This is a genomic window from Saccharopolyspora cebuensis (genome assembly GCF_039542665.1).
In the GTDB taxonomy this organism is placed as follows: Bacteria; Actinomycetota; Actinomycetes; order Mycobacteriales; family Pseudonocardiaceae; genus Saccharopolyspora; species Saccharopolyspora cebuensis.
The window spans coordinates 116495-172974 of record NZ_BAABII010000004.1 but is presented as its reverse complement, the minus strand read 5'-3'; the positions used below and the strand labels follow the sequence as shown (position 1 = coordinate 172974).

General features: G+C 72.7%; 52 protein-coding genes and 1 tRNA gene (2 of these 53 running past the window's edge). 25 read left to right on the top strand and 28 right to left on the bottom strand.

From position 1 onward, the window contains the following. A protein-coding gene (locus tag ABD976_RS07365; protein ID WP_345359263.1) for a Clp protease N-terminal domain-containing protein crosses the window boundary here: on the top strand, positions 1–397 show its 3' end. The gene continues 743 nt to the left of window position 1, outside the view; 397 of the gene's 1140 nt are visible here — the last part of the coding sequence; its start codon lies beyond the left edge, outside the window; the stop codon is at positions 395–397. A gap of 21 nt (positions 398–418) precedes the next feature. Here ABD976_RS07365 and ABD976_RS07360 read toward each other — a convergent pair whose 3' ends face one another. The 3 genes from ABD976_RS07360 to ABD976_RS07350 form a co-directional block, all read right to left on the bottom strand. Then, positions 419–1870: a dynamin family protein gene (locus ABD976_RS07360; RefSeq protein ID WP_345359260.1), complete on the bottom strand. Its 1452-nt coding sequence runs from the start codon at positions 1868–1870 to the stop codon at positions 419–421. Next, entirely contained in the window at positions 1867–3687 is a 1821-nt protein-coding gene (locus ABD976_RS07355; RefSeq protein WP_345359257.1) for a dynamin family protein, read from the bottom strand. The genes ABD976_RS07360 and ABD976_RS07355 overlap by 4 nt, the downstream gene beginning before the upstream one ends. A gap of 151 nt (positions 3688–3838) precedes the next feature. Further along, on the bottom strand, positions 3839–5176 hold the full coding sequence (locus ABD976_RS07350; RefSeq protein WP_345359256.1) for an IniB N-terminal domain-containing protein: 1338 nt from the start codon (positions 5174–5176) through the stop codon (positions 3839–3841). A 279-nt stretch (positions 5177–5455) separates the two neighbouring features. Here ABD976_RS07350 and ABD976_RS07345 point away from each other — a divergent pair, with 279 nt between their 5' ends. Continuing rightward, on the top strand, positions 5456–6817 hold the full coding sequence (locus ABD976_RS07345; RefSeq protein ID WP_345359254.1) for an Hsp70 family protein: 1362 nt from the start codon (positions 5456–5458) through the stop codon (positions 6815–6817). A 20-nt stretch (positions 6818–6837) separates the two neighbouring features. Further along, the gene (locus tag ABD976_RS07340; RefSeq protein WP_345359251.1) at positions 6838–9300 is read left to right on the top strand and encodes a helix-turn-helix transcriptional regulator; all 2463 of its coding nucleotides are present in this window, start codon (positions 6838–6840) and stop codon (positions 9298–9300) included. Positions 9301–9392: 92 nt separating this feature from the next. Here the strand turns inward: ABD976_RS07340 and ABD976_RS07335 are convergent, their stop codons facing one another. Then, positions 9393–10454 carry an alpha/beta hydrolase gene (locus ABD976_RS07335; RefSeq protein WP_345359248.1) on the bottom strand — a complete coding sequence of 354 codons (1062 nt, stop codon included), beginning with the start codon at positions 10452–10454 and terminating at the stop codon, positions 9393–9395. 163 nt (positions 10455–10617) lie between these two features. Between ABD976_RS07335 and ABD976_RS07330 the strand changes: the two genes are divergently transcribed. Together ABD976_RS07330 and ABD976_RS07325 are read left to right on the top strand one after the other, a co-directional pair. Further along, positions 10618–11178: an NADPH-dependent FMN reductase gene (locus ABD976_RS07330; RefSeq protein WP_345359245.1), complete on the top strand. Its 561-nt coding sequence runs from the start codon at positions 10618–10620 to the stop codon at positions 11176–11178. Between the two features lie 90 nt (positions 11179–11268). Further along, on the top strand, positions 11269–11766 hold the full coding sequence (locus ABD976_RS07325) for a Dps family protein (RefSeq protein WP_345359242.1): 498 nt from the start codon (positions 11269–11271) through the stop codon (positions 11764–11766). Between the two features lie 44 nt (positions 11767–11810). Here the strand turns inward: ABD976_RS07325 and ABD976_RS07320 are convergent, their stop codons facing one another. Further along, positions 11811–12917 carry an NADH:flavin oxidoreductase/NADH oxidase gene (locus ABD976_RS07320; protein WP_345359239.1) on the bottom strand — a complete coding sequence of 369 codons (1107 nt, stop codon included), beginning with the start codon at positions 12915–12917 and terminating at the stop codon, positions 11811–11813. Between the two features lie 146 nt (positions 12918–13063). Here ABD976_RS07320 and ABD976_RS07315 point away from each other — a divergent pair, with 146 nt between their 5' ends. Next, on the top strand, positions 13064–13804 hold the full coding sequence (locus tag ABD976_RS07315; RefSeq protein ID WP_345359236.1) for a GntR family transcriptional regulator: 741 nt from the start codon (positions 13064–13066) through the stop codon (positions 13802–13804). A 7-nt stretch (positions 13805–13811) separates the two neighbouring features. On the opposite strand, the gene ABD976_RS07310 is transcribed toward ABD976_RS07315, so the two are convergent. From ABD976_RS07310 to ABD976_RS07300, 3 genes are all read right to left on the bottom strand, one after another. Beyond that, entirely contained in the window at positions 13812–14054 is a 243-nt protein-coding gene (locus ABD976_RS07310; protein ID WP_345359233.1) for a hypothetical protein, read from the bottom strand. A gap of 17 nt (positions 14055–14071) precedes the next feature. Continuing rightward, entirely contained in the window at positions 14072–15412 is a 1341-nt protein-coding gene (locus ABD976_RS07305; RefSeq protein ID WP_345359230.1) for a TRAP transporter large permease subunit, read from the bottom strand. A gap of 84 nt (positions 15413–15496) precedes the next feature. Next, positions 15497–18397: an FAD-binding and (Fe-S)-binding domain-containing protein gene (locus ABD976_RS07300; RefSeq protein ID WP_345359227.1), complete on the bottom strand. Its 2901-nt coding sequence runs from the start codon at positions 18395–18397 to the stop codon at positions 15497–15499. 251 nt (positions 18398–18648) lie between these two features. Here ABD976_RS07300 and ABD976_RS07295 point away from each other — a divergent pair, with 251 nt between their 5' ends. Then, a complete protein-coding gene (locus tag ABD976_RS07295) occupies positions 18649–18972 on the top strand; it encodes a DMT family transporter (protein ID WP_345359224.1) in 324 nt (107 codons plus the stop codon). Further along, positions 18969–19526: a TetR/AcrR family transcriptional regulator gene (locus ABD976_RS07290; protein WP_345359221.1), complete on the top strand. Its 558-nt coding sequence runs from the start codon at positions 18969–18971 to the stop codon at positions 19524–19526. Before ABD976_RS07295 ends, ABD976_RS07290 begins: the two co-directional genes overlap by 4 nt. Positions 19527–19533: 7 nt before the next feature. Here ABD976_RS07290 and ABD976_RS07285 read toward each other — a convergent pair whose 3' ends face one another. Both ABD976_RS07285 and ABD976_RS07280 read right to left on the bottom strand, forming a co-directional pair. Beyond that, a complete protein-coding gene (locus tag ABD976_RS07285; protein ID WP_425570074.1) occupies positions 19534–21372 on the bottom strand; it encodes a S9 family peptidase in 1839 nt (612 codons plus the stop codon). A gap of 81 nt (positions 21373–21453) precedes the next feature. Then, positions 21454–21660 (bottom strand): hypothetical protein, encoded by a 207-nt coding sequence (locus tag ABD976_RS07280; RefSeq protein ID WP_345359215.1) that lies wholly within the window; start codon positions 21658–21660, stop codon positions 21454–21456. Positions 21661–21905: 245 nt separating this feature from the next. On the opposite strand from ABD976_RS07280, the gene ABD976_RS07275 reads away from it, so the two are divergent. Further along, positions 21906–22766, top strand: a complete 861-nt coding sequence (locus ABD976_RS07275) for a mechanosensitive ion channel family protein (protein WP_345359212.1) — start codon at positions 21906–21908, stop codon at positions 22764–22766. Positions 22767–23059: 293 nt separating this feature from the next. After that, on the top strand, positions 23060–23653 hold the full coding sequence (locus ABD976_RS07270) for a dihydrofolate reductase family protein (RefSeq protein WP_345359209.1): 594 nt from the start codon (positions 23060–23062) through the stop codon (positions 23651–23653). A 381-nt stretch (positions 23654–24034) separates the two neighbouring features. Here the strand turns inward: ABD976_RS07270 and ABD976_RS07265 are convergent, their stop codons facing one another. Together ABD976_RS07265 and ABD976_RS07260 are read right to left on the bottom strand one after the other, a co-directional pair. Further along, positions 24035–27295: a P-loop domain-containing protein gene (locus tag ABD976_RS07265; protein ID WP_345359206.1), complete on the bottom strand. Its 3261-nt coding sequence runs from the start codon at positions 27293–27295 to the stop codon at positions 24035–24037. A gap of 1 nt (position 27296) precedes the next feature. Further along, the gene (locus ABD976_RS07260) at positions 27297–27641 is read right to left on the bottom strand and encodes a hypothetical protein (RefSeq protein ID WP_345359203.1); all 345 of its coding nucleotides are present in this window, start codon (positions 27639–27641) and stop codon (positions 27297–27299) included. Between the two features lie 186 nt (positions 27642–27827). On the opposite strand from ABD976_RS07260, the gene ABD976_RS07255 reads away from it, so the two are divergent. Continuing rightward, positions 27828–28046, top strand: a complete 219-nt coding sequence (locus ABD976_RS07255; RefSeq protein ID WP_345359200.1) for a hypothetical protein — start codon at positions 27828–27830, stop codon at positions 28044–28046. A gap of 110 nt (positions 28047–28156) precedes the next feature. Here ABD976_RS07255 and ABD976_RS07250 read toward each other — a convergent pair whose 3' ends face one another. From ABD976_RS07250 to ABD976_RS07240, 3 genes are all read right to left on the bottom strand, one after another. Next, positions 28157–28660, bottom strand: a complete 504-nt coding sequence (locus tag ABD976_RS07250; RefSeq protein WP_345359197.1) for a formylglycine-generating enzyme family protein — start codon at positions 28658–28660, stop codon at positions 28157–28159. Between the two features lie 218 nt (positions 28661–28878). Beyond that, positions 28879–28952 (bottom strand) — tRNA-Pro (locus ABD976_RS07245). Positions 28953–29002: 50 nt separating this feature from the next. Continuing rightward, entirely contained in the window at positions 29003–29965 is a 963-nt protein-coding gene (locus ABD976_RS07240; RefSeq protein WP_345359193.1) for a metallophosphoesterase, read from the bottom strand. 64 nt (positions 29966–30029) lie between these two features. Between ABD976_RS07240 and ABD976_RS07235 the strand changes: the two genes are divergently transcribed. After that, the gene (locus tag ABD976_RS07235) at positions 30030–30500 is read left to right on the top strand and encodes a GatB/YqeY domain-containing protein (protein WP_345359190.1); all 471 of its coding nucleotides are present in this window, start codon (positions 30030–30032) and stop codon (positions 30498–30500) included. Positions 30501–30648: 148 nt separating this feature from the next. Here the strand turns inward: ABD976_RS07235 and ABD976_RS07230 are convergent, their stop codons facing one another. Continuing rightward, positions 30649–31425 (bottom strand): siderophore-interacting protein, encoded by a 777-nt coding sequence (locus tag ABD976_RS07230; protein ID WP_345360583.1) that lies wholly within the window; start codon positions 31423–31425, stop codon positions 30649–30651. A gap of 222 nt (positions 31426–31647) precedes the next feature. Beyond that, positions 31648–33936, bottom strand: a complete 2289-nt coding sequence (locus tag ABD976_RS07225; protein WP_369775023.1) for a penicillin-binding protein — start codon at positions 33934–33936, stop codon at positions 31648–31650. A 318-nt stretch (positions 33937–34254) separates the two neighbouring features. Here ABD976_RS07225 and ABD976_RS07220 point away from each other — a divergent pair, with 318 nt between their 5' ends. After that, a complete protein-coding gene (locus ABD976_RS07220) occupies positions 34255–34554 on the top strand; it encodes a WhiB family transcriptional regulator (protein WP_345359184.1) in 300 nt (99 codons plus the stop codon). A gap of 72 nt (positions 34555–34626) precedes the next feature. Here the strand turns inward: ABD976_RS07220 and bagB are convergent, their stop codons facing one another. After that, positions 34627–35760 carry an ATPase BagB gene (gene bagB, locus ABD976_RS07215; protein WP_345359181.1) on the bottom strand — a complete coding sequence of 378 codons (1134 nt, stop codon included), beginning with the start codon at positions 35758–35760 and terminating at the stop codon, positions 34627–34629. Next, a complete protein-coding gene (bagA, locus tag ABD976_RS07210; protein ID WP_345359178.1) occupies positions 35757–36758 on the bottom strand; it encodes an ATPase BagA in 1002 nt (333 codons plus the stop codon). Before bagA ends, bagB begins: the two co-directional genes overlap by 4 nt. Before the next feature lie 295 nt (positions 36759–37053). Here bagA and sp36 point away from each other — a divergent pair, with 295 nt between their 5' ends. The 4 genes from sp36 (at position 37054) to ABD976_RS07190 (ending at position 40081) form a co-directional block, all read left to right on the top strand. Beyond that, the gene (gene sp36 / locus ABD976_RS07205; RefSeq protein ID WP_345359175.1) at positions 37054–37212 is read left to right on the top strand and encodes a Sp36 family protein; all 159 of its coding nucleotides are present in this window, start codon (positions 37054–37056) and stop codon (positions 37210–37212) included. A gap of 2 nt (positions 37213–37214) precedes the next feature. Next, positions 37215–37673, top strand: coding sequence for a RidA family protein (locus tag ABD976_RS07200; RefSeq protein WP_345359172.1), 459 nt, complete (start codon positions 37215–37217; stop codon positions 37671–37673). 558 nt (positions 37674–38231) lie between these two features. Continuing rightward, on the top strand, positions 38232–38834 hold the full coding sequence (locus tag ABD976_RS07195) for a hypothetical protein (protein WP_345359169.1): 603 nt from the start codon (positions 38232–38234) through the stop codon (positions 38832–38834). Between the two features lie 11 nt (positions 38835–38845). Next, positions 38846–40081: a hypothetical protein gene (locus tag ABD976_RS07190; protein WP_345359166.1), complete on the top strand. Its 1236-nt coding sequence runs from the start codon at positions 38846–38848 to the stop codon at positions 40079–40081. On the opposite strand, the gene ABD976_RS07185 is transcribed toward ABD976_RS07190, so the two are convergent. Continuing rightward, complete coding sequence (locus tag ABD976_RS07185; RefSeq protein ID WP_345359163.1) at positions 40066–41046, bottom strand: Gfo/Idh/MocA family protein; 981 nt, start codon at positions 41044–41046, stop codon at positions 40066–40068. The genes ABD976_RS07190 and ABD976_RS07185 overlap by 16 nt on opposite strands. A 159-nt stretch (positions 41047–41205) precedes the next feature. Here ABD976_RS07185 and ABD976_RS07180 point away from each other — a divergent pair, with 159 nt between their 5' ends. Then, positions 41206–42051 carry an NUDIX hydrolase gene (locus tag ABD976_RS07180; protein ID WP_369775026.1) on the top strand — a complete coding sequence of 282 codons (846 nt, stop codon included), beginning with the start codon at positions 41206–41208 and terminating at the stop codon, positions 42049–42051. After that, entirely contained in the window at positions 42051–42836 is a 786-nt protein-coding gene (locus tag ABD976_RS07175) for an MBL fold metallo-hydrolase (RefSeq protein ID WP_345359157.1), read from the top strand. The genes ABD976_RS07180 and ABD976_RS07175 overlap by 1 nt, the downstream gene beginning before the upstream one ends. Positions 42837–43101: 265 nt before the next feature. Here ABD976_RS07175 and dnaN read toward each other — a convergent pair whose 3' ends face one another. The 5 genes from dnaN to ABD976_RS07150 form a co-directional block, all read right to left on the bottom strand. After that, a complete protein-coding gene (gene dnaN / locus ABD976_RS07170) occupies positions 43102–44184 on the bottom strand; it encodes a DNA polymerase III subunit beta (RefSeq protein ID WP_345359154.1) in 1083 nt (360 codons plus the stop codon). A gap of 79 nt (positions 44185–44263) precedes the next feature. After that, positions 44264–45499 (bottom strand): MFS transporter, encoded by a 1236-nt coding sequence (locus tag ABD976_RS07165; RefSeq protein WP_345359151.1) that lies wholly within the window; start codon positions 45497–45499, stop codon positions 44264–44266. Positions 45500–45871: 372 nt separating this feature from the next. Further along, positions 45872–46060, bottom strand: a complete 189-nt coding sequence (locus ABD976_RS07160; protein WP_345359148.1) for a hypothetical protein — start codon at positions 46058–46060, stop codon at positions 45872–45874. 318 nt (positions 46061–46378) lie between these two features. Further along, a complete protein-coding gene (locus ABD976_RS07155; RefSeq protein WP_345359145.1) occupies positions 46379–47053 on the bottom strand; it encodes a Crp/Fnr family transcriptional regulator in 675 nt (224 codons plus the stop codon). Between the two features lie 94 nt (positions 47054–47147). Further along, entirely contained in the window at positions 47148–47402 is a 255-nt protein-coding gene (locus ABD976_RS07150) for a hypothetical protein (RefSeq protein WP_029535541.1), read from the bottom strand. A gap of 112 nt (positions 47403–47514) precedes the next feature. Between ABD976_RS07150 and nth the strand changes: the two genes are divergently transcribed. From nth to ABD976_RS07130, 4 genes are all read left to right on the top strand, one after another. Next, positions 47515–48342: an endonuclease III gene (nth, locus tag ABD976_RS07145; RefSeq protein ID WP_369775028.1), complete on the top strand. Its 828-nt coding sequence runs from the start codon at positions 47515–47517 to the stop codon at positions 48340–48342. Then, the gene (locus tag ABD976_RS07140; protein ID WP_345359141.1) at positions 48339–48989 is read left to right on the top strand and encodes a TlpA family protein disulfide reductase; all 651 of its coding nucleotides are present in this window, start codon (positions 48339–48341) and stop codon (positions 48987–48989) included. The genes nth and ABD976_RS07140 overlap by 4 nt, the downstream gene beginning before the upstream one ends. Beyond that, positions 48986–49669: an NUDIX hydrolase gene (locus ABD976_RS07135; RefSeq protein ID WP_345359138.1), complete on the top strand. Its 684-nt coding sequence runs from the start codon at positions 48986–48988 to the stop codon at positions 49667–49669. Before ABD976_RS07140 ends, ABD976_RS07135 begins: the two co-directional genes overlap by 4 nt. Before the next feature lie 107 nt (positions 49670–49776). Then, entirely contained in the window at positions 49777–50961 is a 1185-nt protein-coding gene (locus ABD976_RS07130; RefSeq protein ID WP_345359135.1) for a MarP family serine protease, read from the top strand. A gap of 266 nt (positions 50962–51227) precedes the next feature. Here ABD976_RS07130 and ABD976_RS07125 read toward each other — a convergent pair whose 3' ends face one another. The 3 genes from ABD976_RS07125 to acs all read right to left on the bottom strand — a co-directional run bounded on the left by ABD976_RS07125 (position 51228) and on the right by acs (position 55138). Further along, positions 51228–51728: a phage holin family protein gene (locus tag ABD976_RS07125; protein WP_345359131.1), complete on the bottom strand. Its 501-nt coding sequence runs from the start codon at positions 51726–51728 to the stop codon at positions 51228–51230. 79 nt (positions 51729–51807) lie between these two features. Beyond that, positions 51808–53007 (bottom strand): Na+/H+ antiporter NhaA, encoded by a 1200-nt coding sequence (gene nhaA, locus ABD976_RS07120; protein ID WP_345359128.1) that lies wholly within the window; start codon positions 53005–53007, stop codon positions 51808–51810. A gap of 148 nt (positions 53008–53155) precedes the next feature. Beyond that, complete coding sequence (gene acs / locus ABD976_RS07115) at positions 53156–55138, bottom strand: acetate--CoA ligase (protein WP_345359126.1); 1983 nt, start codon at positions 55136–55138, stop codon at positions 53156–53158. 225 nt (positions 55139–55363) lie between these two features. Here acs and ABD976_RS07110 point away from each other — a divergent pair, with 225 nt between their 5' ends. Both ABD976_RS07110 and ABD976_RS07105 read left to right on the top strand, forming a co-directional pair. Next, positions 55364–56113 (top strand): Fic family protein, encoded by a 750-nt coding sequence (locus ABD976_RS07110; protein ID WP_345359123.1) that lies wholly within the window; start codon positions 55364–55366, stop codon positions 56111–56113. Position 56114: 1 nt separating this feature from the next. Next, positions 56115–56480 carry the start of a nucleoside hydrolase gene (locus ABD976_RS07105; protein WP_345359121.1) on the top strand. Its footprint extends 564 nt past the window's final position, so only the first 366 of its 930 coding nucleotides appear in the window; the start codon lies at positions 56115–56117; its stop codon lies beyond the right edge, outside the window.

Below are 56480 nucleotides of genomic sequence, written 5' to 3'. Positions count from 1 at the left end.
TGCGCAGGTGACCACGGCGCACCTGGTCTTGGCGATGCTGGTCGTCGACGAGCAGATCGCGACGTTCGGACAACGGCTCCGCAAGCGGTTCGCGGTGGACAACGCGGGCGCGGAGCTGCTGCGCGACCGGGGCGTCGCGCCGGCCGCCGCGGCCGACGCGGTCGCCGACCTGGCCCCGACGGGCGAGCGGTCGCGGCCTACGGACCCGAGCTTGGCGAGCGGCGTCGAAGACGTGCTGCACCGCGCGCGCGGAATCGCCTCCGAGCGCGGTACCAAGGCCACCGGGACCAACCACCTGCTGATCGCGCTGCTGGCGGCCGACGACGACCCGGGGACTGCGCTGCTGTCGACGCTGGGCGTGGACGTCGGCGAACTCCGCGACGCCCTCGGAGGCTGACCGATGCGCGGGGCGACCGGGTCAGGGGTTGACGAGGAGCTGCTCGCAGGTGCGCAGCACGGTGCGGACGGCATCGCGGTGGGCGCGGTCGTGCAGCGGGTTGACGAGCTGTTCGCGCCAGCGGTGGACCGCGGCCAGGGCATCGTCGGCGACGTCCTGGTCGGAGGAGTGCGCGTCGCGGCCGAGCCGGCTGCGGCGGTCCGGCCCGGCGGTGCCCAGCAGCCGCTTGGCCTCGGCCTGCAACGGGCGGGGGAACCGGACCTGGCCGGAGTCCAATGCGGACAGCAGCCGGAGCTCGTCCCAGTCGTGGGCGTTGGCCATCAGCCGCTCGAACTCCCCGCGCAACTGCTTGGAACCGGGACGCGGGTTGGCCCGCAGCACCATGTCGACCCCGAGCAGCGCGCTGCGGGCGCGCAGCGCCTCCTGCCGCTCGACGAACTGGCGGTGCACCGCTTCCTGCAACGCGGTGAGGCCGCTCTGCTCCAGCAGCTCGGTCCGCAGCCGACCGGGTTCGCGCACCCCACCGCGCAGCGCCGCCAGCGCCCGCTCGACGCCGAAGCTGCCGAACCGGCCCAGCAGCGCGGCGCGGGTCCCGGCGGGCACCGATTCCGGTGCGGTGCTGCGGGTGAACCGGTCGGTGGACAGCAGCAGCGCCTCCTGGTCGGCCTCGCTCAGCGTGGCCAGCCGGGCGAGGGCGGTGAACTCCTCGTCGGTCATGGTCGCCGCGGCCTGGCCGAGCAGGCCCACGACCGGGATGACGTGCTGGGTGAAGGACCGCACGGTCGGGTCGGCGCGGTAGCGGTCGGCGATCCGCTCGGCGGTGCCCAGGGCCTCCGCGCCGCTGCCCGCCTCGTCCGCGCGGGAGAAGGCGATGATGGTGTTGATCGGCGCCCGGCGGGCGATCTGCAGTTCGTGGATGGACTGCAGGAACTGCACGTCGGTCTGGTGCGGGTGCCGCGTCAGGTAGAGCACCGCGTCGGCTTCGGAGAGCACTTGGGCCAGCGCCGAGCGACCGGTCTCGCGCACCGCCGCCGACGCGACGCCCGGGGTCTCGATCAGCGAGATGGCCTGGAGGCCGGGCGTCGGCGACTCCACCACCAACCGGGCGACCTCGTCCGGCCGCCAGTGCTGGAGATCGCGGACGGTCGCGGCGTCCACAGTGGATACCGGCACGTTCTGCACGGTGCCGTGCGGGGTGTGCACCAGCACCTTCGGCTCCGGCCCGTACCGGTAGAGGGTGGGCACCTGGGTGCGCTCGGCGGCGTCGGCGGGGGCCAGCTCGGTGCCGACCAGCGCGTTGATCAGCGTCGACTTGCCCGCCTTGACCTGGCCGCTGACCGCGATCCGCAGCGGTTGGTCCAGCCGCTCCACCCGCTCCCGCAGCCACGTCGCGGTGCGCGGCACGTCGCGGTAGAACGCGGTGGTGCGGGCCAGCAGCGCGCGGGCGCGCTCCAGCAGGGATTCGGCGCTCATGCCGCGGTGATCCGGTTCTGGGTGAGCATCTGGGCACGGCGGCGCAGCGCGGTGAGGTCCTCCAGCTTCTGCTTGATCTCCCGGGCGCGCTGGTCGCGGTCCACCGCGCTGCGCTCGGCGGTGCGCTTGATCTCCTGGATGGTCAGGCTGATCTCCTGCTGCGCGTGCTCGGTGAGCTGGTTGAAGTGCGCGTGCAGCGCCCGGTGCACCCCGCGGATGGTGTCCTTGGCGTCCTTGTTCACCTGGAACACCACCTGCTCGACGTACCGCTGCGCGGCGCTGCGGGTCTCGGTCTGCCTGCGCCGCAACCGCATGTCCTTCTCCTCCTTGAGGCTCTTGCTGCCCAGCAGCACACCGGCGGCGATGGACACCACGTTCATCACGGGCAGCCCGGCCAGCGTGGTGATCAGCCCGAACATCAGGACGCCGCCGTAGGAGCCGCGCAGCCCGGTGAGGACCTGGTCGAAGCGGGGGAACTCCGAATGCTTGGGCAGCTTCGGGTGCGGCACGTCGTCCAGCGGATCGGGCTGGCGGATGCGCTCCAGCTCGGGCAGCACGTGGGCGTGGTCGCGCTGGAGCTGGTCGGCGACCTGCTCGGCGAGCCGGGCGCTGCGGTCCTCCAGCCAGTCGTAGGTCTCGGTGATCGCGTCGGTGAGCCGGTCGGCCAGCCACGACGTGAACTCGTCCCAGACCTCGAGCGGATCGGCTTCCTCGAACGCCTCGTTGACCTGGTGCAGCACCGCCCAGGTGCGCTCCCGGAAGTCGAACTCGATGTCGGTGAACAGCTCCGAGATGCCGTCGTTGAGGGTCTTCTGCCAGCGGTTCGAGATCCGCTTGAGGTCCTCGGCGCGGCGCTGCGCGGTCTCCAGCTCCACGAGGGTCTGGGCCGCGGTGCGCGGGTTCTGGGCGGCCAGCTCGGCGCGCAGGTCGGTGGTGATCTGGTTCAGCGCCTCGGACACGTTGTGCGCGACGAGCCGCCGGGTGAGCTGCTCGTGCTTGCCCGCCATCTCGCTCTTGAGGTATTCGAGCAGCGGCGGGAAGCCCGATTCGGCGTTGAGGTCGGTACTGCGGGCCTGCATCGCGCGCATCCGCACCGCGGAGGACACCGGGAAGATCTTGGCCGAGACGCCCGCTCCGGTCAGGTGCTTGCGGTTGACCTCCATCACCTGCCGCCAGTGCGGGGTGCGGTCGATCTTGGGCTGCACCAGCGCGACGTTCGGGCACAGCGCGGTGACCTGCTTGAGGAACGCCAGCTCGTTGGTGGTGAGCTCCTGGGTCGCGTCGGAGACCATGAGCAGCGCGTCGGCTTCGGCGACCACGGCGAGCGTGGTGGCGGTCAGCGAGGTGGAGACCCCGCCGACGCCGGGGGTGTCCATCAGGGCCAGCCCGCCCTGGAGCACCGCCCGGGGGATGCCGACCTCACCGCGGGTGACCGGCCGCCCGGCGTCGACGGCCTGCCGGACCTGCTCCCGGACCTCCTCGACGGGCACCGGCACCCGCTCCAGCGCTGCCGGACCGTGCGCGGGTTCGTGCTCGACCAGCAGCGCGCTCGGTTCGTCGGCGTGCCGCACTAGGGTCGGCACCGCGCCGCTGCCGCCGTCGCCCTCGGGGCACACCGGGGCGTTGACGATCGCGTTGACCAGCGCGCTCTTGCCCTGCTGCGGTTCGCCGACGACCAGCACCAGGTGGGTCGGGTCCAGGACGCGGGTGCGGATCTGCCGCAGGCGTCCGTGCAGATCAGCGCGCTGCTGCTCGGCGCATTCGGCAGTAGCGCGATCGATCAGTTCCACTAGCGACGTCTCGATCACGCCGGTCATTGTGGCGTGCTGCGGTGCACGGAGGAACCCGAAGGGGTGAACTCACATCGGCACTCTGCGCACTCCGTGCGGAACCCCCGAATTCGGAAAGCCGAAATGCCGGAATTCGCGCGGGGTGCGCGAATTCCGGCATTCTCGTGGAGCGCTTCGCTCAGAGCAGGCCGTCCAGCGGCAGCGCGGAGGTGGCGGTGCCCGCCACGTCCTCGATCGCACCACCGGCGACGTCACCGACGACCGGCAGCTCCTCGGGGGCGGGCAGCGCCTCGGTGGCGTGGTCCAGCGGCAGGGCCTCGGTGGCCTCGTCCACGACCGGCAGGTCGCCCGCGATGTCGTCGACCGGCAGCGAGCTGGTCACGTCGTCGACCGGCAGCGCCTCGACGGTCTCGGTCACCGGCGCGGCGACGTCGTCGACCGGCAGGTTCGAGGCGGTCTCGGCGACCGGGGCGGCCACGTCACCGACGACGGGCAGGTCGCCCGCGACGCCACCGGCGACACCGGCCACGTCGTCGACGGGCAGGCCGCCGGCCAGGCCACCGACGTTGCCGACCAGGTCGTCGACCGGCAGGTCGCCCGCGACGCCACCGGCGACACCGGCCACGTCGTCGACCGGCAGGCCGCCGGCCACGTCACCCACGGCGGGCAGGCCACCGGCCACACCGGCCACGTCACCGACGACGGGCAGGTCACCGGCCACGCCACCGGCGATCCCGGCCACGTCGCCGCCCGCGACCATCGTGCCCGCGCCACCGACCAGGCCGGCGCCGGTGTCGACGGTGTTGTCGACGGTGTTGGTGACGTTCTCGACCGAGCCGTAGGCCAGGTCGCCCGCGACGTTGACCGAACCGAAGGTCAGGTCGCCGACGAGGTTGGTGGTGTCGCCCACGACGCCGGTCACGGAGCCGACGGTGTCGCCCACCACGTTGCCCACGGTGTTGCCCACGGCGGCGACGTTGCCGATGTTGTTGCCGCTGAGCACGTCGTGGACGTTGACCAGGTTGTGCGAGTCGGTCTGCTCGATCTCGATGTTGGTGTTGGTGTCGCCGCCCTGCGGGGCCGGGGACGGCAGCTGCGCGTCGACGTCGCCGTCCTGGTCGAAGTTCGGGGCGCTGTTGTTCAGCATGATCGGTTCTTCCTGCTCGTCGAGTGGATGGACCGGGTGGAGCTGGTTGATCGCGACGTGCTGCGTGCTGCTGGCCGCGAACTTCTCAACGCTGCTCTGAACCGACCGGTCGTACTCCGAGACCACGTCCACCGGTGCGTAGTCGAGCACCAGCGATGTGGCCTGCAGCACGTCCGTCGCGCTCATGTCCCCGAATCCGGCCTGATTCAGCACGCCGTGCGGATCAGCGTCGAAGGCCGACCGCGCCGCGGGGTCGCCGACGAGTCGCGTGAGGAACTCGTGCAGCGTCGGCTGGTCGCCCCCGACGGCGGACTCGGGCCCGGGGGTGGAGGTGGGCTCGGCTGGACCTGGAGCGGGATGAGAGTTCACCGCGCTGGGCCTCCCGTTGCTCGACGGACTCGGCGGGTGTCGACCGACGTGTACCGGCCTCACTTCCGATGATCACGGTAGGGCGCTGCGGCCCCCATGCCATCGGGCACGACTCCTAGTTAGAACTTTCACTATTAGGGGATCAGGCTAGTGCCCCGTTAGGGGCTGCGTTGAGGTGTCCCGAACCGCTGTGTAATCAGATCCGCGTTAAATTGTGTCGACTCTGCACCACCGGTGGATACCTCGATGGTGGGGCAGTGGGTGACGCGAAAGGAAGGCATGCCTTACGTCCTCGGCATCCACCTCGGCGCCACGGCGACCACCGCCGCCGTCGTCCGGCGCGAGGGCAGCCGGTGGGCCGCCGCGGTCCCGGTGCCGCTGGGCCCCGGTGCACCCGGGGTGCCGACCGTGCTGTGCCGCGTCCAGGACGGCTCCTTCGTGGCCGGTGAGGACGCGCGCCGGCAGGAGCTGGGCTACCCCGCGTGGACCGTGCGGGGATTCACCCGGCGGGTCGGTGACGACCTGCCGATGCTGGTCGGCAACGACTTCGTCAGCGCGCAGCGGCTGATCGCGGTGCTGGTCGAATGGGTCGCCGACGCCGTGGCGCACCGCCAGGGCCACCCGCCCGAGCACATCGCCATCGCGCACAGCGCGTCGTGGGGTCCGCACCGCTCGTTGCTGGTCCACCAGGAACTCGCCCGCCTCGGGATCGGCGAGGTGACGATGGTGCCCGAACCCGTCGCGGTCGCCCTGGACTACGCGAGCAAGCAGACCGTCGAGGAGCGCAGCGCGCTGGTCGTCGGCAGCGTCGGCGGCAGCGGCTTCGACGCCACGGTGCTGCGCCGCCGCGCCCCCGCCTTCGAGGTCGTCGGTCCGCCGCTGGAGACCGACCACCCCGGTGGGCAGGACCTCGACGACGCGGTGTTCGACCTGGTGCGCGCGGAGCTCGCCGGGGAGCTGGCCGGGGTCGACCCGGCCGACCCGCGGGGCCGCGCGCTGCTCGCCCAGGTCCGGCAGGAGTGCATCCGGGCCAAGGAGGCCCTGTCCCACCAGCCCGGCCACCTGCTGCGGCTGGACCTGCCGGGCGGCCGGACCGAGTTCGCGCTGTCGCGCTCCCGGTTCGAGAAGCTGGTCCGGCCGCACCTGGAGCGGGTGCCCGAGCTGCTGCTCCAAGCCGTCCAGTCGGCGTCGCTGGCCGCCGACGACCTCGACGCCGTGGTGCTGGCCGGGGGCACCGCGCGGGTCCCGCTGCTGCGGCGACTGGTCGCCGAGCGGCTCGAACGCACGCCGGAGGTCGACGTGGTGCCGGAAATGGCCGCCGCCTCGGGAGCCGCGCGCGCCGCCGTGCAGGTGCTGTCCACCGACCGCGACCAGGCCGCCGCGGGGGAGACCAGCGTGCTGGTGCGGATCGAAGGCTCGGACGAGCAGGACTCCGAACCCGAGCGCGAACTCCCCGCCGCCCCGAGACCCCCGGTGGAGGTGGCACCGCTGCCGATCGAACCGCCCGACGAGGAGCGGGCGCGCCGGATCAAGATCATCAAGCTGGTGGTGGCCGCGCTGCTGATCGCGCTCGGCGTCGTGCTGACCATCATCAACCCCGGCGACCCGCTCGGCGGGGTGTTCGGCGCCCTCCGGTCGTGACGACGAACTCGGGAGTTTCGATGCCCCAGCGAACCGCTTCCGCCGCGGACCTGACCGCCGCCGGGCTGCTCGCCGCGATCAGCGCCGATCCCGGCGCCCCCCTGCGCGCCGGGGTCCTCGGGCCCGGCGGCTACGGCAAGACCGCGCTGCTCGACCGGATCGCCCGGATCTACCGCGGCGCCGGGGTCCCGGTGTCGGCCGCGGACGGCGACGGGGCGGACGGCGACGGGGCGGTGCTGGTCGACGACGCGCACCGGCTCGACGACGCCGCCCTGGACCGGCTGCGCGAGCTGGCCCGCCGTCCCGGCGCGCGACTGGTCGTCACCTACCGGCCGGGTCCGCGTCCGGCCGCGCTGACCGCGCTGCTCGACGAGCTCGGCGCTCCGGTGCTGCTCACCGCGCTCGGCCCGGAGGAGATCGGCGCCCGGGCGCGCGACACCTTCGACGACCCGGTGCCCGAAGCCTGGGTCGAGTGGACCCGGCGCGTCACCGGCGGGGTGCCGCGGCTGGTGTCCCGGCTGCTCGCGGCGCAAGCCCCGGGCCCGCCGCGCACCGAGGTGCCCGCCCGCGCGCTGGACCAGTTCCTGCCCGACTTCGAGCAGCTCGGCGAGCCGGGCCGGGACTGCCTCATCGCGCTGGCCACCGGCGCCGCCGCGCACCCGGACCTGCTCGCCGGGGTGCTCGACCTGGACCCGGGCACGGCGGTCGCGGCGCTGGCCGCGATCCGCGCGGCCGGGCTGGTCGACGCCGACGACGCGCTGGTGCCGGTGGTGCGCCCGGCGGCGCTGCGGCTCACCCCGTGGGAACGCCGGTTGCAGGTGGTGCGCAGGCTCGTGGAGGTGCAGCGGGCGCGCGGCGGGGCGGTGCTCGGCCTGGTCGCGCCGCTGCTCGGCGCCGAGGTCGCGCTGCTGCCGGAGGCGACGCTGGCGGCGGCCTTCGAGCAGGCCGCGGAGGAGGCGCTGCGCGACGCCCCGCACCTGGCGGGCCGGCTGCTGGACGCGGCGGTCTCGGCGGGCACCCCGGCGACCGCGCTGACCGCGCGCCGGGCCCGCGCGGCGGCCGTGGCCGGGCAGCTCGACGAGGCGCTGCGGCTGGCCGACCAGGTGCTCGTCGACGAGGACGCCGCCGACCGGGTGCTCGGGGTGCGGGTCGCGGTCAGCGTGCTGGCGCACCGGGGGCTGCCCGCGCGCTCGGCGGAGCTGTGCCGGTGGTCCGCCGAGCACCTGCGCTGGCCGGGCGACCGCGCCTACGCCGCGGTCGGGTTGCTCGGCGTCGGACGGCTCGACGAGGCCCGGGAGCTGCTGGGCTCCGCGCCCGATCCCGGCCCGCCGACCTCGCTGTCCGGGGCGGCGGCGCAGTTGGCCGAGGGCGTGCGGGAGTCGGTCTCCGGTACGGCCACCGCCGCGATGTCGGCGCTGGTGCGGGCGGCTTCGCTGGCCGAGCCGATCGGGCAGGAGGTGCCGGTGCCGGAGACCCCGGCGGCCGTCGCGGCCCAGGTCGGGCTGCACTGCGGCGAGCTCGACCTGGCCCGCGCCACGCTGCGCCGGGCCGTCGACGCCGGAGCGGGCGGCGCGCTGCTGCACACCCGGCACCGGCTGCTCGCGGCCTGGCTGCCGCTGGTGGAGGGCGACACGGTCACCGCCCGGACCCAGCTCGCCACCGCCACCGAGGGCCGCGCCGAGCCCGCCGCCCGCGACCGGCTGCTGGCCACCGCCGTCGAGATCGGCATCGCCAACCGGGACAACGACGTGGCGGCGCTGACCGCCGCGCGCGGTCCCGCCCGCCAAGCCGTCGCCGAGCACCCGGTGGACCTGTTCGCGCTGCTGCCGCTCGGCGAGTTCGTCGTCGCCGCCGCCCGGCTGCGCGACCAGGAGTGGATCGCGCCGTACCTCGCGGAAGCCCGCGCGCTGCTCGACCGGCTCGGCAACCCGCCGCTGTGGAGCGCGCCGCTGATCTGGCGCTGCCTCCAGGCGGCCGTGGTGCAGGAGGAGCACGACCGGGCCGCCCGGCACGCCGCCGAGCTCGCCGGGCTCGGGCACCACAACCCGCTGGCCGCCGCGCTGGCCGAGGCCGCGGGCACCTGGCTGCGGGTGCTCGGCGGTCGGGTCGACCGGGACGAGGCCGAACGCTCCGCGCGGGGCCTGCACGCCGCCGGGTACGCCTGGGACGGCGCCCGGCTCGCCGGGCAGGCCGCGATCCGCACCACCGATCGCCGCGCCATGACCGCGCTGCTGGAATGCGCCCGCGCGTTGCAGGGCAAGCCGCCGCGCCCGAGGACGATGCGCGGTGGCGAGGAGCCGCTCAGCGAGCGCGAGAAGGAGGTCGCCGAGCTGGTGATCGCGGGGCTGACCTACAAGCAGGTCGGCAAGCGCCTGTTCATCTCGGCGAAGACCGTGGAGCACCACGTCAGCCGGATGAAGAACCGGCTCGGTTGCGCCAGCCGGGAGGAACTGCTCACCCGGCTCCGCGAACTCGTCGGCTGACCCACTCGTTCCGGTGAAACTTTTCCCAGGTGAGGGGCACCCTGTACCAAGTGACGTGGTACAGGGTGCCCCTCACTCAAGCCACGTTCGGGTCAGCGGAGGGCGAGTCCGGCGCGGAGGGCGCCCGCGATCTCGAAGAGGGCCTCCCGGAAGCGCCCGCCGACGGCGCCGAGGCTGGCGAAGCCGTGGATCAGGTCCGGGAACCGGCGGGTGACCACGGGCACCCCGGCGTCGGCGAGCCGCTCGGCGTAGGCCTCGCCCTCGTCGCGCAGCGGGTCGAACCCGGCGGTGACCACGTGGGCCGGGGGCGCGGCGCTGACGTCCTCGGCGAGCAGCACCGACAGCCGCGGGTCGCCGCGCTCGTCCAGCGACGGCGCGTACTGGCCCATGAACCAGTCCATGTCGCCGTCGGTGAGCAGGAACCCGTTGCCGAACAGCTCGCGGGAGGGGCGCCGGGTGGTGGCGTCGACCGCCGGGTAGATCAGCAGCTGGAACGACGGGCGGGGGAGCCCGCCGGTCGCGGCGTGCACGGCGACCGACGCGGCGAGGTTGCCGCCCGCGCTGTCGCCGCCGACGGCGATCCGCTCCCGGCTGCTGCCGAGCTCCTCGGCGTGCTCCACGGCGAACCGGTAGGCGTGCAGGGCGTCGTCGTAGGCCGCCGGGAACGGGAACTCGGGCGCCAGCCGGTACTCCACCGACAGCACCCGCACCCCGGCGTGCCGGGCCAGGAACCGGCACAGGTCGTCGTGGGTGTCGAGGTCACCGATCACCCAGCCGCCGCCGTGGTAGAAGACCAGCAGGTCACCGGGCTCGGTCAGCTCGCGCGGCCGGTAGACGCGGGCGTTGAGCGCGCCGTGCGGTCCGGGGATGCTGCGGTCGGCGACGACCACGCCGGGCACCCGGGCGGAGCCGAACAGGCCGCTGCCCCGCCGCATCGCCGCCCGGGCGACCTCGGCGTTGCTCGCCGACAGGCCGTGCTGCCCGCCGAGCTGCTGCAGCTTGAGCAGCAGTTGCGCCTCCAGCGCGAGCCGCTGGCCGTCCACGGAGATGGGCGACCCCGCGAGCAGGCGTTTGGCCGGCCCGGGCAGGGCGAACAGGCCGCGCGCGACGGCCGTCTCGACCTTGGGCTGCACGAGTTCGACGAACGTGGGCATCGGCATCCTCCGCGGCTGCTGAACAGGGGCTGCGCCGAGGTTACCCGCAGGTAGGTGTGGTGGGTGACACCCGTTCACCTTTTGCCCTCGACCTAACTCGAAGTCGTAGCGTGGGTTGGTCGCGCTCTGCCGCGGAGCGCCCCGAGATGGAAGGATCGACCACATGACGGTGACCGTGGTGGGGATCGGCGGCTCGGTCCGCGCCGGTTCCCAGTCCGAACGCGCCCTGCACACCGCGCTGGCCGGAGCGCGCGAGGCGGGGGCCGAGGTCCACGCGATCACCGGCGACAGCCTGGTCCTGCCCTTCTACGACCCGCACCTGCCCGAGCGCACCGGCAACGCCACCGCGCTCGTCGAGGCGCTGCGCCGCGCCGACGGCGTGGTCCTGTCCTCGCCCGGCTACCACGGGACCATCTCGGGGCTGATCAAGAACGCCCTGGACTACGTCGAGGACCTGCGCCAGGACGACACCCCCTACCTGGACGGGCGGGCCGTGGGCTGCATCGGTCTCGCGCACGGCTGGCAGGCCACCGTCACCACGTTGCAGGCGCTGCGGTCGGTGGTGCACGCGCTGCGCGGCTGGCCGACGCCGCTCGGCGGCGCGGTCAACTCCGCCGAGACCCGGTTCGACGCCGACGGCGGGACCAGCGACGAGAAGGCCGACGCCGTGCTGCGCACCATCGGTCGCCAGGTCGTCGACTTCGCCGCCGCCCGCCGGGGCTGACGGGCGTTTTCGGACGCGGCCGGTACGGGTAACCCGGGACGAGCACCCTGCTGGGCAGGACTGCTCATCTACGAGGGAGGTTTGCCCGCAATGGCCCAGAAGACCGCACAGAAGGCGCCGATCACCGGCGCGCTGAACGATTCGGACCGCGACATCACCGGCAAGACCTTGCAGGGCACGTTGGTGGACCTGATCGATCTGCACCTCGTAGCCAAGCAGGCGCACTGGAACGTCGTCGGGAAGTTCTTCCGCGACGTCCACCTCCAGCTCGACGAGCTGGTGTCCACCGCCCGGGGCTTCGCCGATGACGTCGCCGAACGCTGCGCGGCCATAGGGGTGTCCCCGGACGGGACCGCGGCGAAGGTCGCGGAGAGCTCCAACGTGCCCAAGTTCGAGCTCGGCTGGCGCAGCGACCGCGACGTGATCGAGGCCGTGGTGAACTCGCTGGCCGCGGTGATCCACCCGCTGCGCATCCGGATCGGCGAGACCGACAAGACCGACCTGGTCACCCAGGACCTGCTCATCGGCATCGCGCAGGAACTGGAGAAGTCGCACTGGATGTGGCAGGCCCAGCTCGCGGCGGACTGACGCGGGTGAGGGGCATCCCCCGCCGGAGTGCCCCTCACCGCCGCTCAACCGCGGGCGCGCTCGTACTGCTTGGGCCAGAGCGACTCGCCGCGCAGCCGGTCCGCCGCGTGCATCGGCCAGTGCGGGTCGCGCAGCAGCTCGCGGCCCAGCAGCACCGCGTCCGCCGACCCGGAAGCCACGATCTCCTCCGCCTGCTCCGGCGAGGTGATCAGGCCGACCGCACCGGTGGCCACCCCCGCCTCGGCGCGGATCTTCCGGGCGAACGGGGTCTGGTAGCCGGAGCGCACCGGGATCGAGGCCTTCGGCGTGGCCCCGCCGGTCGAGGCGTCGACGAGGTCCACCCCGCGCTCGGCGAGCAGCTTCGCCAGCGCGACCGAGTCGTCCCCGGTCCAGCCGCCCTCGACCCAGTCGGTCGCGGAGATCCGGGTCAGCAGCGGGCCGTGCCACACCGCGCGCACCGCCTCGACGATCTCCAGCAGCAGCCGGGTGCGGCCCTCGAAGTCGCCGCCGTAGCGGTCGGTGCGGTCGTTGGTCAGCGGCGAGTAGAACTGGTGCGCCAGGTAGCCGTGCGCGAAGTGCAGCTCCACGACCTCGAACCCGGCGGCCTCGGCGCGACCCGCGGCCTCGGCGAACCGCTGCGGCAGCGCGGCCACCTCGTCCTCGGTGAGCGCGCGGGGCGCGGCCAGGTCGCCGAACGCGGCGCCGGTCGAGCTCACCGTCTGCCAGCCGCCCTCCTCGGCGGACACGGACCGGTCGCCCTCCCACGGCGCCGAGGTGGACGCCTTGCGACCCGCGTGCGCGAGCTGCACGCCCGGGGTGGCGCCCTGCGCCCGCACGAAGTCGGTGATCCGGCGCCACGCCGCGACCTGCTCGTCGTTCCACAGCCCGGTGTCGGCCGGGCTGATGCGTCCCTCCGGCACGACGGCGGTCGCCTCGGCGATCACCAGACCGGCGCCACCGGTGGCGAACTGGCCGAGGTGCACCAGGTGCCAGTCGTTGGGCACCCCGTCGACCGCGGAGTACTGGCACATCGGCGACACCCACGCCCGGTTGCGGATTTCGGTGTCCCGGATCTTGATCGGTTCGAAAAGATGGCTCACGTCCACCGGCCAACGCGGTCCCGGCCACGCTGATTCCGACTCGTCGGTCATCTCACAACACCTGCGAGGAGGGGAACCTCCCGGTCACCGGCGCCGGGTCCCGGGAGTCGGCCCCCTACTACGATGGGTCGACGATCGCAGGGGACGGTCGAGGTTCGACAGCGGCGGCGACCCGCAGCGGAAGGCCGGAGGCACGCATGACCAGGACGTCGAGGCTGCGTCCGGGTCGAGCCGAGAGCGGTGGCAGCCTCACCGAAGCGGTCATGGACCACGTGCGCACCTCCGTCATCGACGGCAGCATGCGCCCGGGGGAGTGGTACAGCGCCTACCAGCTCGCCGAGGAGCTCGGCATCTCCCGGTCGCCCGTGCGCGAGGGGCTGCTGCGGCTCGAGGAGGCGGGGCTCGTCGAGTTCGTCCGCAGGCGCGGTTTCCGCATCGTCCCCACCACTCCGGAAGACGTCGCGGAGATCTTCTCCATCCGCATCGCCCTGGAGGTGCCCGCCGCCGAGCGGGCGGCGCTCGCGAACGCCGCGGGCTGGGCCCAGGACGCTGCCGAACTGCGCGCGGCGATGGTCGCCGCCGCGGAACGGGACGAGCAGCAGCTGTTCTTCGAGATCGACCAGCAGCTGCACGCGCTCATCCTCGATGCCGGGGCCATGCCCCGCAGCAGGCGCCTCATCGACCAGCTGCGCACGTCGACGCGGCTGCTCGGCGCCTCCACGGCTGGGGACAAGCGCGGCTATTCCGACATCATCGAGGAACACGATCCCATCGTGTCGGCGATCCTCGACGGAGCCGCTGCCGCGGCGGGGGACGCCATGCGCGCTCATCTCGTCACCACCGGCGTGCTGCTCGTGGCGCAGGCGCTCGAACGGGCCGGCCGCGACGAGGACCCCGGTGCGCTCTGGGACCGGCTCACCGCGGGGTTCGCCCGCTGATCGCGTCTCAGTCGGTGCCCGACTCCGTCGTGGCCTTGCCCTCCCCGGGGAGGTACTGCAGGACGAAGGCGGCGAGCGCGCAGATCGTCGCGGAGGTGAACGCCGACCAGTTGAACAGCGCGGCGGCGCCGGAGACGATCACCGGATTCACCAGGACGACCCCCAGGAGCTGGCCGAAGACGATGAGCGCGCCCAGCGCGAGGAAGGCGACCAGGAAGATCCAGAAGACGGTCTCGACGAGCTTCTTCATTGCGGTGTCCTTTCGGCTCAGCCGGGGATCGGCAACCAGCCCATGCCGATGAGCCAGGCGATGGCGATGACGGGGACGACGAACCACACGATGAGCGGGATGAACGTCCGCTTCGGACTGACCTCGGCCATGCCGGAGGCGAGGTAGATCGGCGCGCCCACCGGCGGCGAGGCGCCCTCGGTGGAGGTGCACACGAGGACGGCGCAGACCGCGGTGACCGTGGGCACGTCGACGGAACCCATCGCGATGACGGCCGGTGCCCCGATCGCTGCCGCGGTCGCGGTCGAGGAGAGGGGGGTGGCGACGACGACGGCGACGACGCAGATGACGAGGATGAGCAGCGGCGCGGGCAGGCTCATCCCCGCCAGTGCGGCGGAGAGCTGCGGGCCGACGCCGAGCTCGCTCATGATCTCCGAGGCCGCCAGCGCGGCGAACAGCGAGATGCCCACGGTGGCGAACTGCGGTGCTTCGGCGCGGATGGCCCGGCGCACCGAACCCCACCGCCCGCGCAGCCGCTTGCGCCCCTCGACGAGGGCGATGGCCGAGATGAGGATCGGAACCCAGACGATGATGGAGATCGTGTCCATCGACTCCGCGCCGACGCGCGACTCCGAGGCCAGCCAGTCGAAGAGCGGCCCGAAGGTGAGGACGACGGGGATGAGGATGCCGACGAAGATCGTCAGGGAGCGCCAGCCGGTCGCCAGCGCCCGGCCGAAGCTCTGGACGTGACCGGAGTCGGTGCGCTGGATGCCGTCCCGGCGGGTCCAGTAGAAGACGACGAGCATCCGGTAGAGCACGCAGTAGCAGCCGGCCACGAGCAGGGAGACGTAGACGTCGCCCGCGCTGATCCCGACCGCTGCCGGGGTGGCGAGGATGATGAACATCGTCGAGTTCGGCGGCAGCGAGACGCCGAGGCCGGAGTTGCCGGCCACGAGCGTCGCCGCCCGGGCGCTCGACCAGCCGTCCTTCTTCATCCAGGGGATCGTCACCGATCCCACGGTGGCGGCGTTGCCCGCGGTCGAGCCGGCCACGAGCCCGATGGCGGCTGATCCCGCCGTCGAGACGTAGGCGGCTCCGCCGCGCAGGCGCCCGAAGACGGAGTTGAAGACCTCGATGAGGCGCTCGATGAGGCCGGAGGCGGCGACGATGACGCCCATGAAGACGAAGGCCATGCCGGCGAAGGTGACGTCGTTGTCGAGCGCGCCCCAGATCCCCACCCCGAGCAGGTGCAGGGGGTCCCCGCCGACCAGCGCGGTGGCGAACAGGGCGACGAGCAGTGCCTCGGAGATCGGGCGCCTGAGCGGGACGTTCATCACGACGGTGACGGAGATGAAGACCAGCAACGCGAGGATGCCCATCGCGTTCCCACCTCTCTTCCATGCTGTGCGGCGCGCACGCGGGTGGTCGGTGCGGCGCGGGGTGGTTTGGGGCGTGCTCGCGGATCAGGCCCGCAGGGCCTTGTGCAGGAGCTGCGCCAGGTGCAGGCCCTGCCTGCCTTCGTGCTCGGAACCGGCCAGCCCCTCGCGGATCTGGGTGCGGCAGGAGTAGCCGTCGGCGAGGACGGCGGCCGCCCCGTCGAGTTCGCGGATGCGGGGGAGCAGCTCCCGTTCGCCGAGCTCGCGGGAGAGATCGGCGTGGCCGGGTTCGAAGCCCCAGTTGCCCGCCAGGCCGCAGCAACCGGTCTCGACCTGCGCCTCGGCGACGCCCAGGCGCGCCAGCACGGCCTCCGTCCCGCCGTGCCCCCGGCGGGAGCGTTCGTGGCAGTGCACCTGGGAGAGCGCGGGGATCTCCAGTTCGGCGAAGGGCCAGTCGGCGTCGTCGGTGTGCTGGGCGACGACGTCGCCGAGCGTGACGACCTGCGCTGCGAGCCGAGCGGTGCGCGGGTCCGCCGGGAGGAGCTCCGGTGCCTCGTCCGCGAGCATCGCGGCGCACGAGGGCTCCAGGACGACGACCGGGGTCGTGCCGTCGAGGTGGTGCTCCAGGACACCGAGCGTCCGTCCGATGACCCGCTGCGCCATCGTCAGCTGGCCGGTCGAGTGCCAGGTCAATCCGCAGCAGACGAACCCCCCGGGGACGACGACCTCGTAGCCGAGCGCGGCGAGCACCGCGTGGGCCGCTGCCGCGATGTCGCTGTCCAGGTGGTTGGTGAAGGAATCGGGCCAGAGCACGACCCGGCCGCGGCTCGGCCGCTCGGACCGCTGCCGCCCGGTCGACTTCGCCCTCGACTGGAAGCTGCGGCGCGAGAAGCGGACCATCGACCGGCTGGGGTCGACGCCGCCGAGCTTCATCGCCGCCTTCTCCACCGGCTTGATCGCGAGGGCGGCGTTGACCAGCCGGGCCGCTCCCGGCACGGCGTGCAGCAGCCTGCTCGTCAGCGGTAGCCACCCCATCGAGTAGTGCGCCATCGGCCTGCGGCGGGTCTTGTGGTGCTGGTGGAGGAACTCGGCCTTGTACGTGGCCATGTCGACGTTGACGGGGCACTCGGAGGCGCACGCCCGGCAGGACAGGCACAGGTCGAGGGCGTCCTTGACCTCCTCGGAGCCGGTGCCCTCGGGGTAGAGCTCGCCGCGGAACAACTCGGAGAGGATGCGCGCCCGGCCGCGGGTCGAGTGCACCTCGTCGCGGGTGATCTGGAAGGACGGGCACATCGCCCCGTCATCGGACCGGCACAGGCCCACCCCCACGCAGCGGTTGACGGCGTCGACCACGGAACCGCGATCGCGGCTGAGGGCGTGGAGCGGGACGAACTCCCGGTGCCGCTGCCCCGGCGCGGGCCGGATGCCGCGGTCGACGGGGTCGGGGTCGACGAGCACCCCGGGATTCAGCGTGCCCGAGGGGTCGAAGATGCTCTTGACGTGCGCGAACGCGCGCAGCATCGCCGGGGAGTACATGCGGGGGAGCAGTTCCGAGCGGGCGCGGCCGTCGCCGTGCTCGCCGGAGAGCGAACCGCCGTGGCGGGCGACCGTCTCGGCGGCCTCCTCCATGAAGGAGCGGAAGGTCCGCAGTCCCGCATCGCTGCCGAGGTCGAAGGAGATGCGGATGTGCACGCAGCCCTCGCCGAAGTGCCCGAACGGGATGCCGCGCAGACCGTGCTCGTCGAGCAGCCGGTAGAGGTCGCGGAGGTAGTCGGCGAGCCGCTCGGGTGGGACGGCGGAGTCCTCCCAGCTCGGCCAGGCCGCACCGCCGTCGGGAAGCCGGGTGACGAGACCGGCGGCGGCTTCGCGAATCCGCCACAACTGCCGCATCTCGTCGGGGTCGTCGACCACGACGGCGTCGACGGTGCGGTGTTCGGGGTGGGAGCTGAATTCGGCGCGCAGCTCCTCGGCGCGGGCGCGGGCCTCCTCGGCGGTCTCGCCGGTGGTCTCGCAGTAGAGCCAGCCGCCCGCCGGGCGGGGATCGCCCGCACCGCCCGGGAGGAGGTCACCGGCGGCGGGTCCCTGGCTGGTCCGCAGGGTGTCGAGCAGGTCGCCGCCCATGCCTTCGGACGTGGTCACCCCCGGGCGGCGGGAGAGCGGGGCGGCGGCCGCGGCGTCGAAGACCTCGGGGAACGCGAGCACCGCCAGCGCCGTCGCCCCCGGCACGGGGACCAGGCGCACGAGGGCTTCGACGATGATGCCCAGCGTCCCCTCCGAGCCGGCGAACGCCTTGGCGGTGTCGAAGCCGTGCTCGGGCAGCAGGTGGTGGAGGCCGTAGCCGGACACCTGGCGGGGGAAGCGGCTGAGCCCCGTGCGCAGCAGGGCGAGGTTGTCGTCCCGGAGCCGGAGCAGCTCGGCGTCGAGATCGGGATCGCTCGTGCCGCCCTTGCCGAGCGTGACCAGCGCGCCGTCCGCGCGCAGCACGGTGAGCTCGACGACGTTGGCCGCAGCCGTTCCCCAGGCCAGGGAGTGGGAGCCGCAGGCGTTGTTGGCGATCATGCCGCCGACGGTGCAGCGGCTGTGGGTCGAGGGGTCGGGTCCGTAGGTGAGGCCGTGCGGGGCGGCCGCCGCGCGGAGCGCGTCGCAGAGGACGCCCGGCTGGATGCGCGCGGTGCGCGCCTCGGCGTCGATGGCGAGGACCTGGTTGAAGTGCCGGGAGGTGTCGATGACGAGTCCCTCGCCGATCGCGTTGCCCGCGACCGAGGTGCCGCCGCCGCGGACGGTGACCGGCCAGCCCTTCTCGCGGGCCAGGGCGAGGGCATCGCGCACCTCGTCGAGGGAGCGCGGCTCGAAGACGGCTTCCGGGATGCGGCGGAAGATCGAGGCGTCGGAGACGTAGCTGCCGAGCGTTCCCCGGTCGGTGCGCAGCTGCTCCACGATGTGCGGGTACGCGGTGCCTCGACTCCCGGTACCGGCCACAGTGGTCACGCGCCCGCCCTCCCTCTTGTGTCGATGCTCACGGGCAGGGGATTTGTAACATGTTAGAGCGCCCGAACGGGTGTGACCGTCGACACAGACCTGCTCCCCGGGGTGGCTCCGGGGCGCATCCCTGCAGGCCGTCGGGGCTCGCACGCATCCGCGCCGATCCGGTGGCGGTCGGATGCCGCACGTCGAGATTCTTGAACCATAGTTCTAATTGAACTATCGTTCGAACTTCACTCGACCCCAGGAGGTACCGCATGGTGTACGTGCTGCTGCTCGGCGCGATCCTCGCCGAGGTGGTGGGGGCGATCGCCACCCGCTTCTCCGCGGGTTTCACCCGGCTGGTCCCGACCGCGCTGGCCGTCCTCGGCGTGCTGGGCGCCTACTACCTGCTGTCGCTGGTGCTGGAGCGCGGCATGGGCATCGGCGTCGCCTACGGCATCTGGGCCGCGCTGGGCGTCACGGCGGTGGCGCTGGTCGGCGCGGTGTTCCTGGGTGATTCCCTGACGTGGGTGCAGGTCGCCGGGATCGTCCTGGTCGTCGGCGGCGTGCTGGCGCTGGAAATGGGAGGTCAGCATTGAGCGGGCAGGCCGACGGACGCCGCGAGCGCGGCAGGCAGCGGCGGGAGGCGATCATCGCCGCGACGCTGGCCGTGGTGGAGCGCGACGGGGTCGCCGGCGTCACCCACCGGACCGTCGCCCGGGAGGCGGATGTCGCGGCGAGTTCGGCGGTCTACTACTTCGCGACGCTGGACGACCTGCTGGTCGCGGCGCTGTCCGCCGCCGCCCAGGAGTACGCCGACCAGCTCGCCGCGCTGCGCGACGGCGGTCGCGACCCGATCGACGGGATTGCCGAGCTGATCGCGGCGGCCGGGGGGCCGGGCAGGCAGCGGGCGCTGGCCGAGCGGGAGCTCACCCTGATGGCGAGCCGCCGCCCGGCGCTGCGCCCGCTGGCCGGGCACTGGCGCGAGCAGGTCGCCGAGGCCGCGCGCACCCGCACCGACGATCCGGTGACGGTCGACGCGGTGGTCGCGGCGGCCGACGGGATCTGCGCGCGCGTGCTGCTCGACGAGGAACCGATCGGCTTCGAGCGGATCCGCGCCGTGCTGCGGCACGCGCTGCACCTGCCGGAGTGAGCGGACCTCAGTCGATCAGGCCCACCGCGCGGCGGGCGAAGTGGATCTCGGCGGCCACCTGGCGCAGCGTCTCGGAGATCACCAGCGAACCGTGCCCGGCGTCGTAGCGGTAGAACTCGAACGGGATCCGCCGCTGCTCCAGCCGGTCCAGGTAGTTCAGGACCTGCTGGATCGGGCAGCGCGGGTCGTTGTCCCCGGCCAGCACCAGCACCGGAGCCCGGACCTCGTCGACGTAGGTGATCGGCGAGGACGACCGGTAGACGTCCGGCACGTCGTCCGGGGCACCGCCGAACAGCGCCCGGTCGTAGGCCCGCAGCGGCTCCATCTCGTCGGCGTAGGCGCTGACGTAGTCGGCCACCGGCACGCCCGCGACGCCGCCCGCCCACCGCTGCGGCTGGGTGCCCAGCGCGAGCAACGCGAGGTAACCGCCCCAGCTCGCGCCCGCCACCACGCTCAGCTCCGGCGTGGTCAGCCCTTCGCGGATCGCCCAGTCGTGCACCAGCGCGACGTCCTCCAGCTCGGTGAGCCCCGGACGCCCCTCGATCGCGTCCCGCCAGGCCGAGCCGTAACCGGTGGAGCCCCGGTAGTTGATCTCGACGACGGCGAACCCGGCGTCCAGCCAGGCGGCGCGGTAGGACGAGAACCGGTCCTCGTCGGCGGCGTGCGGTCCGCCGTGCAGGTTGAACACGGTGGGCAGCGGTCCCTCGCCGGCGCCCTCGGGCCGGGCGATCAGCGCGTGCACGGTGTCGTTCGGGCCGTGCGGGATCTCGACGAAGGCGTCGGTGACCGGCGACGATCCGGGCGCGCGGTCCCCGGGCGGGGTCAGCAGCACCGCGTCCTCGCCGGATTCCGGCAGGGTGCGCACCAGCGAGGGGGTCGCCGCCGACGACCACGCGTACTCCACCGCGCGGTCCGGGCGGACGGAAGCGCCGACGACGGTGCCCGGCGGGGTCGGCAGCGGCGCGAGCTCACCGGTGGTCAGGTCGTAGCGGAACAGCTCGGTGCGCGCGTGGTGGGTGTGCGCGACGAGCAGCGCCCGGCCGTCCGGGTACCAGTCGGCGGAGAGCTCGCCCGGCAGGTCCAGGTCGATCTCGGACTCGGTGTCGGCCAGCACGTCCCAGATCAGCAGCTCCTCGCGGCCGCGGCGCTCGTGCAGCACCAGCAGCCGGGGGTCGCCGGTGACCGGCGCGAACTCCAGCGCGTCGAGCCCCTTGCCCGGCCCGTCCCACTTCTCGGCGACGGGCGAGCCGTCCAGCCGCAGCACCCGCAGCGCGGGGTGGCGGGAGTCGCCGTGCTCGGAGTGCGAGATCGCCAGCAGCGACTCGTCCCACGACATCGCGGACAGCCCGCCGTCCTGCTCGTGCTGGTACACCACGCGGGGCGAGCCGCCGTCGCGGACCCACACCGTCACGCCGTCGTCGGTGGACATGCCCAGCGCCACCACCGACGAGCCGAGCTCCAGACCCGCCGGGTAGCCGGGGTGCGTGCCCGGCACGGCGTCCTCGGCGGTGCCGCCCTCGGCGAAGGGCTGCGCCACCCAGCTCCCGAACTCGTCGCCGTCGGTGTCGTTGAACCACCAGATCCGCTCGCCGTCGGCGGACACCGTGCCGTGGAACGTCCCCTGCGGACGGTCGGTGACCTGCCGCCGCGCGCCGGTGTCCCGGTCCCAGGCGTAGATCTCCCAGGTCCCGCTGGCGTTGGAGACGTACAGGCTGCGCTGCGGGGCGTCCCGGGCCCAGTCGGGCAACGACACCCGAGGCGCGCTGAACCGCGCGCGCCACCGGGCTTCCCGCTCCGGGTCGTCGAACAGCTTCTCGGGGACCTGCGCCTCAGGATAGGTGCTCACCACCCCGATCCTGCCCGATCCGCCGGGAGCACGACCGAGGGCCCGGCCCGCCGCAGCGGACCGGGCCCTCCCGCGCGTCGATCAGTCGGCGAGGCGGGTCATCGCCTGCGCCCACAGGAAGTACTTGTTGGTGCCGAGGTCGCGGATGGTCCGGATGCCGAAGGCGTCCTTGAGGTGCTGGGCGTCGCCGGCGCTGACCCCCTGCAGTGCCTCCACCGGGGCATCCGCGAGGTCGGCGAGGCTCTTGCCCTCGTAGGCCGCGTCCACCTTGGAAGCGATGTCGCTCATCGTGCTCCTCATGTCGTGATCGTCCGGACAAACCGCCCGTCGAGGCATGACTACCACTGCACGCGACCGGGGCACCACAGCCCGTGCTGATGATCACCGCACCGGCCCAACGCCGTCCCCCTCCGGCGCCGAGGCGGTCGGACGCGATGCGTGGTCACGCGGGCACGGACGGTCGTTTACCGGCGCGGACACCCGGGAAGGCCTATCCGACCAGGGGAAACCCGTTGTAGAGCGGAGAGCGACCCATGTTTCTCGCACAGCAGCCGGGCGGAGGGTTCAACGTGCTGCAAGGCTTGCAGAGCGCTTTCACCCAGCTCCTCAACTACCTGCCCCAGATCATCGGCGCGCTGCTGGTCCTGCTGATCGGCTACGTCGTCGCACGACTGATCAAGGCCGGTCTGACCAAGTTGCTGAACAAGTTCCGGCTCGACGAGCGGATGACGTCGAGCCAGGGCGGGCACTACGTCGAGCGGTTCAGCCCGCGCGGCAGCCCGGCCCGCCTGGTCGGCACCGTGGTCTTCGCGGTGATCATGGTCTTCGTGGTCTCCTCGGCGATCGGCACGTTGGGGATCCCGGCGCTCACCGGGTTCATGAACACCGTGCTGGGCTACCTGCCCCGGGTCGTCGCGGCACTGCTGATCTTCCTGGTGGCCGCGGCCGTGGCCGGTGCGGTCGGCGGCGTGGCGCACCGGACGATGGGCGACACCCCCACCGGCCGGGTGGTGCGCACCGCCGCGCCGACCCTGGTGATGGCCATCGCCGTGTTCATGATCCTCACCCAGCTGCAGATCGCGCCGACGATCGTGACGATCACCTACGTCGCACTCATCGGTGCGCTCGCCCTGGGTTCGGCGCTGGCCTTCGGGCTCGGTGGCCGGGAGGCCGCGGCGGACCTGATCAACTCCGGTTACCGCCGGGCGCAGCAGGAGCAGGAGACCGTCAAGCGCGACATGCGGGCCGGGCGCGAACGGGCCGAGGACGAGGCCGCGCAGCGCACCTCCCCGCAGGAAGGCGGGATCCCCGAGCAGGACCAGCGCCGCACGCGAGCCGAGGCGGACACCGGCCGCACCCCCGCCGAACACGGCCGCGGCTCCGGCTCCACCTGACGGCTCAGCGCGAACGACCGAGGGCCTGGTCGGCACCTCCCCGCGGAGGCTCCGACCAGGCCCGCTGCCTGCTGGCCCACGACTCTTCGGCCCCGGCGAAGAACCGGACGCGGCGCTCGTGGCCCACCACGCTGGCGATGGCGTGCTCTGCGACCTGGGCGCCTGCTCCATCCCCCGGCGCCGCGCGGTCGTCGGTGTCCGCGGCAGCGATGAGTTCCGACCTTCCCGCCCGTCCAACCCGGTACCGCGGCCATGACGCTTCGCCGCCGAACAGCAACGGAAAGGTCAGGACCATGTCCGAACTCCTCGTCGACTTCATCACCTCCCTCGACGGCTGCGCGTCGGCTGAGGGATGGCCAGGGTGGTGGGGGCTGGAAGGGCCCGAGTACCTCGGTTGGCTCGGCGAGCAGCCCGAGGTCACGTACCTGATGGGAGCGAACACCTACCGGCTCTTCTCGGGCTTCGCCGCCGGCCAGGGGCCATGGGACCCGGAGGAGCTCTCCGATGACGAGGGGTCCTCCCTCGACGAACTCGCCCGAGCGCCGAAGGTGGTCTTCTCGGCCTCGCTGGCGGAGCCGCTCACCTGGGCCAACACCCGGCTCGTGCGCGACGGTGCGGTCGAGGCCGTCCGGGCGATGAAGGAGAACGGCTCGGGCCTGCTGAGCACGATCGGCAGCGTCAGCCTGTCCCGGTCGCTGCTAGCAGCCGGACTCGTCGATCGCTTCCGCGTGGTCGTGTTCCCGGTGATCACCGGCGCCACGGGGGCCGAGCGCATCTACGACGGCTACCCGGACGTCGCCCTCGAAATGATCGACAACCGAACCTTCGACGGGCGCATTCAACTGGTCGAATACCGCCCCACCGTGCTCACGCCCCGAGGCACGTGACCACGCATCACCGGCCCGCGGACAAGATCACCGCGATGCTGGCGACGAGGGCGGCGGAGACGACGGCGCGGCCCCGATGCCCGTCCACTGACCGCGTGCACCCGGAGAACGACTGAGGGCCTGGTCGGAACCTCCGCGTGGAGGCTCTGACCAGGCCCATTTCGGCGCGGTCGATCGAAATGAACAGCCGACCGTGATGACCTGCATCCGCTGTCCGGGGAACGTCCACAGGAGTCCACTCCTGACAGGGCCGGTTGTTACCCAGTCGGTCACTCACCGAGTACCGAGGCCGATCGCGACGGTAGTGGAATGAACCCCATGTAGCTCTGTCGGGGGCAATAAACCATGTCCATGTCTTCAGGGTTAGGGGTCTGGCATTGTCTATCTGTGGTCGCGCGGGCGGAAACTGGCCCGGCTGCCGAGTCGGTCCAGTTCCGACACGATTGCTTCGAAAGCTCCCGATTCGATCTTGACAAGGTCTTCGACTCTGTCGAACCAATGGTTCGTCACGAGATCGTACGCGACCTCAACGCGCCTCGAGAGCCCTTTTCCTGGCCACCATAACGGGGGAGCACCACTTACGGCCGACACCCGCGGGTCTTCGGAATGGGAAATTCGAGGCCGAACCCAGCTATCCACAGTATCTACGACTTCAGTCAGAGTGCGCAGTCGATCAGGCATGCGTGGCAGGGAAAGGGAACCACCGTCTTGCGTTTGTTGCCCAGTGTGCGTGCCAGCTGCTTGCATCCGTTGCCACAGTGCTTTCGCCCGGCTGCGGTCGCCTAGGTTCGCCGCGGTTCGGAGCGCGGTCGCCAGGAGCGTCATGTGCGTTTTGTGGTCGGTGACGTCTTCCGCGATGTCCACGACCTCGTCGAGCAGGTCCGGTCTTCGGGTCGTTCCCGCGACGAAGGTAAGCGACTCGGCGCGGTGTTGCGGCGTCACGGCTGTTCTGGCGAGCTCGACCGCTCGCCTGTCGTTCCCCTGTGCCAGCAGCACGCGGAGTAGCTCGAGTCGTGGTCGTCGTTGCACGCGTGGGTCTGCGATCGACTGCAAGGCGAGTTCCGCGTGCTCGACCGCTCCGTCAACGAGGAGCCCCTCGGCGATAATCGCCATACCCGCCGACCGGACCTCGTCGCTCGGAAACGTTTGGACCAACTGCTCGGCCCGCTCGAATTCCCGGAAGTCGACCATGACGCCCACCCACCGAAGGAGGCGTCTTGCGTCGATGCCGGCCGATTCGGTTTGGGCCCTTTCTTCGGCCAACTCGATAAGACGTGATGCCCGCTCTCGATCGCCCCACCGAACGAGAGCGGCTGCGACTGACAGTGCCCCGTTGACGCGGCCCGAGGGCAATATGTCGCGGTGGACTGCTGATTCCGCGCGTTCGACGGCCCCCATGTGCCCGTGGGCAACGGCGGTCGCCACGATGCTGAACCACCGCCACTGATCTTGTGGGGCCTCCGCTCGCAGCTCTTCGATCTCGGCGAGCAACCGGTCGGCGCGGGACTGATCGCCACTGCGGACCACTTCGAACGCAACACCCGCGAGCCGCGCGCATAGGTACCTATCATCGCTCGCAGACCGCGCCAGTTCCTCCGCCTCGTCGAGATCCCGACGTGCGACGGCTCTTGTCACACCGAGCAGGCTGTCCTCCCGGAAGTCGACATCGATGATCGTGGCGGACACCGCGCACGCTGCGTCAGTCAGGCCACTGGCTGCGAGCTTTTCGGCAGCCTTGGCTTTGTACCCCCATCTATCGACACCCTGCGGGAGGTCGTTGAGAAGGCGGTCGACGAACGCCGCCGCCTTCGACGAGAAACCTAGTTTCCCGGCCGCCGCCGCCACCCAGGCGAGGACGGTCACGTCATGGAGGCCGTCCTTCTCGCTGAGCGCCTCCTCGGCTTCGAGGTACCACCGCTCGGCTTCATCATGCCTGTCGGTGCCGAACGCTATAAGCGTGAGTGATGCGCAAGCCGCGGCACGCTCGTGTGCGTGTTTGATGGCATTAACGGCACGCCTGGCCCGCTCATGGTCGCCGATCCGTGTCGCGGCTTCGGCGAGTTCGGCGAGTGGCCACGCGCCCCAGAATTGATTGAAGGAATTCGCGAGATCTTCGGCCTCGTCCAAAAGTCCGGCTGCTCTCCGCTGCTCACCCTCGTGGTGAAGTGCTTCTGCCGTCGACGTTAACGCGCGGGCACGTTTGACGAGATCACCGATTGCGGCCACAAGGGATTCAGCGCGATCGAATTCGCCGACCTCAACCCAACTGGATGGGAGATTAGTCGGTATCCAGTCGTTGCGCAGGTACAGGTTCGTCCGGTGCACGGCGAGCCTGACCAAAGCCACGAGGTTTGGCTGATTCTGGCGCAACAGCAGTCCTTGAGCGGCCTTGATCTCCACTAGTGCGGCGTCGTCATGGCCGGTCGAGGCCGAAACAAGGTCCTGTCTCCGAGGATCGGTCACATACGTGAGCAGGCGGGGCAGATCGGCGGTCGCCGTGAGCGTGGCTGTATAACCGTCGAGCAGATAGCGTGGAGTGTTCGACGGCCATTGGCGTGAGCGGTAGGTGTCAGCCCACGCATGGAGACGTTGACGATAAGAATCCAATCGCGGGCCGAGCATCTCGGTGGCCAGCCCCAACAGCTCCGCATGCGCCATGACGTAAACCGGAGGGTCGCCAGGTCGCCGTGTGAAACTGCGCCCTGCCGTTGTGCGGAGGTCGTCCTCCACCTGCCATTCCGAGGTGCCTGTGAGTTCGGCGAGATCCCGCGTGGACAGGCCACCACCTGCCGCCGATATGAAACCGAGCAGGTCTTGCTGGACAATTGTGCCACTGAGCAGCCGTTTCAGGTCTCTGATCATCGTGTCGCGCACAGCTGCGGCCCTCGGGGACGGAGATAGGTTTTTGACCACTGCCGATTTGCGCAGCGGGTGATCAGGCGGCACATCGTCGGGCAGGTCCGGGAGCGAACGACTGGCCACAACGACGCGGACGCCGGTGCTGGGGAGCAAGGCGGCAATGCTGTGCGCGTCAGCCGCGCCGTCTACACCGCGATCCTCGTCCAAGCCGTCGACCACCAAGGTGAAATGCCCACCACGTTGGCGAACACGGTCGGCGACAGTGGTGAGGAGCTTCCGAAAGTGCGCTTCCCGCATGGTGTCGGTCAAGCTGGCAGGCCGAGGTTCATCCACCATGTCGTGGAGTTGGTCAATAACGTTCTCCACGAAGCTATGGCGGTTGTTCTGGTGGGGCAGGCTGGACGTGACGAAGAACGACAGCACGTGAGCCCCAGGAGGTGGATGCAAGACAAACCATGACAGCAGGGCTGACTTGCCCGACCAGGCATCCGCCCACCACCAAAGGTAGCCGCCTTCGGTCGCTACGGAGGTACAGAACCCGGCTAGAGTTGCCAGTTCTTCTTCCCGCTCCTCCAAGCTGTCGGGCGCCAGTGCACGTACGTGTTCGAGGTAAGCCGAGCGGGCCGACCAGTCCGCTAACAGGCGACCATCGGCATGTATGACGTTGACCTGCGTTACCGGGGCGTGGATCTCTTGATAGCCGATGACGTCGCCGTCGGCATGGATGTGTTTCTGCGTGATCTTTTGCTGGCCTTCAGACGCGCGACCTCCGGAACGTGCCATCTCAGCTGTCCGCGTCTGCGCTGGCTTGCTTGCCGATCACGTCCCCACCGGCGTCGAGACGCGCCTGTCGAATCCTGTCACCCTCCCCAGCGCCGCCGGACTTTCCGACGATCCGCCCCCGAGCCTTCACATGCTTCTGCTCAATCCGGTCTCGAGGATCCCCACCACCACCGGACTGTGCGGCGCCCAATGCCCGCACCACCAAGCCAGAGGCGATCGAGAGCGCACCGATCGAGCCGGCAACCCAGCTCCCGAACTCCATCCCCCGCAGCAGCACAGCTGAAACGACCGCGGCCACGATGGCCGCAGCGCCAACGAGTAACAAGGTCCGCACGGACAGCAACATGACCTTGGATTATGCCGGAAAGGGCGGGGCGGGGGAGAAGTCCTGATCCACAGGGGGTGGATGGGATCTGGCGACCTTGCACGCTGGCATTTCAGGTGTCGACCGACGTGGACAGCTGATCATGATGTTCCGGCATCCGCGGTGCCCGTGGGCGGCTGGACCTACGTGTGGCCGCGTGGTGAGCGGGTGGACGTCTACGACAAGGTGGCGTACACGCGGCGGCTGACGGGCGAAGTTCGCGATGCCCAGCCGACGCGGACGGTCGAAGCGGCTTGCTTCGGCTGCTACGAGGAGTTCGAGCGGTGGTGCTTCGCCGACAAGCGCCGCTACGACGAGGCGCGCGCCCCTACCCGACGTCTGCCCGGGGCGGCAACGGCGCTCCTCGGCGATCTCAGCGACGCGTGAGACGCCCTGTGCCGACACACACGCACGCCCCCCGCCACGGGTCGCCATCGCCGCACCGAACGCGCACAGAGCCTTTTAGCGGCCGGGAATGCCTGTGCCGTTGTGTCGGGTCAGTGGCCGAGGAGCTTCCTCAGCTCGTCGGCCGGGACAGCGCAGCGAAGGCCGGTGTCGTCGTCGCACATGGTGGCTCGGCCGCGTCGTTGAACGACGGCGGCGCGCACCGGTCGAACGGGCTCGTCCACGCCCCGCCCTTCAGCTCCCGGCGACCGGGAGTCGATTCTGCCGCACAGGTCGTACACGCCGTACGGACTGACCCCGCTCTGATACCGCCCCACCGGAGTCGTCGCGCCCACGCCGTTCTCCTGCACGTTGCACTTCGCCGGAGTCCGTTGATCACCCCATGGGAAGACGTTGCGGCGCGTGCCGCGTGCGGCCTTCTCCCACTGCTGCGCCGTTGGAACTTGCTTGCCTGCCCACGAGGCGCAGGCGTCCTTCGACGTCACGAACACCACCGGGTGCTGCGCCAACTCCGGCCGGGACTGCCCGTCCACCCAGTGCTGCGGCGCCGCGTGTCCGGTTGCCGCGACGAAGCGCGCGTAGTCGGCATTGCTCACCGGGGTGCACGTCGACGTAGTACGGCGGAAGCCACACCGGGTCGTTGGCTCTGCCCGGCTCACCATGTCGCGGAGGTTGTCTTCGGTGCCCGTCCTGGACGAACTCCTGAAGGAGCGAGCGGGGGGGGGAGAGAGATCGTCTCCCAGGAAGCGGTCCGGGCACGAGAAAACGGCCTGGTCGGGACTCCTGCTGGAGCCCTGACCAGGCCGTTCACCTGTCGGGGTGGCGGGATTTGAACCCACGACCTCTTCGACCCGAACGAAGCGCGCTCCCAAACTGCGCCACACCCCGTCTTCCGGCGGTGAACATCTCGGGTGCTCGTCCGACCGCCGGGAGAAAGCTTAGCGGATGCGTCCAGCGGTGCGGAACGGGGCCCCCGTTGCGGCGTCCTCGCTGGTGGCGGCGGGATCGGCGGTGCGGGGGAGCAGGGTCAGCAGCGTCGCCTCCGGCGGGCAGGCGAAGCGCGCCGGGGCGTAGGGGGAGGTGCCCAGGCCCGCCGAGACGTGCAGGCGCAGGTGCTCGCCCCAGGAGGAGGCGCCGCGGGCGCGCGGGCGGTCGAGCTCGCAGTTGGTGACCAGCGCGCCGTAGCCGGGGACGCGGAGCTGCCCGCCGTGGGTGTGGCCGGCCAGCACCAGGTCGTAGCCGTCGGCGGCGAACAGGTCCAGCACCCGGGGCTCCGGGGAGTGGGTGAGGCCGAGCCGGAGCTGCGCGTCCGGCGAGGTGCCGCCCGCGATGAGGTCGTAGCGGTCCCGCTGGAGGTGCGGGTCGTCGACCCCGGCGACGTGCACCGGCACCCCGGCGACGTCGAGTTCCAGGTGCTGGTGGGTGGCGTCGTGCCAGCCGCGCTCGGTCATCGCCGCGCGCAGGTCCCGCCACGGCAGCGGATCGCCGTGGATCCGCTTGGTCTTGGCCGAGGGCAGCAGGTAGCGCGCCGGGTTCTTCGGCTTGGGGCCGTAGTAGTCGTTGCTGCCGAAGATGAACACGCCCGGCCGGTCCAGCAGCGGCCCCATCGCCCGCAGCGCCGCCGGGACCGCCTGCGGGTGCGCGAGGTTGTCGCCGGTGTTGACCACCAAGTCGGGCTCCAGCTCGTCGAGCGCGGCCACCCAGCGCTGCTTCGAACGCTGGTTCGGCGTCATGTGCAGGTCCGAGATGTGCAGCACGCGCAGCGGACGCGCCCCGTCGGCCAGCACCGGCAGGGCGGCCTGCCGCAACGTCCAGTGCGTGCGTTCGATCCCCACCGCGTAGCCCAGCGCTCCGGCGCCCAGCGCGCCGGTGGCCAGCAAAGTCCGCCCAAGCTTGTTCACCCCACCCACCCTACGGCGAGATCCCGGCCTCCCGCCGCGTCGCCCCGCGCGGGATAATCCGGGCATGGCCGAGCTCAAGGACACCCTCCGCGCGGATCTCAACAGCGCGATGAAGCAGCGCGACACCGTCGTCACCGGCGTTCTGCGGATGGCGCTGGCCGCCGTCGGCACCGAGGAGGTGGCGGGCAAGGAGGCGCGCGAGCTCACCGACGAGGAGATCCAGCGCGTCCTGAGCAAGGAGGCGAAGAAGCGCGACGAATCCGCCGAGGCGTTCGCCGCCGCGGGTCGCACCGAGCAGGCCGAGGCCGAGCGCGGCGAGGCGGAGATCCTGCGGCGCTACCTGCCCGCCCAGCTCGACGACGCCGAGCTCGCGACGCTGGTCCGCGACACCGTCGGCGAGGTGACCGCCGAACTCGGCGAGCGCCCCGGGATGAAGCAGATGGGCCAGGTCATGAAGGCCGTCAACGCCAAGGTCGCGGGCCGGGCCGAGGGCGGCCGGGTCGCCGCCGCGGTCAAGGCCGAGCTCGCGAGCTGACCGCCCATCACCCGTTCGGGAAGTGAGTGAGGGGCACCCTTGCCCAAGTTACTTGGACAAGGGTGCCCCTCACTCAGTCCTCGTTGGGGTGAACGGCTCGCTTTCGGAGGCCCTGGGCCGCTGCGCGGGAGCGGTGGTGCGTTCGGGGTCAGGCTTCGGCTCGGCCGCGTCGCCAGTAGGCCAGGGCGTAGAGGCTCCGGCGGTCCAGGCCCAGGGCGTGCTGGCAGTGCTCGCGGATCCGGTGCACCACGTCGGCCTCCGCGCCGAGCCAGAGGTGCGGCGACGGGCCGAGGTCGGCGCTCTCGACCGCCTCGGCCAGCAGCGCGCTCTCGCCGGGCGCGACCCCGTCGCGGTGCAGCCAGGTCCAGGTGACCTCGGCGGCCGAGTCGATCGGCTGCTCCTCGGCGGCGTCGGCGACCTCGGCGAACACCCGCACCGGCGCCCCGGCGGGCAGCTCCTCCAGGATCGCCGCCATCGCGGGCAGCGCCGTCTCGTCCCCGGCCAGCACCAGCGGATCGGCGTCCGGCGACGGCCGGTACGCCGGGCTGGGGCCCACGGTGACGATCTGCTGGCCGGGCGCCACCTCGCGCGCCCAGGCCGCACCGGGGCCGTCGTGGTCGTGCACCACCAGGTCGACGTCGAGCAGCCGCCGCGCCGGGTCGAACCGGCGCACCGTGTAGGTCCGCTGCTTGGGTTGCTGCTCGCGGGGCAGCGCGAACACCTCCGCCCGGCTGCGGCCCAGCGGCACCGGCCGCCCCGGCTCCGGCAGGCAGAGCTTGATCCGCTGGTCGCTGCCGTTGCTCTCGAAGTCGGCGAGTTCCTCCCCGCCGAGCGTCACCCGGACGGAGCGCGGGGTGATCCGCTCGACGCGCACCACGTCGAGCAGCCGGTAGCGGGACCGGCCGCGCCGGGTGGGGGGCCGCATGGACGTCACGACCACGGAGTTTAGGACCTCTACCGCCCATGGCCAGCGTGGCGGTGGCGGGACCTCGGCGGTCCGCCCGCCGCGCTCGGCGACGTGCCCGCCCGGTGCGCGGCGTCGCGGAGGAGACCGCTGGGACCCCGCCGCACGTTGAAAGTCCCCCGGGCAGTGCCTCGGACGCGGCTCGGCGCCCGCAGCGGGTGCGGGCGCCGAGCCGTCGGTGCGTCAGGGAGGTCCGTCCCCCGGTGGTCGTCCCGGCGGCGGGGGCGGTGGTTCGACCGGTGCGGGGTTGGGCACGTAACCGGTGCTCACCGAGATCGTCACCAACCCGCCGTGCGGCAACGCCCCGCGCGGGGTCTGGCTGGTGACGGTGCCCTGGCTGCGCTGGGAGTTCACCGAGCGCTCCTCGACCTGGTAGCCGTCCTGGCGCAGCCGCTCGACCGCCTCGCCCCGCTCCATCCCGACGACGTTGGGGACCTGCTTCTCGTTGCCGCCGCTGGCGTAGCGCTGGCTCACGTCGGGGAGCTGCTCCACCGGCAGCCCCTCGTGGATGGCCTTCATCGCGTCGAAGAAGGTCCGCGCGGGCACCTTGCCGCCGTAGATGTTGCCGCCGTTGGCCCCGCACAGCGAGGGCGGCGTGGTGTCGCAGATGCCCTGCGGCCGGGGACCGTCGCTGAAGGTCAGCACCGAGGCGGCGAACTGCGGCGTGCCGCCGAGGAAGCCCGCGGACTGGTGCGCCTCGGTGGTCCCCGTCTTGGCGGCCAGGGGCCGGCTCCACCCGGCTCCGCTGGCGGCCTGGTGCGCGGTGCCGCCGGGATCGTCGTCCTGGCTCATGCCGACCGCCATCGCGTCGGCCAGCCCCTCGTCCACCGCCTGCTCGCACGGCTCCTCGGTGATCGACACCGGGTTGCCGTTGCGGTCGGTGATCTGCTCGATCGGCGTGGGCGGGCACCACACCCCGCCGCTGAGCAGGGTGGCCATCACGTTGCTCAGCTCCAGCGGGCTGGTCGGCGCGTAGCCGAGGGTGAAGGCGCCGATGTTGCGGTCCTTGACCAGCTGCGCCTGCGACGGCCCGTTCGAGCCGCCGGGCGAGAGCGCCTCGCCGGAGGCGTTGGAGCCCAGCAGGGTCTGCCGCATCCCGAGCCGGACCGCCATGTCGACCGTGTCGGCCAGCCCCGCCTTCTCCTGGAGCGCGACGAACGCGGTGTTCGGCGAGGTGGCCAGCGCCTGCTGCAGGGTGCGCGGCCCCGGGGCGACGCCTTCGGCGTTGCCGACGGTGTAGGGCGCGACGCCGTTCTTGTAGACCGACGAGGTGTAGCTCGGCGGGGACGGGATGGTGTCGTAGATGCCCATCCCCTCCTCCAGCGCCGCCGCGGCGGTGAACACCTTGTAGATCGACCCGGCGCCGAACTTCGCCACCCCGCTGGGCAGCGGGTACGCCGTCTGGCCCTCCTCGGGGTTGAGCCCGAAGTCCCGGTTGGCGACCAGGGCGCGGACCCGGTGCTTCTCGTCGCCCGGCTCGACCACGCTCATCACGTTGGCGATGCCCTCGGTCTTCTTCGGCACGTGCCGCTCGGCGGCCTGCTTGGCCGCCTGGGTCGCCTCCGGGTCCAGCGTGGTGCGGATGGTGTAGCCGCCGGTCTTGAGCTGCTCCTCGGAGAATCCGGCGGCTTCCAGGTAGTCGATGACGTAGCGGCAGAAGAACCCGTCGGTCGGTCCGGCGCCGACGCAGCCGTTGGGGATCTTGTTCAGCGGCTCCGCCAGCCCCAGCGGTGCGTTGCGGGCGTCCTCGGCCGCCTCCGGGGTGATCCGGTGCTGGTCGAGCATCGCCTGGATGACCAGGTCCCGGCGTTCCAGCGCCTCCTGCGGGTTCTCCTTGGGGTCCAGCGCGCTGGGGCTGTTGACCATGCCCGCCAGCAGCGCCGACTGCGCGATGGTGAGCTGGTCCGGCGTGGTGCCGAAGTAGGTGCGCGCCGCCGCCGCGATGCCGTAGGCCTGGTTGCCGTAGGGCACCACGTTGAGGTAGCGCGCCATGATCTCCGGCTTGGCGAGCTGCTTCTCGATCTGCAGCGCGATCCGGATCTCGCGGAGCTTGCGGGCGTGCGTCTGCTCGATCGCCTGGGCCTGCTTGACCGGGTCGCCGCCCGAGGTGACGTGCACCAGGTAGTTCTTCACGTACTGCTGGGTCAGCGTGGACCCGCCCTGCGAGATCTCGCCGGCCATCTGGTTGGTGGCCAGCGCCCGCATCGTCCCGGCCCAGTCGACGCCGTGGTGGTCGAAGAACCGGCGGTCCTCGATGGCCACGATCGCGGCCTTCATCGCATCGGAGATCTGGTCCGGCGCGGCGGGCGTCCGGTCCTGCTCGTACAGGTAGGCGATCGGGCTCCCCTCCCGATCTGTGACGGTCGTCACAAGCGGTGGTTCCTGCGTCATGAGATCCGCGGAGATGCTGTTGACGGCGTCGCTGGCGCGGTTGGAGACCACGCCGAGTGATCCCACGGCCGGGAACAGCATTCCCGCGACCAAGACGCCAGCCAGCACACATAGGCCGAATAGCTTCAGCAAGCCGTCCCGGACACGCACCTCGTCAGCGTAAATCGGGGTCGGAAGGTGACGCTGCGTCACGCCGGAGAACCGCCCGATGTGATGAGGTCGGAAGATAACGGAGCGACAACCGTTGGTTGGTTGTGGAACCGGCGGGCTCTACAGTTCGTCCACGTCCAGCGACAGCATCGTCATGTCCGCCCCCCGAGGCGGTCATGACATCCGGTGCCGGGGGGCTCCGGACGAGAAGAGTCGCCGACGATCCAGTGAGGAGCTGGGGGAACTCATATGTTCGAGCAGGGGGACTGGCGGGTTCGCGCGGCATGCCGCGACCAGAATCCGGACCAGTTGTTCGTACGCGGCGCCGAACAGCGCAAGGCCCGAATGGTCTGCTTCGGTTGCCCGGTCCGCACCGAGTGCCTCGGCGAGGCGCTCGACAACAAGATCGAATTCGGTGTCTGGGGCGGAATGACGGAGCGGGAGCGGCGTGCGTTGTTGCGCCGTCGTCCCGATGTCCGGAACTGGCGCGAATTGCTGGAGGCCGCTCGCCAGGAATATACCGACATCGATGAATACCAGGTGAGCTGACGCTCGCCATTCGGTGAACGGCGCGGGGTATCGCAAAGGCAATTTCGGCCGATCGCGATCCCCGCGCCTTCGCTATTCACCGGCCAGCCTGCGGCCGATCTCGCGCAACCCGTCGACGTCGTGCACGTCGGCGGGCAGCGCGGGCACCCCGACCAGCGGCACCTCGGGGTGCGCCCGGGTGAACCGGGCCAGCAGCCGCTTCTCCCGCTCGGCCACCGCGACCCGGTCCGCGTGCAGCCGCAGCACCGCCGAGGCCAGCGGCGCCGATGCCGCGCTCTCCTCGGCCGCCGCCTCCGCCCGCGGGCCCGGCAGGCCGGAGAACACCGGATGGGTCCGGTTGCCGATCAGCCCGACCAGCGGCATCGACTCCCCGGCCAGCCGCTCGACGAAGAACGACGCCTCCCGCAGCGCGTCCGGCTCCGGGGTCGCCACCACCAGGAACGCCGTGCCCGGCGAGCGCAGCAGCCGGAAGGTCTCGTCGGCGCGCTCCCGGAACCCGCCGAAGGTCGAGTCGAAGGCCTGCACGAACGCCGAGGCGTCGGCCAGCAGCTGCCCGCCGATGATCGTCGAGACGGCCTTGGCGAACAGCCCGAACCCGGTGCCGACGATCTTGCGCAGCCCGCGCCCGCCCGCCCGCGCCGGACTCGACAGCATCCGGATCAGCCTGCCGTCCAGCACCGTGGACAGCCGCTGCGGCGCGTCCAGGAAGTCCAGCGCCGACCGGCTCGGCGGGGTGTCCACCACGATCAGGTCCCAGCTCCCGGTGGCCGCGAGCTGCCCCAGCTTCTCCATCGCCATGTACTCCTGCGTGCCGGAGAACGACGTGGAGATGGTCTGGTAGAAGGGGTTGCCCAGGATCTGCTCGGCGCGCTCCGGGCCCGCGTGCGCCAGCACCATGTCGTCGAAGGTGCGGCGCATGTCCAGCATCATCGCGCTGAGGTCGCCCGCCGGTTCGAAGCCCGCGACGTCGACCTGCCGCGGCTGGTTGCCCAGTTCCGGCAGGCCCAGCGCCTGCGCCAGCCGCCGCGCCGGGTCGATGGTGAGCACCGCGGTCTTGCGCCCGCGCTCGGCCGCGCGCACCGCCAGCGCCGCCGCCGTGGTGGTCTTGCCGACGCCGCCGGACCCGCAGCACACCACGACGCGGGTGGCCGGATCGTCCAGCAGGGCGTCGACGTCGAACTGCGCCGGGCGCAGCGGTTGGCTCATCGGGGGCTCCGGATGCCGTGGTCGGTGAGGATCTCCGCGAGCTCGTAGAGCTCGGCGACGTCGATGCCGCCGGTGAGCTCGGGCAGGGCGAGGGTGGGCAGGTCGGTTCCGGCGAGCCGCTCGCGGGCCTGCTGCTCCAGCCCGGTGCGCACCGCGTGCTCGGCGGCCTCGTCGAGCAGCCCGCCGAACGCCTCGTCGTCCAGCCGCACGCCCGCGGCCGCCAGGTCGGCCCGCAGCGCGGCCTCGTCCAGCGCGCCCGCGGCGGCGTCGGGCACGGCGTGCGCGGGCAGCCGGTCCGGCCGGACCCGGTTGCAGAACACGCCGCCGGGCCGCAGGTCCGCCGCGTCCAGTTCGGACACCGCCTCCAGCGTCTCCCGCACCGGCAGCTCCTCCAGCAGCGTGACCAGGTGGACGACGGTGTCGGCCGAGTGCACCAGCCGCACCACGCCGTCGCTGTGGTCCCGGATCGGGCCCGACTTCGCCAGATCGGCCATCGCGCGCGTGACGTCGAGGAACTTCACCACCCGGCCGGTCGGCGGCGCGTCCACCACCACCGCGTCGTAGACGTGCCTGCCGCGGTCGTCGGTGCGCCCGACGCACTCCTTGATCTTGCCGGTGAACAGCACGTCGCGCAGGCCCGGCGCGAGCGTGGTGGCGAACTCGATGGCGCCCATCCGGCGCAGCGTCCGCCCCGCGAAGCCCAGGCTGTAGAACATCGACAGGTACTCCAGCAGCGCCGCCTCGGCGTCGATCGCCAGCGCCCGCAGCTCCCCGCCGCCGGGTGCCGCGGCGATCCACTCCTCGGCGTAGGGCAGCGGGGCGGTGTCGAAGAGCTGCGCCACCCCCTGCCTGCCCTCGACCTCGATCAGCAGCACCTTGTGACCGCCACCCGCCAGGGCCAGCGCCAGCGCCGCGGCGACCGTGGTCTTGCCGGTGCCGCCCTTGCCGCTGACCACGTGCAGTCGGGCCTTGTTGAGTTCCCGGTCCCAGTCGGTCACACGATCAGCGTAAGCGGCGAATCGGCCCGCTGTCTGCCCGCGCGCTCCGCCTTCCGGGCCGGAGCCCGGCGGGAGGGACCCCTTAGGAGCCGCTTTCGCCGGTGATCTGCGGGGCGGTGCGGGTGGCGGAACCTCAGCGGCCTTCTCGCTCCGGGCGCCCTTCTTGATGTATGCCGATACACGGCATCAGGGCGTCCTCGCGAGAAGACCGCTGAGAACCCGCGGCGGCGCGAGCTGCGTGCCGCACCGCAAAGCGGCTCCGCCGCTTTCTGGAGGGACCCCTTAGGCTGATCCCATGCAGAAGTGGGAGTACGCGACCGTTCCGTTGTTGAGCCACGCGACCAAGCAGATCCTCGACCAGTGGGGCGAGGACGGCTGGGAGCTCGTGGCGGTGCTGCCGGGACCGACGGGCGAGCAGATGGTGGCCTACCTGAAGCGGCCGAAGGGCGAGTGACCATGGGGCGGTGGACCGCACGTCTGGCGGAACTGGGCATCGAGCTGCCCGAGGTCGCCGCCCCGGCCGGGGCGTACGCGCCCGCGGTGCGCAGCGGCGCGCACGTCTACACCGCGGGGCAGGTGCCGTTCGTCGGCGGTGAGCTGGAGCTGACCGGCAAGGTCGGCGCCGAGGTCGACCCCGAGGACGCCAAGCGGTGCGCCCGCACCTGCGCGCTCAACGCGCTGGCCGCGGTGCACGGGCTGATCGGCCTGGACTCGGTGGTCCGGGTGGTGAAGGTCGTCGGCTTCGTGGCCTCCGCCGAAGGCTTCACCGGCCAGCCCGGCGTGCTCAACGGCGCCTCCGAACTGCTCGGCGAGGTCTTCGGCGACGCGGGCGTGCACGCCCGGTCGGCGGTGGGCGTGGCGGAGCTGCCGATGGGGGTACCAGTAGAAGTAGAACTCATCGTCGAGGTGGGTTGAGGTTCGGCTCACCTTGCTGAGCGGTGCGGGTGGCGGAACCTCAGCGGCCTTCTCGCTCCGGGCGCCCTTCTTGATGTATGCCCATACACGGCATCAGGGCGTCCTCGCGAGAAGGCCGCTGAGAACCCGCGGCGGTGCCGGTGCCGTGCGCGGGGTACTGCGGAAGCGGCTTTCGCCGCTTGCCTGACGGTGATCGGGTGAGCTGGCGGGCTCGGCTGGAAGCGGGTTCGCCGCTTGGTCACTGAATCGGACGGGGTGGTTGCTGGCGGTCATCTCGGGCGTTCGGGCGCGGCGTCATCCGGGATTCCGGGTGGCGCCGCGCCCTGTTTTCGGCGGCTCGCCCGCGCCGAGGTCGCGGCGACCAGTACGCTGCGGTCACTTCCTGTTGTGGTGTTCAAGGGCTGGAGCACCCGAACAGGGGACGGTGATTCCCGCATGTAGCCGCATGTGGGCACTCTGGGCTTGCTGGCTCGGAGTGCTCACGACAGAGTCACCCGTACGGGTGCAACTGTGGCCGCGGGTACCCGCATCGGAGTTCGAGCCTGGGGAGGGGCTGACGTGGCGGTGCGCGAAGCCGAACTGCTGTGCCACGAACTGCTGCTGCGACTTGCCGGTCGGCTGCCCGACAGACACCTGTGGCGCTACCGGGACTGGTTGGCGGGCGGGGCCGCCGACGTGCTCGCGCGCTCGCTGCCGGGCACCCTCTTCCGCGAGCGGGTGGCCCTCGACGACGCCGACCACCGGTTGCTCTCCGAGGCGGTGCTCCCGCTGGGCGCGGACCGCTCCGTGGTCGACGCCATCCTGCCCGGCGGCGCCGGATACCCCGAGTACGGGTTCACCTCGGCGTCCCCGGTGGCGGGCAGCGACTCCGAGGCCCTGGTCCTCGGCGCGACGCTGCGCGGCAGGCCGGGCGTCCGCGAGGTGCGCAGCTCCTGGCGCAGCGGCGGCGGGCAGCGGTCCAAGCGGGTGCTGCTGGTCACCGGCTCCGCCGACCACATCGGGATGACCGGGGAGATCCAGCGCATCGTGCGCGCCTTGGGCGAGCCCGAGCCCTGCGTCGAGGTGCTGCCGCCCGACCTGGAACCGACCGGGTACCACCGCGCGGCGCTGGCCGAGTCGGTGCAGGTCTGCACCGGTGCCGAGGCGCCGCACCGGGGTTGAGCCGACGAGCTGTGACGGAGGTAGACGTGGTGGACGCCGCCGAGGCGGGGCCGGGCGACCGGCTGCACGCCTTGCTGCTGACGATGACCGGACGCGTCGACGACGACGCGATCAACTCGGCCCGGGAGCTGCTCGGCATGGGGCAGCCGGGCGCGGCGATCGAGTTCCTGAGCGGTTGCCTGATCGCCGGGGACATCCCGGTCGACCCGAGCGAGCAGTTCGAGCTGCGGCGGGTGCTGGAGGAGACCCGCTCGCCGCGCGCCCTCGCCGACCGGCTGCACGTGGTGGAGTCGGTGCCCGCCGACGAGCACCGCTTCACCGAGCGGACCGAAGCCGACGACGACCTGATCGCCGCGCTCGCGCCGATCACCGCCCGGCTGGGCGGGGTGCGCGGGGTCTGGAGCACCGAGCGGTCCACCCCGGCGGGCACCAGCTACGGCGCCGTGCCGCGCCGGGTGCTGCTCGCCGAGGTCGGCTCCGACGGCTCCGTCGCCGCCGTCGGCTACCAGCTCCTGGAGGCGCTGCGCCGGGCCGGGGTGCACTGCTCGGTCGACGTCTTCGGCAGCGGCGCCGAGCTGCCCGAGTACCACCGCCAAGCGCTCACCGCGGCCCGCCGGGTGCACCTCGACGAGGTCGCGAGCACCGCGGCGCGCCGCCAGGAGGAGGCCCCCGCCGCGCCGGAAGCGCCCGTGCCCGAGCGGGTCCACGCCGAACCGGCCAGGCCGGAACCCGCCCGCGCCGAACCAACCCGCGCCGAGCCCGTCCGCCCCGAGCCAGCCGCGCCGGAGCCCGCCCGCGCCGAACCGGCCAGGCCGGAACCCGCCAGGCAGGAACCGGCCCGCGCCGAGCCCGCCAGGGCCGAGCCCGCGGGGCCGGAGCCCACGCCGGAACCGGTCCCCGAGCCCGAGCCGGAGCCCGCCGCGCCGCGCGCCGAAGCACCGGCCGAGCCGCAGCAGGCGGGCAAGGGCGACCAGGGCAACATGCGGGTGCCCGCGGCGGTCGACGCCAAGCTCACCGACCGGGAGCGCAACCTGCTGCGCAAGCTGCACGAGGAGCTCGCCCAGCGCGAGCAGGACCGGCCCCGCGGCCAGAGCGCCCCGGACGCCGGGGCCGTGGCCACCGGGGTGCAGCAGCCCGCCCGCGGCCAGGACGCCTGGACGACCACCATGCCCGGCGGCACCGGCGGTTTCCCGCCGATCGGCGCGCCGGTGAACCAGCCCGGCTACTCGGGTCAACAGCGCTCCTGAACCCGGCGCCGGACCGGGCGGCCCAGCGGTCGGTCCGGACCGCCGTGCGGCGCCGCCGCGGCGCTCGGCGCGGTGGCGCGCCACGCCGCCGCCCGGACGTCGGTGATGACCCGCTGCAGGTGCAGGCCGCGCCGCACGTCGCAGGGGTGTTCGAGGTCCTGGTGGTAGATCATCGCGACGAAGTCGTCGAGCAGGCTCGCGTAGCACTCGCGGGCCGCCGTGCGCCTGCCGGTCAGCGGCGCGTGGCCGTGCTCGCCGTAGACGGCGAAGTCGACCACCGAGGGCTGCACCGGCAGCTTCAGCGACAGGCTCAACGTGCTGGTCGCGCCGCCCGCGTGCCCGAACACCACCTGCCACAGGTCGTCGTCGCCGTGGTGGGCGTAGTGCACCCGCTCGATCCGGCCCAGCGCCGCGTCCAGCAGGTCGATCGCGTGCGGACCGGCGTCGAGCAGCGCTCCCTCCACCCGGCGCCACGGGGACACCGGCTGGTCGCCGTCGAGCAGGCCACCGGCCAGCCAGCGCCCGGTGCCGCCGCGCCATCCTCCGGCGCCGCGCACCCCGGCCAGCCACTGCCGCACCTCGGGGGAGTACCGGCGGGTCAGCACCACCAACCCGGCGACCCGGGCGTCGAGCACCGCGTCGGCGACCTCGCGGGCCCCGGACAGGTCGGCGGCCAGCGGCTTCTCCAGGATCAGGTGCTTGCCCGCCCGCGCGGCGCGCGGCGCCAGCTCGGCCTGCACCTCCGGCGGCACCGCGAAGGCCACCGCGTCCACCGAGTCGAGCAGCGCGTCGAAGTGCGGGGCCACCGCCGCGCCGTGCCGCTGGGCGAGCTCCCGGGCGGCCTCGGGTCTGCGCGCCCACACCGCGGCCAGGCGGGTGCACTCGTGCGCGGCGAGTCCGGGACCGTGCATCCGGTGCGCCCAGGGACCGGCTCCGACGACTCCGACGCGCAGTGCTTCCTCCATAGCAGTCATGGTGCCTTCGTGTGATCCGCCGTGCTGCGCACGGGGGTACCGGGTTGCCCCGTCCGGGCAACGTCGTGGGAGGTGATCATGCCTGCTGCACCTGGATTGCTGAAATCGGGTTCTCGTTCGGGGAGGGGTTCGCGGCATAGGGTGACCGGCATGGTGCGACGGCCCGAGAACGGCTCACCGCCCTCCGGCGCGGATGCCACTGACCCGAAGCACGCGCCGGAGCCCGCGGAGGTTGCCGTCCCGAAGGACGCGGCCACCGTGGTCCTGCTCCGCGAGGGCCCGCGCGGCCCCGAGGTGTTCCTCCAGCGCCGGGTCACCGGCATGGCGTTCGCCGGCGGCATGACGGTGTTCCCCGGCGGTGGTGTCGACCCCCGCGACGCCGACGCCTCGGTGTCCTGGACCGGCCCCGACGCGGGGTGGTGGGCGCACCGCTTCGGCTGCTCGGCGGAGCAGGCCCGGGCGCTGGTCTGCGCCGCGGTCCGGGAGACCTTCGAGGAGTCCGGGGTGCTGCTCGCCGGCCCCGACGCCGGGTCGGTGGTCGCCGACACCGGCGCCTACGGCACCGCGCGCGCCGCGCTGATCTCCCGCGAGGTGTCGCTGGCCGCCTTCCTCGCCGAGGAGGGCCTGGTGCTGCGCGCCGACCTGCTGCGCCCCTGGTCGAACTGGCTCACCCCGGAAGCCGAACCGCGCCGCTACGACACCCGCTTCTTCCTCGCCGCCATGCCCGGGGGCCAGCGCGCCGACGCCCGCACCACCGAGGCCGCCGAAGCCTACTGGCGGACCCCGGCCGAGGCGCTGGCCGACGCCGACGCGGGCCGCAGCCGGCTCCTGCCGCCCACCCGCACCACCCTCGCCGAGGTCGACGCCTGCGGCGGGATCGAGGCCGCGCTGGCGGTCGAACGCGGCATCGCCAAGGTGCTGCCCAAGCTCGTCCGGGTGGACGACCGCTGGGAGGTCGTGCTCCCCGGCGAACCCGGTTACCAGGAGGCGCGCTGATGGAGCACCCGGCTTACGGCACCCCGCGACCGGTCACCGCGTACGCGTCGGTGCTGCTGTGCCGCAACCCGTCACCGATGACCCTGGAGGGCACCAACACCTGGCTCGTCGGGGCACCCGGCGCGGCGCACCGCGCGGTGATCGACCCCGGACCCGACGACCTCGACCACCTGCGCCGCGCCGACGCGCAGGGCCCGGTGTCCCTGGTGCTGCTCACCCACCACCACGACGACCACACCGGCGGCGTCGACGAGTTCGCCCGGCTCACCGGCGCGCCGGTGCGGGCGCTGGACCCCGAGCTGTGCTCCAGTGGCGACCCGCTCCGCGACGGCGAGGTCGTCGAGGCGGGCGGGGTGCCGCTGCGGGTGCTCGCCACCGCGGGCCACACCGCCGACTCGGTGTGCTTCGCCGTCGACGGCGCCGAGGAGCCCGCCGTGTTCACCGGCGACAGCGTCCTCGGCCGGGGCACCACCGTCGTCGCCCACCCCGACGGCCACCTCCGCTCCTACCTGGACTCGCTGCGGCGGCTCGCGGACCTGCCCGCCGGGACCCGCGCGCTGCCCGGCCACGGCCCCGAGCTCCCCGACGTGGCGGCCACCGCCACCGCCTACCTGGACCACCGGACGCAGCGGCTGGAGCAGGTCCGCGAGGTGGTGCGCGGCTGCTCCCGCGAACCGTCCGCCCGGGAGGTGGTGGAGGTCGTCTACGCCGACGTGGACAGGTCGGTCTGGCCGGCCGCCGAACTCACCGTCCGGGCCCAGCTCGCCTACCTCCGAGGCCAGTAACCCCACGAACCCGCCCAGCCCCCGACGCCCCGCACCCCCAACACCGGCTCCGGCGCGGAGACGCGCGCGGGTGAGGCCGCAGCTCTCGCTCGGGTGAAATCGCGGCTCTCGTCCGGGTGACGTTTTCCAGGTGAGGGGCACCCTTGCCCAAGTAACTCGGACAAGGGTGCCCCTCACTCAAACCCCCATCGGGTGAGTGGGCGGTCGGCGCGGGGTGGCTCGGCTTGGTGCCCCTCACTCGGTGATCGGACGGGTGAATGCCGGGTCAGAGGCGTTTGGGCATGACGACGTAGTGGAGGTGGGCCGCGGTCGGGTCGGCGGTGGTGAGGACGGTGGCCCGGCGGTGGCCGGAGCGCAGGCCGATGCGGATCCGGTCGGAGCCGAAGGCGCCGAGCGCGTCGGCGAGGTAGCGCGGCTGGTAGCCGGTGCTGATCCGGTCGCCGCCGGTGCTGGCCTTGACGGATTCGTCGGCGTCACCGGTGCCGGTGGCGCGGAGGCGGACCTCGCCGTCGCCGACGTCGAGCAGCACGGTGGCCTGCGGTCCGGCGAAGGGGGCGACCCGGCGCAGCGCGGCGGCCAGGTCCGCGGCGGGCAGCTCGACGGTGCCGTCGAAGGGCGCCCCGAGGTGCCGGGACTCGTCCGGGAACGGCGCGTCGAGCACGGCGGTGGTGACCTCGGCCCCCGGCCAGCCGAACCCGGCGCGGTCGGCGTCGCCGTGCAGCACCACCTCCGCGCCCTCGGCCTGCCGGGACACCTCGGTCAGCACCCCGGCGGGGACCAGCAGGTCGGGGCCCTCGGCGACCGGCCGCCACGGCAGGTCCGCCACCGCCATCCGGAACCGATCGGTGCCGACCAGCACCAGCCGGTCCCCGCGCCGGGTCAGGTGCACGCCGGTGAACACGGGCAGCGCGTCGTCGCGGGACGCCGCCCCCGCCACCACCGCGGCCCGCGGCAGCAGCGCGGTGTCCAGCGAACCGAGCGCGGGCGGCGCCGCCCGCACCCCGGGGTGCGCGTCGAGGTCCAGCAGCGGCAGCGCGAACCGGGCGCCGGGCGTGCGCAGCGCGAGCCGGCTGCCCTCCAGCACCAGCCGGACCTCCGGGGCGTCGAGGTGGCGCAGCACCTCGGCCAGCGGTCGGGCCGGGACCAGCAGCCGTCCCGCCCGGTGGACGCGGGCGGTGCGGTGCAGCCGCACGCCGCGCTCGCGGTCGGTCCCGGCGAGCACCACGCCATCGACGTCGGCCTCCAGCACCACGCCGCTGAGCACCGGGTCCAGCGTCCGTCCGGGCAGCAGCCGGAGCAGGTCGGCGGCGGCCCGCGCGAGCACCTTCGGGGAGGCGGTCAGATCCATGCCGCGGACGGTAGCCGCGGGCACCGACGATCAGCGCTCGCCTCGACGGAGGGGCCACCACCGGACGAGTCGGGCGCGGTCAGACCGCGGCGAGCGAGACGTCGCGGTCCGGGGCGCTCAGCAGCGTCCGGCGGCGCAGCCACAGCACGGCGGCCAGCAGCGCGCCGATCCCCGCCGCGACCAGGAACGCCAGCGGCGGACCGCTGCGCTCCACGAGCTGCCCGCTGAGCGACTGGCCGATCGCCGCGCCCAGGGTCACCGAGGTCACCACCCAGCCGAAGGCCTCGGTGGCGGTGCCCGCCGGAGCGGCGATCTCGATGGCCGCCGAGTGCGCCGTGGACTGCGGCGTGATCAGGCTGCCCACCACGAGCAGCGCCAGGCACAGCCCGAGCAGCGTGCTCGGCACCGCCAGCAGCGTGAGCAGCGCGGCGAAGGCGAACAGCAGCGCGGGCAGCCGCAGGTGCATCGGCCGTGGCCACGGGCGCAGCCCGTAGAGCACGCCGACGACCACCGAGCTGACCGACAGCAGGCTGAGCAGCAGCCCGCCCGCGCTGGGGTTGCCCGCCAGGGTGGCCGCCGCGGGCACGCCGACCTCGATGAACCCGACCAGGATGCCGAAGCCGAGCGCCGCCACGGCCAGCGTGCGCATCCCCGGCGCGGCCAGCGCGCCGAGCAGGCTGCCGGACCCGCGGTCCCGGGGGCCGGGCCGGTGCGTCCGGGCCGCCCGGGTGGAGGCGAAGCCGACGCTGCCGACGATCATGCACGCCGCCCCGACCACGACCCCGGTGCCGGCCCACGGCATCGCCACCATCAGCCCGGCCAGGCCGGGGCCGAGGATGAAGAAGACCTCCATGCTGATCGCCTCGTAGGCGAAGGCGGCGTCGCGGACCCGCCCGGCGGGCACGAGCTGGTTCCACAGCGCTCGGGAGGCGGGACCGGTCATCGGCTCGGTCAGCCCGACCAGGAACGCCAGCCCGGCCATCACCGGCACCGCCGCGTGCGACTCGATGACCCAGATCTCCGTCGCGACCAGCAGCGCGAACACCGCCGACATCACGTACAGCGGGCGGGTCGGCCCCAGCCGGTCCATCACCCGGCCCTGCGCGACGGAGCCGCAGGCCACGCCGACCAGCGCACCCGCCGAGACCAGCCCGGCGGCGGCGAACGACCCGGTCTCGCGCTGCACGTAGAGCATCAGGGCCAGCCCGACCATCGCGATCGGCAGCCGCGCCAGCAGCGAGGTCACCACGGGCGCGCGGGCGCCCGGCGCGGTCAGCGCGGCGCGGTAGTCGGAGAGCGAGATGGAATGGGCCACGCGGCGATTATGCGGATTGTGGTACCTGCGTACCAACTGATTTTCGGTGTTCCGCCTCACGTTTTGGCAGGTCGGAAGGGGCGAGCACTTGCGATCCGGCGAACGAGGCGGACCCTGGGAAGAGCGGGGATTGCTCGATTCGGGTGAACGACGCAACCGGGAGCGGACCCGCTACGTCCTTCCATTGACGGGTCGTCCTCCGATGCTGAGGGTTCGGGGCCGAAGCAGGCGGAGACAGGGGGAAAGAGCGTGGTTGGTCGTCGGGGGACCGGCCACGCGATGTGAAGGGACTGGCGCGCCGCGTCGAGGGCGGCGCCCAGTCCCTTCACGTCGATGGGCCCTTCACGGGGTCCGCGCACGAGCGCGCACGCGTCAGTCCCAGTCCTCGGCGAAGTCCCAGCCGGATTCGTCCTCCTCGACGAACCGGGCCGGCAGCGGTGCCGGGCCGAGCGGTCGGGCGACCGCCCGCCGCCGCTCGCGCCTGCGGCGCACCGCCGCGAACGCGCCGACCACCGCGGCCCCCAGGGCGACCGCGACCACCAGGCGAACGAACAGCTTCATCTCGGCTCCTCCGCTCGTCGTGGCGACGAGCCTAGGGCGCCGCAACCGCGGTCGGGGCCGATTCACGCGAGGTCGTCGTCCTCCTCGTCCCGCCGCGCCTGGAGCCGACCCGCGACCCAGGCGAGCAGCAGCAGGCCCAGCACGGCCGCGCCCACGCCCGCCAACAGCCACCCCACGCGTCGCCCCTTCCGGCCGTGCCGATCAGGGGTAACACGACGGGCGGGCGCGGACGGTTGCCCGGAGCGCACGAAACGCGCGTCGACTGAGGAGCCCGGGGCGAATGCCCGGACCCGTCGGCCGACGCGCGTGCGGTGCGGGTCAGCGAGCCCGGCGCGCCAAGCGCTCCGGGTCGAGGATGAGCACGCTCTTGCCCTCCAGCCGGAGCCAACCGCGGTGCGCGAAGTCCGCCAGCGCCTTGTTCACGGTCTCCCGCGACGCGCCGACGTACTGGGCGATCTCCTCCTGCGTCAGGTCGTGGGTGACCCGCAGCAGGCCCGCCTCCTGGCTGCCGAAGCGCTGCGCGAGCTGCAGCAGCGCCTTGGCCACGCGCCCGGGCACGTCCGTGAAGATCAGGTCGGCCAGCATGCCGTTGGTGCGCCGCAGCCGCCGGGCGACCACCCGCAGGAGCTGCTCGGCGATCTCCGGTCGGGTCGCGATCCACTGCCGCAGCGCGGAGCGGTCCATGCTCAGCGCCCGGACCTCGGTCACCGTGGTCGCCGTCGACGTCCGCGGACCGGGGTCGAAGATCGAGAGCTCGCCGAACATGTCCGACGGGCCCATGATCGCCAGCAGGTTCTCGCGCCCGTCGGGCGACTTGCGCCCGAGCTTGACCTTGCCGGACTGGATGATGTAAAGCCGGTCGCCCGGTTCGCCTTCGGCGAAGATCACGTGGCCGCGCGGGAACTCCGCGGGCTCCAACGATTGGGCCAGTGCCTCCGCCGCGGCCGGCTCCACGCCTTGGAAGATGCCGGCCCGGGCCAGGGTCTCGTCCACCTCGTCCCTCCATGTTGAGACGCGGCGGCTGTCTGTCGTGCCGGACCCGCGCCTGCGCGTCTGGCGGTGTGCCGCCGAGAACTACCAGTGAATTCTAAGACTGGTCGCGGGAACGGCGAGTACGCAGCCGTCCGGCGCGTCCCACCCTGCGTAGCTGGAACAGCTCCAGCGCGCGTCCAATGCCTTGGCGGAAAAGCGCCCTGACCTCATCCGGTCGGGCGTTCTCCAGCAACTCCTCCACCTCGTTCTCCTGCACCGCCACGTGCCGGAGTCGGGCCTCCACGCGCTCCATGAAGAGCGTGAAGAACATGATCACGAGCGGTACGACGATGACGAACCAGGCAGCCATGATGATTGAATCCTCGCTCATGCCTTCGGGTGAGGTGTAACCGGGGGTAGGTTCCGCGCGCGCGTGTCCGGTGGGTCACCCTCCTCTGCGATGCGGTCCGTACCCTGGTGGGGTGGTCGACGAAACCCGCGACAAGCGCACCCACTCTGCCAGATCCCGTTCGGCCGAGACCCGGCTGGGCCTGGTGCGGCGGGCCCGGCGGATGAACCGGTCGCTCGCCGAAGCCTATCCGGACGCGCACTGCGAGCTCGACTTCAACACGCCCCTGCAGCTCGCCGTGGCCACCATCCTGTCCGCCCAGTGCACCGACAAGAGGGTGAACGAAGTCACCCCGGCGCTGTTCGCGCGCTACCCCTCGGCCGCCGACTACGCCGGGGCCGACCGCGCCGAGCTGGAGGAGCTGATCCGCTCCACCGGCTTCTACCGCAACAAGGCGTCGTCGCTGATGGGCCTGGGCGCGGCGCTCGTCGAGCGGCACGGCGGCGAGGTCCCGCGGCGGCTCGCCGACCTGGTGGAGCTGCCCGGCATCGGCCGCAAGACCGCCAACGTCATCCTCGGCAACGCCTACGAGGTGCCCGGCATCACGGTGGACACCCACTTCGGCAGGCTGGTCCGCCGCTGGGGGTGGACCCGGGAGGAGGACCCGGTCAAGGTCGAACACGCGGTCGGCGAGTTGTTCCCCAAGGCGGACTGGACCATGCTGTCGCACCGGGTGATCTTCCACGGCCGCCGCGTCTGCCACGCCCGCAAGCCCGCCTGCGGGGCTTGCCTGCTCGCCCGCGACTGCCCGTCCTACGGCGCCGGGCCCACCGACCACCTCGAAGCGGCGAAGCTGGTGCGCGGCCCGGAGGCGCCGCGGCTGCTGGAGCTGGCGGGCGTCGTCGACGAGGTGCCGGAGCGGACCGTCGAGCAGGCCGCGCACCGGGAGCCCGCGTCGTGAGCGGCGGGCTGCGGGCCTACCGCACCGAGATCCGCTGGACCGTGGTCGTGGTGGTGCTCGCGGTGCTCGGCGTCGTCGCGCTGTGGCCCCGCGAGACCGAGCAGCCGCCCGCGCCCGGGAGCACCGCCGCGCCGCGACCGGCCCCGGACCGCACCGTCGACCCCGCCCAGCGCGCCGCCGCCGGGCTCCAGGCCTGCGCGCCCGCCGAGGGGGCGCCGCCGCCCGAGCTCGCCGGGGCCACCGGGAGCTGCCTCGCCGACGGGACCCGCGCCGACCTCGGCGCCGTGGTCGGCGACGGCCCGGCCCTGATCAACGTGTGGGCCACCTGGTGCGCGCCGTGCCGCACCGAGCTGCCCGCGCTCCAGCGCTACGCCGAGCGGCCCGGCTCGGTCCCGGTGGTCGGGGTGCAGGTGCTCAGCGACGCCGCGTCCGGGCTCGACCTGCTCACCGAGCTCGGCGTCCGGTTCCCGACCGTGCACGACGAGGACAACCGGCTGCGGGCCGCGCTCGGCGTGCCCGCGGTGCTGCCCGCCAGCTACGTCGTCACCGAGCGGGGCGAGCTGCGCCGGATCGACCCGCCGGTGGTGTTCGAGTCCGCCGACGAGGTGTCCGACGCGGTGCGGCGGACCCTGGAGGGTTCCCGGTGACCGGACCGCTGGTCGACCCCGCCGACGTCCCCGAGTGGCTCGCACCCCTGGTGGAGCGGGCCGCGGACATCGGCCCCCGGCACTTCGGCCTGCCGCGCTCGGCCCCGCCCGCCGACGCCCGCCGCGCCGCGGTGCTGGTGCTGTTCGGCGAGGGCGAGTCCGGGCCCGACGTGCTGCTGCTGCGCCGCGCCGACACGCTCAGCGCCCACCCCGGCCAGGTCGCGTTCCCGGGCGGCGCGCTCGACCCCGACGACGCCGGACCGGTGGACGCCGCGCTGCGCGAGGCGGTCGAGGAGGTCGGCGTGCTGCCCGCGGGCATCCGGCCGGTCGCCGCCCTGCCCGAGCTGCACCTGCCGTTCAGCGGCTTCCGGGTGACCCCGGTCGTGGCGCACTGGCGGGAGCCCTCGCCGGTGGCCCCCGTCGACCCCGCCGAGACCGCCGCCGTCGCCCGGGTGCCCCTGGCCTGGCTGACCGACCCGGCCAACCGGTTCCGGATCCGCTTCGACCACCGGCCCGCGACGCCGGGCTTCCACGTGCCCGGGATGCTGGTGTGGGGGTTCACCGCCGGGCTGCTCTCCGGCCTGCTCGACCTGGGCGGCTGGTCGCAGAACTGGGACCGCGGCGACGTGCGCGGGCTCGACGAGGCGTGGCGCGCGGCGGAGGAGGCCGACGACTTCTGATCGCCCGCTCGCCGAACGCGGGGACCCCCGGGGTCCGGTGTGCCACCCTCTGGGACCGTGGAGGGTCGGGCCGACCGGCGAGCAGCGCCGGAGAGGACGGGTGAACGGTGAACTGGGTCGACGTGCTCGTGGTGCTGCTGGCCCTGGCCGCGGCCGTGTCCGGTGCGCGCAGCGGCCTGGTCACCGCGTTCTTCTCGTTCCTCGGCGTGGTCGTCGGCGCCATCGTCGGCCTCAAGGTGGCGCCGCTGCTGCTGGAACGCCTCGACAACCCCGCGGCCCGGCTCGCCTTCGGCGTCGGCATCGTGGTGCTGCTGGTGGCGCTCGGCGAGACCTTCGGCATGTGGGCGGGGCGGGAGCTGCGCGACCGGATCACCTCGACCCGGCTCACCGGCATCGACAACGTGTTCGGCGCGGTCCTGCAGGGCCTCGCGGTGCTCGTGGTCGCCTGGCTGGTCGCGCTGCCGTTCACCTCGGCGTCCGCGCTGCCCGGCCTGGCCTCGGCGCTGACCCGCTCGCACGTGCTCGGCGCCGTCGACACCGTGATGCCCACCGCGGCCCGGGAGCTGCCCAACGAGCTGCGCCGGATGCTCGGCGTCGCCGGGTTCCCGGAGGCCCTGGAACCGTTCTCCGAGACCCCGGTGGCCCGGATCGCGCCGCCCGACCTGCGGCTCGCCGACAGCGAGGTGGTCCGCGAGACCCGGCCCAGCGTCGTCAAGGTGCGCGGGCAAGCCATGTCCTGCGGGCGGGCGCTGGAGGGCACCGGCTTCGTCGTCGCCCCGCACCGGGTGATGACCAACGCGCACGTGGTCGCGGGCACCGACCGGGTCGCCATCGAGGTCGGCTCCGGGGAGTTCAGCGCCGAGGTCGTGCTGTTCGACCCGGCCACCGACCTGGCCGTGCTGTCGGTCCCCGACCTCACCGCCGACGCCCTGTCCTTCGCCCGGCCCGAGGCCGACCCGGGTGACGACGTGATCGCCCTCGGCTACCCCCTCGACGGCCCCTACACCGCCTCGGCCGGCCGGGTCCGCGAGCAGATCCGCCTGCGCGGACCGGACATCTACGACGACCGCACCGTGCTGCGCGAGGTCTACACGGTGCGCGGCAAGGTGCAGAGCGGGAACTCCGGCGGACCGCTGATCGACCCGTCCGGCCGCGTCGTCGGCGTCGTCTTCGGCGCGGCGGCCGACGACCCGGAGACCGGCTTCGCGCTCACCGCCGAGGAGGTGGCCGACGAGGTCCGGGCGGCCCCGTCCCTGCACACCCCGGTCTCCACCGGCTCCTGCACGAACTGACCCGACCCGCACGCCCACCCGAACCTCACGCCCGGGTGACCCCCGCCCCGGTGCACCCGGGCGAGGCGAACCGAGTGAGGGGCACCCTGTACCACGTGACGTGGTACAGGGTGCCCCTCACTCACCACCGAAACGGGTGAAGCACGCGAGCGCGCAGCGGGTACCCGCACTGTTCGTCACCCGGTGGTGAGCTGAGTGAGGGGCACCCTTGCCCAAGTAACTGGGGCAAGGGTGCCCCTCACTCACGGCCCGAACGGGTGAGGGGGTCAGGGGGTGGACGAGGTGTCCGCCTGCTTGCGCTGGGTGAGCTGCTTGGTGTCCTTGAGCGACTTGATGGTCCGCTCGGGGGCGCGGATGCGCCGGACCCGGGCGTAGCCGAGCAGCGCGAACAGGCCCGCCACCACCAGCATCAGCAGGAAGACGATGCCGAAGGCGGCCCAGCGCCAGAGGCCGAGCTGGGCGAGGCCCTCCGCGAGCGTGAAGAACAGGAAGAACATGCTGAAGCCCAGCACGGCGAGGGCCAGCACGAAGAAGACGCTGCCCTTCACGCCCTTCTTGATCTCGCCGACCACTTCGGACTTGGCCAGCTCCACCTCCGCGCGGAGCAGGGTGGACAGGTGCGTGGTCGCGTCCCGGACCAGCATGCCGATGGACTGACCGTCGCCCGAACCGGTGGCCTCTTCGGACAGCGGGATGGACGTGACGGTCTGCTCCGCGCCGTCACGGCTGCCGTTGTTGCTCTTCTGGGCGCTGTTCACGGCGTCCATCGTGCCACGGTGGATCAGCGCCCGTCCGCACGAGTCGCCGACTGCCACTCGCGGGTGACGGCCGCCGCAGCGCAGCGGCTCACGCGACGGACCGGTCGCGCCGGGCCCGGCGGCCCCGGATGAGCAGCAGCGCGGAACCGAGCAGCGAGGCCAGGACGGACGCGATGAGCACCGCGGCCTTGGCCCGCTCGGCGGCGTCGCCGGTCAGCGAGAGCTCGGCGATCAGCAGGCTCACGGTGAACCCGACGCCGCCGAGGAACCCGAGCGCGCTCAGGTCCCACCAGCTCACGCCGTTGGGCTTGCTGCCGAGGCCCAGCTTGACGCCGATCATCGCGGTGCCCACGATGCCGACCACCTTGCCCACGACCAGGCCGACGATGACGGCGATGGAGATGGGGTCCTGGCTGATCGAGGTCAGCGCCTCGCCGTCGACCGGCACGCCGGCGGCGAAGAACGCGAACACCGGCACGACCACCCCGGCCGACCAGGGCTGCAACCGGTGCTCCAGCCGGGCCGAGGGCGCGGTCTCCTCGCCGGGGTCGCGCTTGACCCGGGTGAGCAGGCCGAGGACGACGCCGGCGATGGTGGCGTGGACGCCGGTGGAGTGCACCGCGATCCACACCGCGATGGCCAGCGGGACGTAGAGCCACGGGGTCGTGATCCGCTTGTGCTGGGCGAACCAGTACGCGACGCAGAGCACCACGGCGGTGACCAGCCAGAGCAGGCTCAGCCCGTCGGTGAACAGCACCGCGATGACGATGATCGCGCCGAGGTCGTCGACCACGGCCAGGCTGAGCAGGAACACCCGCGCGGCGGTCGGCAGCCAGGAGCCGGTCAGCGACAGCACGCCGAGGGCGAAGGCGATGTCGGTGGCCATCGGGATGGCCCACGCGGTCGAGGCGCCGGGGCTGCCGTGGCCGATGCCGAAGGCGACCAGCGCGGGCACCACCATGCCGCCGATCGCGGCGATGACGGGCAGCGCGGCGGCCTTGCGGTCGGCGAGCTCACCGACGACGAGTTCGCGCTTGAGCTCCAGCCCGGCGACGAAGAAGAAGATCGCGAGCAGGCCGTCCTTGGCCCAGTCGCCGATGGTCAGGTGCAGGTGGAGCGCTTCGGGGCCGATGGCGAAGTCGCGGACGGCCTGGTAGAAGCCGGACAGCGGCGTGTTGGCGAACACCAGCGCGAGGGCGGCGGCGGCCAGCAGCACCATGCCGCCGACCGTCTCGGTGCGCAGGTAGGCACCGAAGTCGAGCGTGCGGGCGCCTTTGGACTCGGACAAGGTGGAACTCCGATCGCGGGCAGCAGGGACCTACCGCCGACCAGACTTCCCGGCACACCACGTCGGACCCTAACACCGGTGACGGCGTCCGGCGCCGGACGAAGCGAATGACATTCATCTCCGTCCGGCGTCCGGCGCCGGGTCCCGCTCAGTCGTCGGAGGACGAGGTGAGCCCCTGCGAGATCAGGTCCATCACCGACGAGTCGGCCAGCGTGGAGACGTCGCCGACCTCGCGATTCTCCGCCACGTCGCGCAGCAACCGGCGCATGATCTTGCCCGACCGGGTCTTCGGCAGCTCCGGCACGACCATGATCTGCCGGGGCTTGGCGATCGGCCCGATCTCCTTGGACACGTGCTCGCGCAGCTCCTTGAGCGCCGCTTCGCCGCCCGCCGCGTCGTCCACGCCGCCGCGCAGGATCACGAACGCCACGATGCCCTGGCCGGTGGTCGGGTCGCTGGCGCCGACCACCGCCGCCTCGGCGACGTTGTCGTGCGAGACCAGCGCGGACTCGACCTCGGTGGTGGAGATGCGGTGCCCGGAGACGTTCATGACGTCGTCCACCCGGCCCAGCAGCCACAGGTCGCCGTCGGCGTCGTACTTCGCGCCGTCCCCGGCGAAGTAGTAGCCCTGCTCGGCGAACCGCGCCCAGTAGGTGTCGACGAAGCGCTGGTCGTCGCCCCAGATGCCGCGCAGCATCGACGGCCACGGCTTGTCGAGCACGAGCAGCCCGCCGCCGCCCTTGCCGACCTCGCCGCCCTCCTCGTCGACGACCTTCGCCGAGATGCCGGGCAGCGGGCGCTGCGCCGAACCCGGCTTGGCGGCGGTGACGCCGGGCAGCGGCGAAATCATGATCGCGCCGGTCTCGGTCTGCCACCAGGTGTCCACGATGGGCGTCCGGCCGCCGCCGATGTTCTCCCGGTACCAGATCCACGCCTCGGGGTTGATCGGCTCGCCGACCGAACCGAGCACGCGCAGCGTGGACAGGTCGTACTCGGCCGGGATCTGCGCGCCCCACTTCATGAAGGTGCGGATCGTGGTCGGCGCCGTGTAGTACAGCGTCACGCCGTACTTCTGGACGATCTCCCAGTGCCTGCCCTCGTGCGGGGTGTTCGGCGTGCCCTCGTAGATCACCTGCGTGGCGCCGTTGGCCAGCGGGCCGTAGACGATGTAGGTGTGCCCGGTGACCCAGCCGATGTCGGCGGTGCACCAGAACACGTCCGACTCCGGCTTGAGGTCGAAGACGTTGTGGTGGGTGTAGGCGGCCTGGGTGAGGTAGCCGCCGGAGGTGTGCAGGATGCCCTTCGGCTTCCCGGTGGTGCCCGAGGTGTAGAGGATGAACAGCGGGTGCTCGGCGTCGAAGGCCTCGGGCGCGTGCTGGTCGGGCTGCGGGTCGACGACGTCGTGCCACCACTTGTCGCGGTCGCCGTCCCACTCGACGTCGATGTCGGTGCGCTTGACCACCAGGACGTGCTCGACGCTGGGCGTCTCCCGCACCGCTTCGTCCACGTTGGCCTTGAGCGGCATCGCCTTGTTCCGCCGGTACTGGCCGTCGGAGGTGATGACGACCTTGGCCTCGGCGTCGTTGATCCGGTTGCGCAGCGCCTCGGCGGAGAAGCCGCCGAACACCACGCTGTGCAGGGCCCCGAGCCGCGCGCAGGCCAGCATCGAGAACACCGCTTCGGGCAGCATCGGCAGGTAGATCGCCACCCGGTCACCGGCGCCGACGCCCAGCGCGGCCAGCGCGTTGGCGGTGCGCGAGACCTCCCGCTGGAGCTCGGCGTAGGTGATGGTGCGGGTGTCGCCCGGCTCGCCCTCCCAGTGGATCGCGACCCGCTCGCCGTTGCCCGCCGCCACGTGCCGGTCGGCGCAGTTGTACGCGACGTTGAGCCGGCCGCCGTCGAACCACTTGGCGAACGGCGCCGACGACCAGTCCAGGACGGTGTCCCACCTGGTGTCCCAGTGCAGCCGCTCCGCCTGCTTGGCCCAGAACGCCTCCCGGTCGGCGGCGGCTTCGTCGTACAGCGCTGCCGTGGCGTTGGCCTTGCCGGCGAACTCCTCCGACGGTGGGAACGTCCTGCTCTCGTTGAGCAGGTTGTCGAGTGTGCTGCTGTGCCCGTCGGGCTGGCTCATCGCCTGGAACCTCCCTGGCTGGTGGGACGCCGGTGTGCTCATGGAACCGTAGTGCGATCCGGCTCACGGAAAAAGAGGTCCGCGTCCGGTTGTCAGCGACCGAACGGGGGATCTGAGCTGCACGTGCGGGGTACCCGGGGGTGCCGCCCGTCACTCGGGGGAGACGTGCGTCACGATCACCTCGGGTACCGGTCGCCGGTGCCCGGGGCGGTAGCGTCACGAGCCGTGAACAACCCTTCGCTGTCGCCGCTGCTGGAGCTGCCCGGGGTCGCCGACGCGGTCGCCGCGGCCCGCGCGGCGATCGACGAGGTGCACCGGCATCCGGCCAACCGCCGGGGCTGGCCCGCCACCGCCGCGGAGGCGTCGGTGCGGGCGGCCCGCGCGTCGGCGGCCGTCGCCGGGGGCGCCACCGAGATCCCGGAGACCGGGGAGGTCAGCGATCCGCAGCTGGCGGGCTCGCTGCGGGCGGCCGAGGCGCTGGGCGCGCTGCTGCCGACCTGGCAGCGGGCGCCGCGGCAGGCGCTGGCCCGGCTGCACGTGCTGGCCGCCGCCGACCTGGTCGACGACGAGGAGGCGCTGGGACGCCCGCGCACCGATCCGGAACTGGCGCAGCGGCTGGACGTGCTGGCCGGGATCATCGCCGACCCCGATCCGCAGGTCCGGGGGCCCGGGCCGGTGCTGGCCGCCGTGGTGCACGGCGAACTCCTCGCGCTGGCGCCGTTCGGCACCGCCGACGGCGTGGTGGCCCGCGCGGCGGCGCGGCTCAGCGTGATCGGCAGCGGCCTGGACCCCAAGGGCCTGGTGGTCCCCGAGGTCGCCTACTTCCGCAGGCAGCCGGAGTACGTCGCGGCCGCCGCCGGGTACGCCGACGGCGATCCCGACCGGCTGGCCGAGTGGATCGCCTACTGCTGCCGCGCGTTGGAGGCCGGCGCGCGGGAAGCCACCTCCATCGCCGATGCCGTCCAGGAGGGCTGACGTGCCGAAGCGGATCCTGATCGACTGCGACCCGGGCATCGACGACGCGCTGGCGCTGGCGCTGGCCCACGGCAGCCCGGAGCTCGACGTCATGGGGCTCACCACCGTCGGCGGCAACACCGACCTGGACCGCACCACGGAGAACGCCCGCTGCCTGGCCGACTACTACGGCCTGGTGGTGCCGGTGGTGCGCGGTGCCGGGCGTCCGCTGGTGCGCGCCCCGCGCACCGCCCGCGACGTGCACGGCGAGAGCGGGCTCGGCGGCGTGCTGCTGCCCCCGGCGACCACGCCGCCGGACGACCGGCACGCGGTGGACTTCATCGTCGACGCGCTGGCCGCCGCGCCGGGGGAGATCAGCCTGGTCGCC

Excerpts from the sequence above, each read along its gene's own strand:
- dnaN (WP_345359154.1), bottom strand. The coding sequence starts at position 44,184 with ATGGATCTGACCGCCTCCCCGAAGGTGCTCGCGCGGGCCGCCGCCGAC.
- ABD976_RS07230 (WP_345360583.1), bottom strand. The coding sequence starts at position 31,425 with ATGCGGCCCCCCACCCGGCGCGGCCGGTCCCGCTACCGGCTGCTCGAC.
- ABD976_RS07160 (WP_345359148.1), bottom strand. The coding sequence starts at position 46,060 with ATGAAGCTGTTCGTTCGCCTGGTGGTCGCGGTCGCCCTGGGGGCCGCG.
- ABD976_RS07305 (WP_345359230.1), bottom strand. The coding sequence starts at position 15,412 with ATGGGCATCCTCGCGTTGCTGGTCTTCATCTCCGTCACCGTCGTGATG.
- ABD976_RS07315 (WP_345359236.1), top strand. The coding sequence starts at position 13,064 with ATGACCAGGACGTCGAGGCTGCGTCCGGGTCGAGCCGAGAGCGGTGGC.
- ABD976_RS07325 (WP_345359242.1), top strand. The coding sequence starts at position 11,269 with ATGGCCCAGAAGACCGCACAGAAGGCGCCGATCACCGGCGCGCTGAAC.
- ABD976_RS07360 (WP_345359260.1), bottom strand. The coding sequence starts at position 1,870 with ATGAGCGCCGAATCCCTGCTGGAGCGCGCCCGCGCGCTGCTGGCCCGC.
- ABD976_RS07220 (WP_345359184.1), top strand. The coding sequence starts at position 34,255 with ATGTTCGAGCAGGGGGACTGGCGGGTTCGCGCGGCATGCCGCGACCAG.
- ABD976_RS07340 (WP_345359251.1), top strand. The coding sequence starts at position 6,838 with ATGCCCCAGCGAACCGCTTCCGCCGCGGACCTGACCGCCGCCGGGCTG.
- ABD976_RS07265 (WP_345359206.1), bottom strand. The coding sequence starts at position 27,295 with ATGGCACGTTCCGGAGGTCGCGCGTCTGAAGGCCAGCAAAAGATCACG.
- bagB (WP_345359181.1), bottom strand. The coding sequence starts at position 35,760 with ATGAGCCAACCGCTGCGCCCGGCGCAGTTCGACGTCGACGCCCTGCTG.
- ABD976_RS07185 (WP_345359163.1), bottom strand. The coding sequence starts at position 41,046 with ATGGAGGAAGCACTGCGCGTCGGAGTCGTCGGAGCCGGTCCCTGGGCG.
- ABD976_RS07225 (WP_369775023.1), bottom strand. The coding sequence starts at position 33,936 with ATGCTGTTCCCGGCCGTGGGATCACTCGGCGTGGTCTCCAACCGCGCC.
- ABD976_RS07175 (WP_345359157.1), top strand. The coding sequence starts at position 42,051 with ATGGAGCACCCGGCTTACGGCACCCCGCGACCGGTCACCGCGTACGCG.
- sp36 (WP_345359175.1), top strand. The coding sequence starts at position 37,054 with ATGCAGAAGTGGGAGTACGCGACCGTTCCGTTGTTGAGCCACGCGACC.
- ABD976_RS07235 (WP_345359190.1), top strand. The coding sequence starts at position 30,030 with ATGGCCGAGCTCAAGGACACCCTCCGCGCGGATCTCAACAGCGCGATG.
- ABD976_RS07310 (WP_345359233.1), bottom strand. The coding sequence starts at position 14,054 with ATGAAGAAGCTCGTCGAGACCGTCTTCTGGATCTTCCTGGTCGCCTTC.
- ABD976_RS07260 (WP_345359203.1), bottom strand. The coding sequence starts at position 27,641 with ATGTTGCTGTCCGTGCGGACCTTGTTACTCGTTGGCGCTGCGGCCATC.
- ABD976_RS07280 (WP_345359215.1), bottom strand. The coding sequence starts at position 21,660 with ATGAGCGACATCGCTTCCAAGGTGGACGCGGCCTACGAGGGCAAGAGC.
- ABD976_RS07295 (WP_345359224.1), top strand. The coding sequence starts at position 18,649 with ATGGTGTACGTGCTGCTGCTCGGCGCGATCCTCGCCGAGGTGGTGGGG.
- ABD976_RS07150 (WP_029535541.1), bottom strand. The coding sequence starts at position 47,402 with ATGGCTGCCTGGTTCGTCATCGTCGTACCGCTCGTGATCATGTTCTTC.
- ABD976_RS07270 (WP_345359209.1), top strand. The coding sequence starts at position 23,060 with ATGTCCGAACTCCTCGTCGACTTCATCACCTCCCTCGACGGCTGCGCG.
- ABD976_RS07320 (WP_345359239.1), bottom strand. The coding sequence starts at position 12,917 with ATGACCGACGAGTCGGAATCAGCGTGGCCGGGACCGCGTTGGCCGGTG.
- ABD976_RS07180 (WP_369775026.1), top strand. The coding sequence starts at position 41,206 with ATGGTGCGACGGCCCGAGAACGGCTCACCGCCCTCCGGCGCGGATGCC.
- acs (WP_345359126.1), bottom strand. The coding sequence starts at position 55,138 with ATGAGCCAGCCCGACGGGCACAGCAGCACACTCGACAACCTGCTCAAC.
- ABD976_RS07125 (WP_345359131.1), bottom strand. The coding sequence starts at position 51,728 with ATGGACGCCGTGAACAGCGCCCAGAAGAGCAACAACGGCAGCCGTGAC.
- ABD976_RS07355 (WP_345359257.1), bottom strand. The coding sequence starts at position 3,687 with ATGACCGGCGTGATCGAGACGTCGCTAGTGGAACTGATCGATCGCGCT.
- ABD976_RS07330 (WP_345359245.1), top strand. The coding sequence starts at position 10,618 with ATGACGGTGACCGTGGTGGGGATCGGCGGCTCGGTCCGCGCCGGTTCC.
- ABD976_RS07275 (WP_345359212.1), top strand. The coding sequence starts at position 21,906 with ATGTTTCTCGCACAGCAGCCGGGCGGAGGGTTCAACGTGCTGCAAGGC.
- ABD976_RS07345 (WP_345359254.1), top strand. The coding sequence starts at position 5,456 with ATGCCTTACGTCCTCGGCATCCACCTCGGCGCCACGGCGACCACCGCC.
- ABD976_RS07335 (WP_345359248.1), bottom strand. The coding sequence starts at position 10,454 with ATGCCCACGTTCGTCGAACTCGTGCAGCCCAAGGTCGAGACGGCCGTC.
- ABD976_RS07200 (WP_345359172.1), top strand. The coding sequence starts at position 37,215 with ATGGGGCGGTGGACCGCACGTCTGGCGGAACTGGGCATCGAGCTGCCC.